Below are 56151 nucleotides of genomic sequence, written 5' to 3' on the forward strand. Positions count from 1 at the left end.
AGGATGCCAAGCCGTTCAGGTGGACCAAGACCGCTGACCAGATCCTCGATCGCATCTGCCGCTACTGCGACCGAATCTCAAAACCAGCTCACTAGCAGGTGCGGACAGTGGTGCGGGAGGCAGTCTTGGCCACAGCTACGCGGAGGGCATCGGTGACCAGAGTCCGGTCGCGGTTCCCTCCTCGACGTGCTTGCGATAGATGACGACTTTGTCATGGATGATCTCTAGGCTGGCAGTCAGATCGGCGATCTTGTCCCGGACGGTTCTTTCGTGCTCCTCCAGGAGCGCGAGCCGCTCCGCCTCGTTGCCCGGACCAGATCGGACGAGCCGAGCGAACCTCTTCAGGGTGGCGATGGGCATGCCGGATTCTCGTAGCCGGTTGCACAACAGGAGCCACTCCACGTCCGCCGGTTCGTAGACGCGCTGTCCTCCGGCCGTGCGCGGAATCGGACGGATGAAGAGTTCCTCACGTTCGAAGAACCGCAAGGCGTGCACGCCCAGGCCGGTCGCCTTGGCGACGTCTCCGATGGATAGGCCGTCCGCGTTCCTGCTCATGCCGCACCGCCATAGCTTGACCTAGATTGCACTCTAGATTTTACCGTCGAGCACATGACAATCACGCAACACAAAATCGGCTCGGGATACAACGCACGCAGCACGGCGGACGACGTCCTGGCCGGCATCGACCTGTCCGGCAAGAACGTCCTGATCACCGGCGGCTACTCGGGTCTTGGGCTGGAGGCCACGCGCGCGCTGGCCCGGGCCGGGGCGCGTGTCATCGTGCCCGCTCGCCGCCCTGCCGTGGCGGCACAGGCGCTGTGCGGCATTCCGCGAACGGAGGTGGGGGAACTCGACCTGGCGGACCCCGGCAGCATCCGGACGTTCAGTGACCGGCTCCTGGAGACCGGCCAGCGCCTCGACATCGTCATCGCCAACGCGGGTGTCATGGCCTACCCGAACACGCCCATCGGTCCGGGTTGGGAAGCGCATTTCGCCATCAACCACCTCGGGCACTACGCCCTGGTCAACCGCCTGCGTCCGGCCCTGGCCCCTACCGGGGCGCGAGTGGTGTCCGTCGCCTCGTCCGGGCACTTCTTGTCGGACATCCGCTGGGACGACCCGCACTTCCGCCGCGGCTACGACCACTGGCTTGCCTACGGGCAGTCCAAGACGGCCAACGCCTTGTTCGCCGTCCATCTCGACGCCCTCGGCGCAGCCAGTGGCATGCGTGCCTTGGCGGTGCACCCGGGTAGCATTCTTACTCCGCTGCAACGGCGTATCCCCCGCGAGCAGCAGGTCGCCCAGGGCTGGATCACCTCGGACGGCCGCCAGGCCGACGGCTTCAAGACCCCGGCGCAGGGTGCGGCGACGGCCGTGTGGGCGGCCACCTCGCCCCTGCTCGACGCGTACGGCGGCGCGTACTGCCAGGACTGCGACATTGCCGAGCCCGCGACCACCGAGGACATGCTCGTCGGCGGCGTCAAGCCGTGGGCGACCGATCCCGATTCCGCATCTCGGCTATGGACCCTCTCCGGTGAACTCACCGGGCTGGATTGCTTCTCCTGACTCAGGGGTGAGGTCACGCGCCACACGTCGTGCGCCTGCCGGAGAGCAGTGTGTCTTGAGCATTACGCAGCCGAAGGGCTGGAGGCCGGTGCCGTGACCGGAGACGTTCGCCCGTGAACCCTTCTGGTCACGGCATCAGCTGCCGGCCCGCCGCCCACGCGTTCGCCGGTGCCGCTGTCGATAGCGCAGGGGCGCCTCGCCCACCTCTCGCTTGAAGGCGGTGCTGAAGGCGCTCTCGGAGGTGTAGCCCAGCTGCGCGGCCAGTTCCCCGATCCGGACGTCGCCGTCGCGCAGCGCCCGCTGGGCCAGCAGCATCCGCCAGGAGCTGAGGTAGGTCAGTGGCGGGACACCGGCAACGGAGCGGAAGCGCACGGCGAACGACGTCCGCGACATCGCCGCCGCACGGGCCAGTTCCTCCAGCCCCCAGGGCCGGCCGGGTTCGCGGTGCATGAGGGTCAGCGCGGGGCGCAGGCCGTCGTCGGTCAGCGCCCGCAGCCACCCCGGCGGCAGTTCGGCCTGGTTCAGGTACGCCCGGAGCACCTCCAAGATCAGCAGCTGGGCGTGCTGGCGTACGGCGAAGGCCGCGCCCATCCGCCCGGCCGTCACCTCCTCGATCAGCCGGTCGACGCACGCCCGCAGGGCGGGCGCGGCGGTGTGGCAGGAGCGAACGAGCGCCACCGGCGGCAGCGCCTGCGTCAGCAGCGCCGTGCCGGCCTGGTTCAGCTCGACGTGACCGCCGAGGATGACGTCGTCGGCGGCGAAGTCCGCACCGCCGACGCGCAGGGCGTAATCACCCGGCTCAGGTACGAACTCGACCGGCGGACCGTCACCGGTGCCGCCCTCGGCACGCATCCAGGAGCGGCCGGTCAGGACTGCGACGTCACCGGCCTCCATCTCGATCGGGCTATCCAACCCGTCGGCCGACAGCCGGCACCGGCCGTGCACCATCACCGTCAACTTCAGCGGGCTCGTGATCACCGACCGCGTGACCCACCGTCCCCCCACCGCGAACGCGCCGGAGACCTGGCCGCGCACCTCAAGGAGATCGAACACCTCCGACAACTGATCGACTATCACGCCCCGAACTATCGCGAAGGAAATCCGCACCGTCAATCATTCATCGTTCGCCCGATCCCACCCATGCTGGAAGCGTGACCCACTCCTCGGAAATCCGGCAGCCACCCGGCTCCGGCTGCACCGCGACGGAAGGCGAAGGGCTCGCCGGGCCCTCCACCCAGGCAACGGGAACGATCCTCAAGGAGCACTCCATGGCACTCAACGACTCTGCGAAAGACCCGACGACATACGCTGCCGGCATCCCGGTGCCGGACCCCGAGCCCGTCTCCTCGTACCACCCCGTCCTGATCGATGTCCCAGGGCGCCCCGTTCCGCTGGCGGTTCGCGTGACGGCTCCGGCCGTCGGCAGTGACCTGCCGGTCATCGTCTTCTCGCATGGACACGGCCCGTCGACCTTCGTCCCCTCCTTCTACGGATACGGTCCGCTCGTCAACTTCTGGGCCGCGCACGGCTTCGTCGTGATCCAGCCCACGCACCTCGACGCCACGTTCCTCGGCCTGCGGGAGGCCGGCGATCCGGATGCGCCGCTGTACCTGAAGTCGCGCGCCGACGATCTTCGCCAGGTCGTGGACCACCTCGGCGAGATCGAACGCGCCGTTCCGGGACTCGCTGGGCGCCTGGACCCGGGCCGCATCGCCGCTGTCGGTCACTCGGCCGGAGGCCACACCGTCGGCCTGGTCTCGGGACAGACCATCGCCGACACCAGCGACGGGTCGACGGTCGGAGCCGTCGACGACCGCTTCAGCGCCCGCGTCATGATCACCGCTCCCGGCTGCGGCGAAGACCTGAACGGTCCCGCGGCGCAGCTCTACACCGCACTCACCAGCACCGGCTTCGACGGCATGACGCCCAAGGCGCTCATCGTCGTCGGCGAGAAGGACTGGAACCCCTTCTTCTCCGACCGGCAGGACTGGCGCAGCGACCCCTACGTCGCGGCGCCCAGGCCGAAGACCCGGCTGGAGATCTTCGACGCCGAGCACGGGCTCGGCGGCATCTCCACCTTCGACGCGGTCGAGACCACCGACGAGAACCCCGACCGGGTTGCCGCCGTACGCGCGCTCATCTGGGCCTAAGTGCGGAGCGAGCTCTACCCCGATGATCCGGCCTGGACGCGGGCCACCGCAGCGCTCGACGGCAGCACCACCCCGATCGGACGCGTCGAGTCCAAGTAGACCCCTGCGTACGCTGACGTGCTGTACCGCGGGCCTCGCTCAGCGGGCCAATCCCGGCCGCCGTCGTGCCCCAGCCGTCGAGCTGACGCTTCCGGGCGGCCGGGCTGTCCGTCAGTTGAGGCGGGTGATGCGGCCCAGCGCCGGGGGCTGGAGCGGGCTGTTCGCGCGGATGTGGGCCTCCAGCGCCTCGATGTCGCGTACCTTCTCGACCCGGTCGGTGCCCTCGGTGAGCACGCTGAACCCGTCGCCGCCCTCGGCGATGAAGGAGTTCGCGGTCACCCGGTACTTCTCGGCAGGGCTGATCGTCGTGCCGTTGAGCTTGATGGTCGCCGGGTCGATCTTGTCGCAGGCGGGCCTGGCGTTGTCGTAGGCGAAGGTGAGCCCCTGGGAGACGCCGAGGACGCGGGGCGTGCCCTGGCCGCACCACTGCTGCTCCAGGAATCGCTCGACCTGCGCACCGGTCAGAGTCATCGTCACGAGCATGTTGCCGAACTGCTGGACGCGGATCGCCTCCCCGTGAGTGACCAGGTTGGCCACGTCGTTGCCCATGGCCGAGGCGTACAGGTCGCCGCCGATGCCGCCGCCGTACGGGGGCTGGACGGCGATCTGGGCGCCGCCGGTCTCCGGGGACGAGGTGGCGGCGAGACGGGCGTCGGCGAGGGCGTGCCCGATCGTGGACTCCCCGGCGGCGTTGCGGCTCGCGGTGAGGTCACGGTGGATCATGCCGATGGGCCGGTCCATCAGCCGGTGGGCCTGCTCGTCGGCCCGGCGGCGCAGCGCGGCGATCCGCGCGTCGGGCCGGATGCCGTGGGTGGTGGTGATGTTGTCGGCCTTCGCCGCGACCGGGTTGCCGGTGGCGCGGTCGACGGTGAGCTTGATCCGGGTGACCTCGCGGCCGAAGCCGGACGTCTGGGTGACGGGAATCCCGTTGATCACGCAGTTGTACGGGTTGTGCGTGTGGCCGGAGAACACGGCGTCGACCTCGGGGTCGAACTTCGCCACGATGTCCTTGACCGGGCCTGCGAGGTTGCCGCACGCGTTGGGCAGGCCGCCGCCGGTCTGGCCTCCGCCCTGGTGGAGCAGGACGACGATGGTGCGCACGCCCTTGGCCTTGAGCTCGCCGACATAGGTGTTCACGGTCTCGGCCTCGTCTCGGCCCTCCAAGGGCGCGGTGGGCGAGGGGGCCTCGAACAGGGACCTCTTGTGGGTCACGGCGATGACGCCGACCTTGACACCCTTCACCGTCTTGACGAGGTAGGGGTCGAAGGCGGGTTTCCCGGTCGTGGTGTCGACGATGTTCGCCCCCAGGTAGGGGAAGGAGGCGCCGGCGAAGCGGCCCAGCACGCAGCCGGTCGGGTGGCAGCCGCCGTTCTCCAGCCTGCGCAGCTCGGTCAGCCCGCGGTCGAACTCGTGGTTGCCGACGCTGGAGGCGTCCAGGCGCATGAGGGACAGCGCCTCGATGCCCGGCTCGTCGTGCATGACGGCGGAGGCGGGGCTGTTGATGATGTTGTCGCCTACTGCGAGCCGCAGCGTGCCGGTCGGGTTGTCGCGCTGGAGGCGGTCCAGGTGCGCCGCCAGGTATTCGGCTCCGCCGGCCTCGACCGGGCCGTCCGGCGTCATGGCGACGCTGGACGGCAGCGCCGAGTGGAAGTCGTTGATCCCGAGGAGCTGGATGTCCACCGTGTCGGTCGTGGCGGCGGTGGCGGTCTGGACGGGCAGCAGGGCTGTTCCGCCCAGCAGCAGCGTGGTGAGCAGGTTACGCATGTGCGTCCCTTCGGGGGTGTCTGTCGCGGGGCGAGCGTAGCCACGCGTCCACGAAAAAGTAAAGACTCCCGTAGACGGGTGTAGGTCAGGGGAATTATTCACACGACCATCTGTCCCGACCCAGCTCAGTCTGGTGAACTATTGACATACAGAACGTGGATGGAGCAAATTTCTCCCATGGCCGAGCCGGCAGAGAACTATTCCTCCATCCTCACCCGCATCCGTGGCGTCGAGCCCACGCTGACCGCCGCCCACCGGCGCATCGCCGAGATGATCCTCGCCGAGCCCGCCGCCGTGGCCGCGTCCACCATCACCGAGCTGGCCGAACGCTGCGCCACCTCGCTGACCACCATCACCCGGTTCTGCCGCGAGCTGGGGCTGGCCGGCTACCCCGAGCTCCGGCTGGCGCTCGCGGCCGAACAGGGCAGGACGAACGCCAATCCGCGCGATACGGCGCTCATCGCCTTCTCTCCCGACGACCCGGCGAGCGTGGTGCTGCGCAGCCTGCTGGCCAGCGACGTGCGCGCCATGGAGGAGACCGCGGCGCACCTGGACGTCACCGCCGTGGACCGGGCGGTCTCCGCTCTCGTGCGGGCCAGGTTCATCGACTTCTTCGCGGTCGCGGGCAGCGCCGGCGTCGCCATGGACCTGCACCTCAGGCTGCACGCCATCGGCCGGCCGTGCGCGTTGTGGACCGACGTGCACAACGCCGTCTGCAGCGCCAACGCGCGAGACCATCGCGACGTGGCAGTCGGCATCTCCCACTCCGGCACCACGGCCGAGGTCGTCGAGCCGCTGACCATCGCCAAGGAGCGCGGCGCCACCACCATCGCCGTCACCAACTTCCCCCGCAGCCCGCTGGGGGAGGTCGCCGACGTCGTCCTGACCACCGCGGCGCGCGACACCCCCTTCCGCGCCGGAGGAGTGGCCGCCCGCCACTCCCAGATGCTCGTCCTGGACTGCCTGTACATCGGCGTGGTCCAGCGCACCCACGAGACCAGTGACCAGTTGCTGACCGCCGCCACGGAGGCGGTGGCCAAGCACCGCCTGCCCCAACGCTGACCAGGAGCCTTCATGCGTCTGGCCCCCCTCGCCGCCGCCGTCCTGCTGTCGGTCGCCGCCTGCGCCCCCAGCTCGCCCTCGACCACCCCCCAGTCCCAGGACAAGGTCACCCTGTCCGTCTGGGGCTGGGGGCCCGAGGAAAACTTCGACAAGATGTTCGCCGCGTACGAGAAGCTCAACCCGGGCGTCGACGTCGACGCCCGGTCCTTCACCACCGCCACCGAGTACGACACGATCCTCGCCACGGGCCTGGCCGGCGACAGCGGCCCCGACCTGGCCTGGCTGCGGGCCGGCCCCAACCTGCAGCCGCTCGTCGAGGCGGGCCGGCTGCTGCCGCTGGAGACCGCCGACGTCCCCGGCCTCAAGGACTACGACGAGGACGTGCTGCGCTCAGCCAAGGGCGACAAGGACGGCAAGGTCTACGGGGTCCCGTTCGCCGTACAGACCCTACAAGTGATCTACAACAAGAAGATCTTCGCGGACAACGGCCTCACCCCGCCGCAGACCTGGGCCGACATGATCGCGGCCGCCGAGAAGCTGAAGGCCGAGGACATCGTCCCGTTCGCGTTCGGCGGCAAGGACGACTGGATGCTGCCCATCGTGGCCGGCATCTTCGGCACCGCCAACTGGGGCGGCGACGCCTTCCTCGACGACGTCCGGGCCAAGAAGAAGAAGTTCACCGACCCCGCGTTCGTCGCGGGCATCGACCAGCTCAACAAGCTCCGGCCCTACTTCCCCGACCAGATGACGGGCGTCTCCTACACCGACGCGCAGATCCTCTTCTCGTCCGGCAAGGCGGCCATGTTCCCCGGCGGCCTGTGGGAGCTGAACTTCTTCACCGAGAACGCCAAGGGGATCGACCTGGGCGTCTTCACCCCGCCCGCGCCCGGCGGCGGACCCGGCCTGATGCCCGGCTTCACCGACGGCTCGTACGGCATCAGCGCCAAGACCAAGCACAAGGCGGAGGCGCTGAAGTTCGCCTCCTGGCTCGCCTCCAAGGAGTACGGCCAGCTCTACACCGACACGTTGCGGGTCTTCTCCGCCGTGCCGGGCGTCGCGCCCACCGACCCGCTGCTCAAGGAGGTGTCCACGACCTTCGACAAGCAGGGCGCCACGTACTTCATGAACGAGTTCGCGTACGGCAACCCCTCCTCGCAGGCCGTCTTCTCCAAGGCGCTGCAGGAGATGCTGCTGGGCCGCATCACCGCCGAGGAAGCGGCCGGGCGGCTCGACCAGAGCGTGGCCACATGGCTGTGAGCACCACCCGGCGGGGATCGTCGCACCTGTTCCTGATCCCCGCCTTCCTGCTGTACACGCTCTTCGTCATCTATCCGCTGCTCACCGGCCTGAGCTACAGCGTCTTCACCTGGAAGGGCACGCTGCGCGACACCTTCGCCGGGTTCGCCAACTACGTGCACCTGCTCACCGGCTCGTTCCTCGACCAGCTCCTGCCCGCGCTCGGCCACAACTTCCTGCTGTTCGCCGGGACCATGCTCGTGCAGAACACGCTCGGGCTGGCCCTGGCCCTCGCGCTGTCGCGGGCACGGCGGGGCAAGCGCGTCCTGCAGACGATGTTCGCCCTGCCGTACCTGGTCAACCCGCTCGTCATCGGCTACCTCTGGACCCTGCTGCTGAGCCCGACGTTCGGGCCGGTCAACGCGCTGCTGCGCGGCGCCGGGCTGGACGGGCTGGCGATGCCCTGGCTGGGCGATCCCGCCACCGCCCTGCCGACCGTCATCGCGATCACCACCTGGCAGTGGGTCGGCTTCCCCATGCTGCTGTTCAGCGCCGCCCTCGGCGGCATCCCGCAGGAGTACGCCGAGGCGGCCACGACCGACGGGGCCAACGCGTGGCAGGTCTTCTGGCGCATCACGCTGCCGCTGCTGCGCCCCGCGATGGGCACCATCACGATCCTGAGCTTCATCGGCAGCATGAACACCTTCGCCCTGGTGTACGCGCTCGGCGGCTCCAACGGCGCGCCCGCGGGCGCCACCGACGTGCTGGGCCTGCTGTTCTACCGGGCGGCGTTCGCCTCGGGCGACGTCAACGCCATGGGCACCTCCTCCGCGCTGGCTGTCCTCATGTTCACCTTCATCTTCGGCTCGACCCTCCTGCTCGAACGCGTACTGAGGAGGAAGGCGTGAAAACCCTGTGGATCAAGCTGCTGCTGTGGGGTTACGCCGTCTTCTCCATGGCGCCCCTGGTCGTGATGCTGCTGAGCTCCTTCCGGCCGACCAGCGACATCTTCGACGACCCGATCGGGCTGCCCGCCGGGCCGGAGTTCGGCAACTACGTCAAGGCGTGGACCGAGGCGTCCTTCTCCACCTACGTCATCAACTCGCTGGTCGTCGTGGTGACGGCGGTGCTGCTCGGCGCCGCCGTGTCGCTGCTGGCCGCCTATCCGCTCGGCCGCAAGCGCTTCACCGGGCGCGGGCTGTTCACCGCCTACTTCATCTCCGGCATGACCCTGCCCGCGCACCTCGGCGTGCTGCCCCTGTTCTACCTGCTGGAGAGCATGGGGCTGATCGACTCACTGCTCGGCCTGATCCTCGTCTACGCGGCCGGATCGGTCCCGTTCAACGTGTTCGTGCTGACCGCGTTCTTCCGGCAGCTTCCCGGCGAGCTCGACGAGGCCGCCTCGCTGGACGGGGCCGGGCCCCTGGCGACGTTCTGGCACGTGATGCTGCCCCTGGTGCGGCCCGCCATCGCGACCGTGATCGTCTTCCAGTTCGTACCCCTGTGGAATGACTTCTTCTACCCGCTCGTCCTGATGCGCGACGAGAGCAAGCTGACGCTGCCCGTCGGGCTCACCCACTTCTTCGGCGAGTTCCAGAACGACTGGGGGACGCTGTTCGCCGGGCTGGTGATGACGACGGTCCCCCTCGTCGTGCTCTTCGTCCTCGCCACCCGCCAGATCGTCGCCGGCCTCACCGCCGGCATGAACCGTTGAGGAGCACCCTGTGGACCTTGTGACAGCTTTCGCCGACGAGACGCGCGAACGCGTCGACGAACTTGTGGCGACTCAGTTGCCGGCCATCAGGCAGGCGGGCGCGCTGATCGCCGGCGCGGTGCGGGCAGGCGGGGTGGTCCACGCCTACGGCACCGGCCATTCCGAGGCCGCCGCGCTGGAGCTGGCCGGGCGCGCGGGCGGGCTGATCCCGGCCAACCGGCTCACCCTGCGCGACCCCGTGGTGCTCGGCTCGGCCAGGCCCGGCGACTTCGATCCGCTGGCCGAGCGCGACCCGGACACCGCCCACCAGGTGCTGGCCCTGCACACGATCGACCCCCGGGACGTCTTCGTGATCGCCTCCAACTCCGGCGGCAACGGCTCCACCGTGGAGATGGCGAAGCTGGTCAAGGAGCGCGCGCTGCCGCTCGTCGCGATCACGTCGATGGCGCACACGAGCGCGATCACCTCACGCCACCCGTCGGGCGAGAGGCTGTTCGAGCTGGCCGACGTCGTGATCGACAACCTCGCACCGTACGGCGACGCGGTCCTGCAGACCGAGCACGGCCCGGTGTGCGGCATCTCCTCGATCACCTCGGCGCTGGCCGTGCAGCTGGTGGTCGCCGAGGCGATCGGCCTGCTGAGCGCGGCGGGGATGGTCCCGCCCACCTACCTGTCGGCCAACATCCCCGGCGCCGACGCGCACAACGACGCCCTTCAGGCCCGCTACGCCGGGCGCATCAGGATCGGTGCGCTGTGACGCTGACGATCGCGGCCTTCTGGCCGCCGCCCCCGCACGAGACCACCGTGGCGCGCTACCGGCAGATCGCCGACGCGGGCGTCGACCTGGTCATCACCGGCAACTACCTCAACGACGCGATCTCCATCCGGCACGCCCTGAACTGCGCCGACGAGGCGGGGCTCGGCGTGCTGGTCGCCTCCGACCCGAGGATCGAGGTGCTCATGCGCGACCTCGACCCCGGCGACGAGCAGACCAGGGCGCTGATCGGGCGGGTGATCGACGACTACCGGGACCACCGCTCGTTCCGCGGCATCAGCCTGATGGACGAGCCGCTGCCTGACCGGTTCGGACGCCTGGCGATCGGCGTGTCGGCCGTGCGGTCGCGCGGCTTCCTGCCGTACGTCAACCTCTTCCCGAGCCACGCCACCGGCCCGTACGACGAATACGTGAGCGGCTTCGTGTCGGCCGTCCGGCCCGCCCTGCTCTCCTTCGACCGCTACCCCTTCCTCTCCTCCGGCGACGACCCCGGCTACTTCGCCGATCTGGCCACGATCCGCGCCCACGCCGCCAAGGCCGAGGTGCCGGCCTGGATGTACGTCCAGACACTCGCCTACGACGGGCACCGCACGCCCACGGCCGCCGAGATCGCCTGGCAGGTCAACACCGCGCTGGCCTACGGCTACACCGGCATCCAGTACTTCACCTACTGGACGCCCGACCCCTCGCGAGGCGAAGGCTTCCGGCCGGCCCTGGTCGACGACGGGCGGCCCACCGAGCGCTACGCCGCGATCCGCGAGCTGAACACCCGCTGGCTGCGACCGGTGGGGGAGGAGCTGGCCCGTCAGCCGTGGATCTCGGCCGGGCACACGGGCCCGCTCCCCGACGGCGCACACCCCCTCCAGGACGGTCTCGTCGCCTCGGGCGAGATCGTCGCCGGCAGCTACGGCGAGCGGCACCTGTTCGTGTGCAACGCCCGCCACGACACCGCCACCACCGTCACGCTCGCCGCCCGGGCCGGCGCCTTCGACCCCGCCACCGGGTCCTACGACCCGTGCCCCGCCACCTTCACCCTCGACCCCGGCGCCGCCCGGCTGCTGCGGCGGGAACCCTGATGCTCTTCGCAGGCGTCGACGCGGGCGGCACCTCCACCCGCGTCGCCGTGCACACCGCGTCCGGCGACAGAGTCGGGCACGGCACGGCCGGCGGGGGCAACCCGGCCGCCCACGGGCCCGGCGCGGCAGGCGCGGCGATCGCGGCGGCCCTGCGCCAGGCGATCCACGCTCTCCCCGTCGCCGAGGTGACCGCGTCCGTGGCCGGGGTCGCCGGCGCCGACGAAGGCTTCGCTCCCGTGCTCGACCGGATCTGGGCCGAGCACGGTCTGACCCACCGGCCCAGCCTGGTCAGCGACCTCACGGTCGCCTACGCCGCGGGCACACCCGCGCCGGCCGGCACACTGCTGCTCGCGGGAACGGGGGCCGCCGCGGCCCGGTTCGCCCAGCGGGAGATCGACGGCGTGGCCGACGGGCTCGGGTGGCTGCTCGGGGACGAGGGCGGCGGCTTCTGGATCGGCCGGGCCGGGGTACGGGCCACGGTCCGCGCCCTGGACGCCGGATCACCGCACGGCCCCCTCGTCGAGCTGGTCTCACAGCGGTTCGGCGCCTCCGGCCCGCCCCGGCGACAGGCCGACCACATCGTCCGAGCGGCGCAGGCGGACCGGATGGCGCTGGCCGCCAGCGCCCCACTGGTCGGGCAGGCGGCCGACCTGGGCGACCCCGACGCCCGCGCGATCGTCCACGAGGCCGCACGACGCCTGGTGGCCACGGCCCGCCGGGTACACCGCGCCGGACCGGTCGTGCTGGCGGGCGGCGTCCTGGCCAACCACGGCCCGGTCCGCAGAGCCGTCATGCGGTCACTGACCGGACCGGAGCCCGTACCGGCCCTGGCGGAGGTGACCGGTCTGCGCACCGCCCGCGACGGACCGGGCGCGGCGAGCTGGCTCGCCGCCCTCGAACACCTGGGAGACAGCCGGGCGCGGGCGGCACACCTGCGGTTCACCACAGTGGACGGATGACGGCTGGTCGCGGTGGTCGCGGTCACCTGCCGCGTAGTCCTTCGACCGGACGATCTGCCCGCAGGTCACTTCAGGGCGTTGGCGGCGGTGTCCCGCTGGGGACGGAACGGCCCGAGGGCGAGCGGCGTCCGGACCACATGTGGGGCTGCCCATCGCTTCCCCGGGCCAACGCCGGCGGCTTATGCCTGCTTGCCGCTACGAGATCAGGTTCACACGGAATGGTCCTGCCTCTACTGTGAATGAGGTGGGCGCGGATGTGCACGAGGTGCTTGGTGTGTTGGGGCTCCTCGGGGTTGTGCTGCTGTTTGTCATGCTGGTGTCCGGTGACTCCGAAGCCAAGCCGGCCGACAACGAAGTCGACCCGGCCGTGAGGCGACGGCGGTGGGAAGTGCGGGTCCAGGCGGCACGCCGCCTCCTGGACGTCTGCCTCCCCAACGTCGCCAACGGGGAGAAGCACTACCAGGAGGCTGAGAGGCGCCTCGCCACTCCTGGTTCGGAGAGCCTCGCGGTCATGGAGATCGAACAGGCCTGCATCTACAGGCACTGGCGGGCGCTGCTGCACTTGGCGGTGATCCGCGCGATGGAGATGAAGCCCCAAGAGGCGATATGGGCGTTCGACAAGGCCGTCCTGGTGGTGAATCCTGCGGGGATCGAGCCCGATGACTTCCGGCCCAAGATGGTGGGGATGGCCCTGATCTGGCTGGAGGCCCGCCCGGGGCTGGCCAAGGTGTTGGAGGACTCCGTAAGCCGGAGACATCCTGGCATTTCCGGCGCGCAGCTGCGTGCCAAAGCCGTCGAAGAGATCATCGAGACGATCCCGCCCTTGAAACCATGAAGCAGGACTGCCGCAGGCCGGGCGGGTCCTGACCTCAGTCGAGGGTGGGGCGTAGGGGCCGGCACCCGTCGGCGTCGAGCTGGGCGTGCCCCTGTCGATGTCCACGGCGCGAGTGCCATGGAAGGGCACGCTTTCGTGGTGGGCGGGCCAATACACCGCCGCAGGCATGCGGCAGTCGCTGATGCGGACGGCGTACCTGCTCACGGGGGACGCCCACCTGGCCGAGGACCTGCTGCAGAGCGTGCTGGTCAAGGTGCTCGGCCGATGGCCCAGGCTGGCGGGCCTCGCCAGCCCGCAGGCGTACGCCCGCAAGGCCCTGGTCAACCAGTACATCTCGTGGCGCCGGCGGCTGGCCAGGGTGACCGAGCTGCCGAGCGCCGAGCCGCCGGACCGGCCGTACTCCACCGTGCTGCGCTACTACGAGGATCTCACCGAGCACGAGACCGCCAAGCTGCTGAACTGCTCGATCGGCACGGTCAAGAGCCACGCCCATCACGCGCTCGCCCGGTTACGGGCGCTCGCGCCCGAACTGGCGCCGCGGTTCGCCGAGCTGGAAGACCTGAAGGGAGCACACCGATGACGGGGCTGCGAGACATGCTGAACGACGTGGCCGACAGCGCCCCCCGGGTCGACCTGACCGAGCGCACGATCGGGCTCCGCAACCGGCGGCGGCGCAGGACGACCTCGATCGTCGCGGCGGCCGCGGTGGTCGCCGTCGCGCTCGGCGTGACGGCCGTCGTACGGACGCAGGCCGTACGGCCGGCCCCCGCTGTCGCGCCCGGGACGGCGACCGACCTGCCGGCGCGCGGGGTGGGGCCGCTGAGCCACGCCTACATGACGTTCTGCCGGAAGCCGGGCGGCAAGGCGCCGGCGGGATGCGTGCACGGCGGCTGGCGGGTGGTCACCCGTGACGGCACCACGTACCGGGTGGCGCGGGCCCTGGCCGGGGCCCGGGCACCCCTTCGGACGAGCCCGCTGGCGATCAGCCGCGACGGTCGCAAGATCGCGTACTACGACACCGCGGCCAGCACCTTCGCGGTGCGCGACCTCGCCTCCGGCGCGGTGACCACGGCGCCGACGAGGGTGCCCACGGCCTGGCTCGGCAGCATCGCGCACCTCCTGCTGTCGGACGACGGCCGTTTCCTCGCCTTCACCAAGAGGCCGCCGCTCAAGGACCCGGCCATGCTCTTCGACCTGCGCGAACGCATGTCCCGGCCGCTGCCCAACGGCTGGAACCCGATCGGCCTGTCCCCGGACGGTGACACGATCACCCTGGCGGAGTACGCGCCCAGAACCCGGCTGCGGACCATCACCCGGCTCTGGCGGACGTCCACGGCGGGCAACACGACGACCGTCGACGTCGCCGGGGACTACCTGGTCGGCGCGCTCGGACCCGACGGGAACCGCGTCGTCGCGGTGGAGAGCGTGGAAGCGGGCATCACCGGATGCCTGCGAAGCGGCCCCGACCTGGTGCATCTGGACCGGAAGACCGGCAAGGCGCTCCGGCGGGTCCCCGTGCGGGGCCTGTCCATGACGGCCAACCGGGTTCGCCTGCGCGGCTGGACCGGCCCTCACGAGATCACCGCCCTGGCCACGCCCCTGGCCTGCCGCGAGCGGGACGACGCCGCCCCCGCACAGAGCTTCGACCCGCCCTACGTCCCTTTCACGGCGTACGCGGTGAACGTCGAGACCGGCAAGGCCAGGAAGCTCGCCACCTACACCGCCCAGGGCTTCTTCCAGCTCGTGCTCCCGGGCTTCCCCGGCACCCTGTGACGGCGGGCGGCGCGTGCGTGCTCGCGGGCCGTCTCCGTCCGCCCCATGCGGTCGGCCAGCTCGGCGAGGACCTGATGGGTGGAGCCCCAGCACGCGCTGCCGATCCCGAGCACGACGAGCAGGTCGGCGGAGGGCAGGAGCGTCTCGTACAGGTCGTGCGGCGAAGGGGTGCCGAGGCGGGCGGCGACGAGACCCCAGACGGGGGTGAGGAAGTCGGCGGTCCAGTCCTGCCTGATCCGGGTGCCCCACCGGGCGATCAGGTCGTGGGCGAGATCGGTCCGCCCGGATTCGGCGGCGGCGAGGATCGCGAGGGGCCGGACGGGCTCCAGGTGGCGCTCCTCGGCCGCGGCCAGGAGGTCGTCCAGCACCGTGCCGCTCTCACCGTGGGCGCGGGCGCGGGAGTAGGCGGTCGCCAGCCGCCGGTACGGCGCGCCCCACAGGCTGGAGCCGTACCGCGGCGACGCGTGCCCGGTCGCGAGCCGTTCCACCTGGTCCCAGTCGCCGTCCAGCATGTGGCGGCCGGTCTGCGCGATGCGCACCATCGCCTTCAGGTCCGGCCGCCGGTCGCGGTCGAGGAGGCGTTCGCAGCGGGCCAGCTCGCGGTCCCACTCGTCCAGCTCCGCCGTACGCAACAGGCAGGCCAGGCGGGTGACGCGGGCGACCAGTTCGGTGCTCGGCGACAGTCCCGGCAGCGCCGCCATCCGTTCGGCGACGGCCCGGCGCTCGTGGGTACGGCCGGGCACGAAGGCGGCGAGCAGGTAGTTGCTCAACGTCCGCGCCTGCAGCATGCGGTCGCCGGTCCGGCCGGCCAGGTCGATCGCCTGCGCGGTGAGGCGTTCGCCTTCGGCCTGCCTCGGGCCGTAGTGCAGCTCGACGCCGAGCGTGCCGAGCAGCCGGGCCCGGTCGTCGTCCGGGAGTGGCCCGTCGAGCAGACCTTCGAGGGCTGCCACGATCCGCTCGTCGACCTGGCCGTAGGGCCGCCAGTACCAGAGCGCGGGCGTGCCGAAGAAGCTCAGCGCGTCGATCATGGCGGTGCGGTCGCCGAGCCGGTCGGCCAGCTCGATGGCTTCGAGCAGGTCCCGCTCCGCGGCCTCGGCATCGCCGTTGGCGCGCCTGGCGTGCGCCTGGCCGATCAGCAGCCGGGCGCGGGTGGCCTGGTCGCCGGGCGGCAGGTGGGTCAGGGCGAGCTGCCAGAACTGCACGGCCTCGGTGTGGGCGAGCTGGCGCGCCGCGTGCTCCGCCGCGCGGGCGGCGTGCCGTACAGCGTCGGCGGCGCCGCCGACCTTGGCGGCCTGGGCGAAGTGGTGGGCCAGCGTGGCGGCTTCGGCGTCGGCGGTGTACGGCTCCAGCGCCCGCCCGACGCGCAGGTGCAGGCGGGCTCGCTCGACCCGGGACAGCTTGCCGTACAGAGCCTGGCGGACCAGAGCGTGGCCGAAGCGGTAGTCGGGTCCGTCGGCGGGCTCGGTCAGCAGTCCCGTCGCCACAGCGGGTTCCAGGGCGAGCATGACCTCCTCCGCCGATCTGGAGGTGACGGCCACGAGCGTCTCGACCTCGAGTTCGCGCCCCACGACCGCCCCGGCGCGCAGGAGCTCGCGGGTCTCCTCCGGCAGGCGGGCGACCCGGCGGTCGATCACGTCGCCCGCGCCCCTGGGCACGGCGGTGGGGTCGCGGCGCTCGCTCTGCCGCAGCCGCAGCACCTCGCCGAGGTAGAACGGGTTGCCGCCGGTGCGCTCCAGCAGCGTGCCCGGTTCCTCGTCAAGGTTCCTGGCGCGCAGGTAGGCTGCGACTTCCTCCAGGGTGAACGAGGTCAGCTCCAGCCGGTCCGCCCCGTGCTGGCGGGCCAGCGCGGCGAGTGTGTCGCCCAGCTCTTGGGGGTGGTCACCGGGCTCGGGACGGACGGTGACGACCGCCAGGACCGGGAGCCGCGAGAAGGGGCCGGCCGCGTAGGCGAGCAGCCTCAGCGAGGAGGCGTCGGCCCAGTGCAGGTCGTCCAGGATCACCAGGAGCGGCCAGGGGTCCTCGGTGAGGGCCGCGACGGCCTGTTCGAACCGGCCGTACAGGGTCGGTTCGAGGGCCTCACCCGACAGCGGCTCGCCCGCGTGGCCGCTCTGCCGGATGATCTGCGTCCAGGGCCAGAAGGCGGGAGCCGTACCCTCCGCGCAGCGCCCCCAGGCGACGCGGAAGCCCCGCGCCTGCGCCAGCTCGGCCGCGACCTGGGCGAGCCTGGACTTGCCGATGCCCGCCTCGCCCGTGACCAGGACGACGCCGCCCCGGCCCGCGCGGGTCTCGGCGAACCGGTGTTCCAGCACCGCGAGCTGGTCCGACCTGCCGATCAGCGTGGTAGTGGCGGGCGCGGGGGTGGGCGGGGCGGGTGGTTCAGGGGCAGGTGTGGCCGGGCGCAGCTCCGCCGTCTGGCCGAGCACGGCCTGTTCCAGGGCGCGCAGTTCGGGTCCCGGATCGAGGCCGAGATCCTCCGACAGCCGGTCCCGCACACGGCGCAGCGCCGCCAGCGCGTCGGCCTGGCGTCCGGAGCGGTAGAGGGCGAGCGCCAGCAGCGCCCATCCGCGCTCGCGGTAGGGGTGCGCTTCGACGAGGTCGTGCAGGCCGGGGACGAGCGAGGCCGCCTCGCCGAGTGCGAGCCGCGCGTCGAAGCGGTCCTCCAGCGCCGCGGTCCGTACCTCGGCCAGCCGCGCCACGGTGGGCCGCGCGAACTCCTGGCCGGCGAACTCCCCGAGCGGATCGCCCGTCCACAGGGCCATGGCGTGGTCGAGGGCCGAGATCGCCTCCTGGTGCTCGCCGCGCGCCAGGGCCAGCCGCCCTTCCTCGGCGTACGAGACGAAGCGCCCGAGGTCCACCTGGCCGGGAGCGACGGCGAGCAGGTAGCCGGGCTCGCGGGTGAGAAGCACCCTCGGCGGGGTGCGCGCCGCCCGGCCGGGCTCCAGGATCCTGCGCAGGTGCGCGATGTACGCCTGCAGCGTGCGCGTGGCCCCGGCCGGTGGCTCGCCGGTCCAGAGCTCGTCGATCAGCCGGTCGAGCGAGACTACGCGACCCGGCTCCAGCGCCAGCATCGCCACGAGCGCCCGCTGCTTGCGCGTGCCCAGATCGTACGGCTCGCCGGAGGCGTCGGAGACCTGCACCGCACCGAACAACCGAAACGCCAGCATCATCCCACTTTGTCGATAGATTCCCCGAGGTCACAGCATATGCCGCCCGCCTCAACCGGACCTCAGCTCGACCCCAGCTCGACCCCAGCTCACCTGCGAGAGCCTTGCTCCAACGCCGACGAAGGGGATGCGACATGAACATCGGGGACGAACTGCGCAGTGTGGTCAGGGGCGCCGTGCTCGCGGCCGGGGACGACGGCTTCGAGCAGGCTCGCCGCCCGTGGAACCTGGCGGTGGAGCAGCCCGTCCGCGCGGTCGTGGAGGCCGCCGACGCCGACGACGTGGCGGCTTTGGTACGGCACGCGCGCCTGGCCGGTCTCACCGTCACCACCCAGCCGAACGGCCACGGCGCCAGCGGTGACGTGGACGACGTGATCCTGCTCCGCACCGGCAGGCTGGACGACCTGGTGATCCGCCCGCAGGAACGGCGGGCCCGAGCGGGCGCCGGCGTGAGCTGGGGCCGGGTGCAGCAGGCGGCGAGCCCGCACGCGCTCACCGGACTGGCGGGCAGTTCCCCGGTGGTCAGCGTCACCGGCTACACGCTGGGCGGCGGTCTGAGCTGGTTCAGCCGCAAGCACGGGTTCGCCGCCTCCAGCGTGCGCGCCTTCTCCGTCGTCGACGCCGACGGCGCTCGTGCCTGGGTCGACGCCGACAGCGACCCCGACTTGTTCTGGGCCCTCCGTGGCGGCGGCGGTGATTTCGCGATCGTCACCGCCGTCGAGTTCGACCTGCACCCCGCTCCCGCTCTGTACGGCGGGCGGATGCTGTGGCCGGGCGACAAGGCCCGCGACGTCCTCGCGGCCTACCGGGAGATCACCGCCGACGCGCCCGAAGAGCTCACCGCCTGGTACGACCTCCTGCGCTTCCCCGGCGCCCCGCCCATGGTCGCCGTGGACGTGACTTTCCTCGGTTCACAGGGGGACGCCGAACGGCTGCTCCGTCCGCTCGACAAGATCGACGGCGGGCTGTCGGACTCCCGCGCCATGATGGCCGTCGCCGACCTGCCCGCCATCACCGCGGAACCCACCGATCCCGGCGCCGGCCGCTCCCGGGCGGAACTGCTGACCGGGCTGGGACCGGAAGTCGCCGACGTGCTGCTGGAGCGGCCCATCGACCCGCTGCTCAGCGTGCAGCTCCGGCACCTGGGCGGCGCGCTGGGCCGCCCCTCGGACACGGCCGCGGGCCACCTGGCCGAGCCGTACGCCCTCTACCTCTTCGGCCTGTCCCCCACCCCGGAGGCGGGCGCCGCCGTCACCGAACGGCAACGCGAACTCAGCACCTCGCTGCTGGCGCACACCAGCGGGCGCAAGCCGTACACCTTCCTCGGCCAGGGGGAACGCGCCGCGAGCGCCTTCACGGGCGCGACTCTGGCCCGCCTCCGCGACCTCAAGCACGCCCGCGACCCGCACGGGGTCTTCCGGAGCAACTTCCCGGTCCTCGCCTGAGCTCGCGGCCGGCCGGGGCGCGGGTGTCGCCGCCTCCATCGGCGTCCCGCCCTCGGCCTACCGCCAGTCCTTCCGCACCGCGCTACAGCGCCATCGACCGAACGATTCGAGGGCATGATCGGACCAGTCCGGCTTCGGTCGGGTGACCTCGACGGCTTTGGGCGCCTGATCATGTCCCAGCGACACCAGCCACACGGCGGAACGTGGTGGTGAGCCTGCCTGTGCTGGAGGCGGAGTAGTAGTACGGGTCCCCGCAGTTCCCAGGGCAAGGCAGGGGAGCAGGGAGCCGCGGCACCGGGAGGGGACAGTTCTCACGAACCGTAGGGCACGGCAGACCGCCCCACCCCGTACTGCTCTCGGCCGAGGCCTGTCAGCCTGCCGCCGGGCGCTGCCCGCCGTCATGGCGAACCGTCCCGAGGGGGATGCAGTTGTCCGGGGTTCCGGTACGTACCCCCTCGCACAGTTGAGCCCGCGACATGTCGGCCTTCTCCGGTACCAGTTGCCAGGCGCGAGTCCAGTACGGAGTGTCCGCCACCAGGTCGCCAAACTGCTTCGAAACGCCGGTGCCGTACTCCGGGGAATGCATTTCCTCTTCGGTGAAGTAGTTGGTCCCGTTGTCCATGCCACCACAGCCGACCTGGCTGTTGGCTTCCTGGGCGGACTTGCAGCCGTCGTAGTGAACCACCCAGTACGCCTGGGGATGCGGGGCCTTGAGGGGGCGTCCCGGAGCGCTGGTGACCTTCAACACGAGCTGGATGTATGTCAGGCCCAGCGGCGCCGGGGATTGCGGAGCGTCGGGACTGAGCTGGGCGTCCACGATCTGAACCGAGTGCGGATAGGGCCCCTTCTTCACAGACAGCACCGGACCGCGTCCCTCGAACGAGGCACCCGATGGAGAGGGCGACGGGCTCACCGTGGCAGACGTCTCTGGCGTGACCGCCAGGTCCGGGGCGGACCGGTCCGGTGGCGCCCACCCTCCGCACGCAGCGAGAAGAGCACTGCAGGACAGGGCAAAACCGCCTCGCGCCCACCGGACCAGGTGCATGCGTCCACCGTTCCCCATCGATCCTCCCATTGGCTGCAACGGGGTCGCGCTCCCAGCCACCCCCTTCTGATCTTGGAACACAGTAGCGAAAGCGGTTCTTCAGGCTTTAGAGGGGCATCTGATCTTCTTTCGTGATGACCTGTCCGTATCGGAGCGCGCTGGCCGGACCACAGCCTCGGCGCCGGCTCAGGGGTGGCGGCGGTGACGACCGTCGCTGCGACGAGTTGTTCGCACCCGGCGAGTCAGGGTCAGCCGCTCGAAATCGGGCCTGTCACGCTCCACGGTTCGGGGTGAGAGCCGCGTGGGCGGCTTGAGGCCCGCTCGGCGGCAGGCGGGGGAGTGGCGGCTCCACACCGACAATTCTCGACCTCTTGCACACCACCAAGGTGATCAGTAGCGATGTGGCAGCTCGGGCGGGATGCGCCAGGCCGGGGGAGCGCCGCCATCCGATCCTGCCGGCGCTGGTCGCTCAGGCGCGGTCGGCACGCGAGTCGCACGCCAAGGCCGGGTCTCCCCGTCCGGCCGATTTGAAACGACCATTACTAATGGAGTAGGTTGATCGTCATGTCCCGGGCGCGAGGCTTCGACGATGAGCAGGTGCTTGACGCCGCCATGGAGGCGTTCTGGGCCCGCGGGTACGCCTCCACGTCCGCGCAGGATCTGGTGGACTGCACCGGATTGGGGCGCAGCAGTCTCTACAACGCCTTCGCCAGCAAGCACCGGCTCTACGAGCTGGCACTGCGCCGATACCTCGAACGCAACACCGAGGCCGATATCGCACTGCTGGAAGAGCCGGGGCCGGTGAAGGAGCACATCCGGCAGTTGATGCTGGGGGTGATCGATGCCGAACTCGGCGATCCCGGACGGCGGGGATGTCTGGCGGTGAACGCCGCGATCGAGCTGGCCGGCAAGGACGAGGCGGTCACCGCGCTGGTGCGGCGCATCTTCGCCCGCGTCGAGGAGGCGTTGGCGGCGGCCCTGGCGCGTGGTCAGCGAGATGGTGAGATCACGCGCGAGCGCAGCGCTGCCGCCCTGGCGCGATTTGTGTTGAACGCCGTCTACGGGCTGCGGGTGCTCGGCAAGGCCGCCACCGACCGACAGCAACTGGAGGAGGTGGTGGACGCGACGATCGCCGCCCTGTGAGGCGGCCACGGCTTTTTTATTTACCCTCAATTTGGAACGACCATTACAGATGGAGAGCGTCATGTCCCTGTCAGGAAAAGCAGTCGTGGTGACCGGAGCGAGCCAGGGGATCGGGCTGGCCATCGTCACCGACGCGATCGCCCAGGGCGCCCGGGTGGCGGGAGTGGCCCGCACGGCCAGGCCGGAGCTCAAGGCCACCGGAGCACATCCGATCGCGGTCGATCTGGCCACCGCCGAAGGCCCGGCCGAGGCGGTAGGCCAAGCCGCCGACGTCCTCGGCGGCATCGACGTGCTGATCAACAATGTGGGCGCTTTCGACGCGCGGCTCGAAGGGTTCGGCGCGATCACCGATGCCCAATGGCAGTACACGTTCGAGGTCAACTTCTTCTCCGCTGTACGCGCGATCCGCGCCGCCCTGCCGTCCCTGCTGGAACGCCAAGGAGCGATCGTGAACATCTCCTCGATCCGCGGACGCTTCCCCCAGCCGGCCACCGTCGATTACGGAGCATCCAAGGCCGCGCTGACCAATCTGGGCAAGGCGCTGGCCGAGGAACTCGGGCCGCGCGGGGTGCGGATCAACACGGTCTCTCCCGGACCGACCCGCACTCCGGCCTGGGAGAGCGAGCACGGCATCGGCGCAACACTGGCAGCAGCCGGCGGCAGCACCGTCGCGGACTTCCTGACCGGCTTCCCGGCCAAGGCGGGCTTCAACACCGGGCGACTCACCGAACCCGCCGAAGTCGCCGCACTCGTGCTGTTCCTGGCCTCCGGACAGGCCCGCAACATCAACGGCGCCGACTACGTCATCGACGGCGGCCAATCCAAGACGGTCTGACAGGCCACGCCGACGACCCGAGCGCCGGCCGCCGAGCCCCAGCGCCCGGGGCGGAACCACCAGCCGAGCGCGTGTCCCCGAACGCCAGGCCGCCCGCGTGCCGGCGGCCGCTGCGCTACCCGAGGCGCTGGAGTTGACGGTGGCCTTCCTGGACGCGGAGAAGGGGCGCGTGAGGTTCGGCCCACCACTCCGCTTGACACGCTCGTGATCGAGCTCGATGGTGCCGCGCACCTTCACCTCGCCGCCACCGTCGAGGCGGGCAGTCCCGCCCACACCCCGTTCGCCACCCTCGATGACCAGGCTGCCCGCCTGACCGGCGTGCCCTTGCGGGCGGGCGCAATGGCGTCCGACAACCGCCGCTACGCCGCAGGCCGACCGCGACCGACATCGGCGGCTACCAGGCCCCGCCGAAACTGATCGCGTGCAGCCGGACACACTCATGGCGGCGGCGCGCGGCTGCTGGCCACTCAGGTGGCCTTTGGCCCGGCTGCGGCGGGAGAAAGCTGAGCTGGCCAAGCAGCACGCCCAGGACCAAGCCGCGTAGGAGAAGGAACGCGCTGAGCTGGAAGACGAGCGTGATGTGCTCAAAGATCCCTTCCTGCAGCGCAGAAAGATGGGATCTTGTGAGGCCGCTCAGCCGGTCGGGTCAGTGATCTCAGTCACGAGTGCGGCCAGGGGCAGGCGGCCGGTGGGGATGGCGGACTTGCCGGGCGGGGCAGGGGCTGGGTGGCCCAGGCATACAGCGGTACGCACTCGCCAGGGCGGTGTGAGCCGGCAGATCCGGCCGGCCCGGTCGGCGTTGGTGGCGGGGAAGAACGATACGGGGCAGCTCCCCAGGCCCTGCAGGTGGGCGGCGAGCATCATGTTCTGCGCGGCGCGGCCCGCGTCGAACTGGGCGTCCTCACCGCCGGCGTCCTCGTCGACGGCCAGGGCGATCACGACCGGCGCCGTGGCGAGGTGCGCGGCGTAGGCGCCCAGGCCCGAAAGCCGGCGGCGGACTGCACCGCTGCGTACGACCACGAACCTCCACGGCTGCCGGTTACGGGCCGAGCCGGCCCAGCGGCCGGCCTCCAGCACCTGGCGCAGTTCCTCGTCGCTGACGGGTGCCGTGGTGAACCATCGGCTCGCCCGCAGGGACGTCAGCATCGACACATCGGAGTGGGGCGGCACAGCCATCACGGTCCTGAACGCGGGCGGACGGGACATCCGGGGGCCGGTGCCCCTGGTTGATCAACCCTGGGCAAGGCGCAGCGCCCGAACGATCACCACGGCCTCCGCCAGGAGGTCGACCGGGCAGCCCCAGTAGTCATAGATGCCGCCCCGAGCTCGGTTGCTGCCGCAGATGACGAACACACCGGTCCCCAACTCGGCTTTGAGGTGGCCGGCCAGCCAGCCGACGAAGCCGCTGTTGTCGAGTTCGGCCGGGAAATGGAAGGAGAAGATCCCGAAGCGCTCGACGTCTGCGACTCCGGGGCGCAGCGGGACCAGCCGGCTCCAGCTCTCGCTGTCACGCACCACGGCCAAGGTGTCAGCGGTGAGTGCCGGCGGGCGGTCGGCGGGGAACTCCTCGAAGCACCACACACCATCGTGCACGGTGAGATCCGCCATCGTGATCACGCGACGGAGGCGCTCATGAGTCTGTTCCGGAGTCTCCCTGCTGACGCTGACCATGGAACGAGACCTCCGATTCGTTGACCGTGACCCGACTCGATCAGCGGACGCACGCGATCCTCCCACGTCCCGCCGGATGTGACGCCCCCGGCTCGGGCAGGGTTGGTAACCCGGGTCCTCTCGCCACCCAAAGGCGTCCGGAGGTAGATCCTGCTCTTCGGGCTGAGAGGCAAGTATGAGCTGAGGCAGAGGTCTGATGGCCACGGTCCTGGCCGGAACGGTCGGTGTCACGGCTGTTCAGGAGGCCGTCCCTTCTCACGCGGAGAGCGCCGCGCGAGAAGGAGCCACGGGCCGGGGCCGGGCAGGCAGGCGCGCTACAGCGTGCAGCGTCGCGGCGGCCATCTTTTCGTCCATGCATCTGACGCGTGGCCACACCTGCGTCTCATCGAGCCGAGCCATCGCGGACGAGGTCGAGAAAGCTCGCGACCAACGGCGGAAGATGACCGGGATTCCAGACCGCGGCGATGCGCCACTCCGCTGCCGGATGCCGGAGTGGCGTGATCATGATCGGCGAAGGAGCGATGCGGGCGGCGCTCGCCGGGACGAACGCGGCGTCGCTCCCGGCCGCCACGAGCGCCAGCACGGTCTGCAGGTCATGCGCCTCCTGGAAGATTCTGGGCCGGGCCCCGACGGCGGTGCAGAAGCGGTCGATCTGACGTGCCAGTCCTGGGCCTCTGGCTGTCACCAGCTGGACGAAATCCCGGCGATCCACCCAGCGTGAGATGTCTGCCGGGTCAGGCGGAGGGGGATCTCCATGATCGGCGGAGGCGAGCGCAAGGCGGTCGGTCCCCAGGATCAGCCGCCCCCAGCCGTCCTCGTCGGGAAGGCGGACGAAGCCGACGTCCAGTTCGTCAGCGCGAAGCCTGTCGAGCTGCTCCTGGGAGGACATGTCCTCCAGCGTGACGTACGCGTCGGGACGGCTGCGCCGGAAGGCCGCCACCAGGCGGGGAGTCAGGTCGATGCTGGAGAGCCCGAAGCCGACCGACAGCCTGCCGATCTCGCCGCCGGCCATCCTGGCCATCCGCACGGCCAAGGCGTCGGCCCGTCGCACCAGATCCTGCGCCTCCGGCAACAGGGCCGCTCCCAGCTCGGTCGGTGTGGCGCCGTGGCGCCCGCGGTGGAACAACCGGCCCCCGACCTGTGCCTCCAGGGACTGGATCTGCTTCGTCAGCGTGGGCTGCGTCACCAGGAGCAGCCGGGCGGCGCGCCCGTAGTTGCGCTGCTCGGCCACGGTGAGAAAGGCGCGGAGCAGCCCGATGTCCATTCGTTCATCCTATGGAACGCCATAAAACATTCATTGGACGCATCGGAGTCTCGTGCGATGTCCTGGTGTCCTGAACGGGTGACGGGAGGCCATGATGGAGCAGCCAGACCAGGCGAACGGCGACGGGTTGAGATGCGCGAGCGTGCAGTTCGAGCACCGGCCGGATGACAAGGCCTACAACCTGGGCCGGGTCGAACACTACGTGCGGGAGGCCGTCGGCGGTGGGGCGCACCTCGTCGCCTTCCCGGAGATGTGCTTGCTGGGCTACTGGCACCTGCGCCGGCATTCGGCAGAGCGGCTGCGCGAGCTGGCCGAGCCGTTGACGGGGCCATCCGTCGGCCGCGTACGCGATCTGGCGGTGGAGCGCGGCGTGGCTGTGGGTGTGGGGTTCCTGGAGGCCGGCGAGCAGGGGCGGCTGTTCAACAGCTATGCCGTATGCCTGCCGGACGGGCAGGTCCACCGGCACCGCAAGCTGCACGCCTTCGAACACGAGGCGATCAGCAGCGGCGATGCCTACACCGTCTTCGACACTCCGTGGGGCGTACGCGTCGGCATCCTGATCTGCTGGGACAACAACCTGGTCGAGAACGTACGGGCGACCGCACTGATGGGCGCCTCCGTGCTCATCGCGCCCCACCAGACCGGCGGCACCGCCTCCCGCAGCCCACATGGCATGCGGCCCATCCCTGCGGAGCTCTGGCACCGCAGGCACCACGACCCCGAAGCGATCGAAGCGGAGCTGCGCGGACCGAACGGACGCGAGTGGCTGATGCGCTGGCTGCCCGCCCGGGCCCACGACAACGGCCTATTTGTCGTGTTCAGCAATGGTGTCGGGGAGGATGATGACGAGATCCGTACCGGCAACGCGATGATCCTCGACCCCTATGGCCGCGTCCTCGCCGAGACCTGGGCCGCCGCTGATGCCATGGTCGCTGCCGACCTCGACCTGAGCCTGCTGCCCTTGTCCACCGGACGACGCTGGCTGCAGGGCCGGCGTCCCGAACTGTACGACATCCTCACCCGCCGGTTCGGCGACGAGCGCGATCCGCGCACCGCGCGCTTCGCCGCCGATCCAGTGCCCATCCTCCGCGTCCCGCGATCTGACCGGAGCTGAGCGGCCGCCGCTCAGCGAAGCCCGTGACGGCGTCCTGGACCTGCGGTCGGGCGCCGTTCAGCGTTTCCCTGGCGCGTACCAGAGTCTGCCGGGCAGGTTGCCGCGTCTGATCACTTGCACACGCCACGGCTCCAGCCGCAGGACGTGCAGCTTCGGGTCTTCCGGGTCGCGCCAGAAGTTGCCCAGGTTGTAGCCCGCCCCCTGGGGGCTCGTACGCCGGTAAAGGTCCCAGACGTGGCGCTTGGTCTCCAGGTCGTCGACCCAGGTGGCGACGGTGTCGATGCTCACCGCGTTCTGCCGCGGCGTCCAGTAGGAGAACGTGCTGTGCGGGTTGCCCGCCAGGTGGGCGGCCTTGACAGGTGTCCTGTAGGTGGCGAGCCAGCCCAGTGGCAGGCCGTCGACGCTCTCCCAGACGGGGATCAGCACCCGTGCACGGGGTCGTCCCTTCTGGTCGACCGTCGTCATGGTCGCATACACGATGTCGCCGATGTAGGTGTCGAACTCGTCCTTGATCTCGTCGAACGACGCCACGTGGTTGGTCATCGTTGTCTCCTTGCTGCTCGAACGATTGCGAGGGCGGATCCTTGGGCCGGTTCGGGACGCGACGGGGGTGCGCAGGCGGAAGGCCATGACGGACCGTCCTGGCCATGGGGTCGGGAGATCCGTCCGCACTGAGTCACGTCCGTGGGTCCTTACAGCGGGTGTGGATCTGTCTGCCTCGGTCTGATGGGCTCCAGGACGACCACGGGGATCTCCCTACGGCTCCTGGCCTCGTAGGTCCGGTAGACCGGCGCGAGCTCGGTCATCATGCGCCAGAGCCGCTCCCGCTCCGGCCCTTCGGCGGTACGCGCCCTGGCGGTGAACCGCTCGCCGAGGATCTGCACGCCGACCTCCGGGTTGGCCACCACGTTGAGGTACCAACCGGGATGCGTGTGGGTGATGGCCGAGCCGGACGCCACCAGCACGTAGCGGCCGTCGTCCTCGCCGAAGAACAGTCCCGTGCGCAGCCACCGGCCCGACTTGCGTCCCTTGACGGTGAGGACGAGGTTGGTCACCCCTCCTTCCAGGTAGCCGTCGCGGCCGTCCGTGGCCAGATAGCGGCGCACGTGCTCGGCGACTGACGGGTCAGGGCTGTCCGTGGCGTCGTCCCACATCAGCGGCCTCCCTCGGTGCTGCCCCGGACGGGCTCGGCGCCGACCGCGGGCTCACGCCTGGCCGGATGGACGGGGATCGTGAAGGTGTCGAAATCGATGCTCATGGTCGTGACCTTTCTGTTCACGGGGCCGCCGTCCCGCCCGTGGGCGGGGCGGCGGCTGGTGGCGGGGGTCGGCTCAGTGGGCGCCGCTGAGGCCCTGAGCGAAGCCGCCGTCGACCGGGAGTTCGACATTGGTGGTGAAGGTCGCGTCGGCGGCCAGGAAGAGCGCGGCGGCGGCGACCTCCTCGACGGTGCCGTTGCGCTTGAGCGGAGTGGTCTGGCTGCCCTGCAGCTCGAACTCACGGCGTTCCTCCTCGCTCAGCCCGGCGACGCCCATGGTGGGGGTCTTGATGTAGCCGGGGGCGACGGAGTTGACGCGGATCTTGCGGGGCAGGAGCTCGGCCGCCAGGACGTGGGAGACCGCGCGTACCGCTTCCTTGGAGCCGGAGTAGGCGCTCAGCCCGGGGAAGATCAGGTCGTTGGCGACGGTGGTGAAGACGATCGCCCCGCCCTCGTTGATCAGCGGTGACAGGCTCTGCACGGTGAAGAAGGCGCCCTTGGCGTTGACGGCGAAGTGCCGGTCCCAGGAGTCCTCGGTGACGTCCTCCAGCGTCTGCACCTCGGCGATGCCGTGGTTGACGAAGAGGTAGTCGATGCGGCCGAGCTTGTCCCGCACGGTGTCGCCGAGCGCGCGGATGTCGGCCATGCTGGCCGCGTCGGAGCGTACGACGTGCGCGGAGTCCGGCTTGAGCTCGGTGCGCGCCTGCTCGATCTTCGTCTCGTTGCGGCCCGTGAGGACGACCTCGGCGCCGCCCTCCAGGAGCGCCTGGACGATGGCCAGGCCCATTCCGTGAGTGCCGCCCGTGACGACGGCCTTCTTGCCTGCGAACCTGCTCATGGTGACTCCCTGCTCAAACGTTCGGGTGGGTGCCGGTCCGACCGGCACACCAGAGCGTGCGGGACCGGGCTCGCGGTTTTCTCTCGGTCCGCTTGCGGTGGGCTGACAGGCCAGGCAGGGGCGACGTGGCCGTACGGTGAGTCCATGCGTTTCGGGGTGCTGGGTCCGCTCGCCGTCTGGTCGGCGGACGGCGAGCTCGTGGTGGTGCCCGAGTCGAAGGTGCGCGCACTGCTCGCGGCGTTGCTGACGTCCTGGGGGCAGGTGGTCTCCGCCGACCGGCTCGTGGACGAGCTGTGGGGGGACGCGGCGCCGGCGAATCCCACAGGCGCCCTGCAGACCCTGGTGTCGCGGTTGCGGCGGGCACTCGGCCGGTCCGGGAAACAGGAGCTGGTGGTACGCCGAGGCCCCGGCTACCTCCTCGACGTGGCGGACGACGCGGTGGACGCGGGCCGGTTCAGCGCGCTCACCACGCGCGCCCGTGCCATCGCCGACCCCCGCGAGCGTGCCGGGCTTCTCACCGAGGCGCTGGCACTGTGGCGCGGTCCCGCCTTCGCCGACTTCATCGACGAGGACTTCACCCGCGCAGCCGTCACGCGCCTGGAGGAGCAGCGCCTGCTGGCCCTGGAGGAGCAGGCCGAGGCCCGCCTCGAACTGGGCGAGCACAGCCTTCTCGCCGGGGAACTCGGCGACCTGACCGCCCGCCACCCCCTGCGGGAGCGGCTGCGCGCGGCCCACATGCGCGCCCTGTACGGCGCGGGCCGGGCCAGCGAGGCCCTGGACAGCTACCAGGATCTACGCCGCCGGCTGGAGGAGGAGCTGGGCCTTGACCCGGGCCCCGAACTGGCCGCCCTGCAGCAGGAGATCCTGCGACAGGACCCGGCTCTGCGGGCCGTCCCGCCACCCGCGCCCGCCCCGCGCCGCCACAACAACCTGCCCACCCCGGCCACCGGCCTGATCGGACGGTCGAAGCCCGTCGAGCGGATCCGCGCCCTGATCGCGGCAGGCCGCGTGGTGACGTTGACCGGCCCCGGCGGGGTCGGCAAGACACGCCTGGCGGTAGAGGTGGCCTCCGGCCTGACCGATTCCTACGCCGACGGCGTCTGGCTCGTGGAGCTCGCCTCGCAGGCCTTCTCCACCGGACCCGGCACCTCGGCCACGGAAGACGAACTTGCCGAGGTAGTGGCCACGACGCTGGGAATCCGGGACGACACCCATCCTGGCCCCCTGCCGGGCAGGCGGCCGCACACACTGCTCGACCGGCTGTCCGACGCGCTCCGCTCCCAGCGCCTGCTGCTGGTCCTGGACAACTGCGAGCACGTCATCGAGGCCGCCGCCGACCTGGTCCAGGCGCTGCTGCGCAACGCCCCGGACGTACGGATCCTGGCCACCAGCCAGGAGCCGCTGAGCGTTCCGGGAGAGTGGGTCTGGACAGTGCCCCCGCTCGATCTGCCCCCGCCCGACCTGCCCGGGAGCTCGGCCGACCTGGCGGTTCTGCGTGCGTCGAGCGCGGTGCGGTTGTTCCTCGAGCGTGCCGCCGCAGCCTCCCCCGGCTTCGACCTCACCGAGGACAACGCCCAGGCGATCGCCTCCATCTGCCGCCGGCTCGACGGGATTCCGCTGGCCCTGGAGCTGGCGTCCACCCGGGTACGAGTGCTCGGCGTGCATGAGCTGGCCAGGCGCCTGGACGACCGGTTCCGGCTGCTCACCGGCGGCCATCGGGGCGCCCCCGCGCGGCAGCAGACCTTGCGCGCGATGATCGACTGGAGCTGGGAACTGCTCACCGCGGCCGAGCAGGCGGTACTGCGCCGGCTCGCCGTCCACTCCGACGGCTGCACCCTGGAGGCCGCCGAGGCCGTATGCGCCGGCTCCGGCGTGAAGCCCGCCGAGGTCCTGGACCTGCTGACCCGCCTGGTCGATCGCTCCCTCGTGCTGGTCGCCCACGAGGCGGACGGCCCCCGGTACCGGCTGCTCGAATCGGTCTCGGCGTACCTCCTGGAGCGGCTACGGGAATCCGAGCACGAGCGGGTGCGCCGCGCCCACGCGCACTACTACGCGGCGTTCGCCGAGCGGGCCGACTCCCTTCTGCGCGGCGCCAACCAGCAGCACGGGCTGCGCCGCCTGGACGCCGAGACCGCCAACCTCCGCAGCGCCCTCGACAGCGCCGCCGCCGACGGCGACGCTCATCTGATGCGTCGGCTCGTCCACGCGATGACCTGGTACTGGTTCCTGCGCGGCCGTCTCAGCGAGGCCAACCGCTACCTCGCCCTGGCCCTCGCCCAGCCGCAGGATCCTTCCGGATCCGACGCGGGCACGCCGGACCCGGCGGAGGGCGCCACCGCCGGTCGGGTGCCGGACCGGTCAGGCACTGTGGCCTGGCAGACCGGGATGAGTCTGCTTTCCGGCGCCCCCGACGGGCCGGCACGCCACAGCCGCGCCGTCCTGGAGGTGTACGAGGGCATCCGCGACCCGCACGAGCGGACCAGGGCGGGCTGGCTGCTCGGCTTCGCGCTCACCCGGTTCGGAGAATTCGCGGTGGGCGAGGAACTGCTGAACCGGGTGCTGACCGGGTCTCGCGCGCTCGGCGACCGCTGGGCGCTCGCGGCCGGGCTCAGCGCCCGGGGGATGCAGACGTACGTGTGCGGCGATCTCAAGGCTTCCCGGCGCGACGCCGAGGAGAGCCTCACGCTCTTCCGCGAGATCGGCGACCGGTGGGGGCAGTCGCAGGCCATGGCCGTGCTCGGGCGGGTGGCGGAGATCGAGGGGGACTACCCGCAGGCGGGCCGCCTGCACCGGGAGGGACTGCAGATCACTGAGGACCTGGGACTGTGGACCGACGCCTCGATGCGCTGGTCCGAACTCGGCAGGATCTCCCTGTTGACCGGCGACCACGCCAGGGCCGAGGAGTTCCACGAGCGAGGCCGGCGTCTTGCCGTCGAGCAGGGGGACCAGCCGGCTGAGGAGTACGCCGAGCTCGGGCTTGCCTTGGGGGCGCGTCGGCAGGGTCAGTTCGATCGGGCGGAGTCGTACCTGCGCCGCTGGCTGGAGTGGAACCGGCAGTTCGACGCGGAGTACGGTGCGGCGCTGATCCTGGCCGAGCTCGGCTTCATCGCGGAGCTGCGCGGGGACACGGAGACGGCCCGAGCGCTGCACCTGGAAGGGCTGGCCGCGGCCCGGGACACCGGCGATCCCCGGGCCGTCGCCCTGGCCCGGGAAGGGCTCGCCGGGGCGTGGGCCCTCGCCGGAGACCATGTGCGGGCCGCGCGCCTGCTGGGCGCCGCGGCCGCGGCCCGCGCCTCGGCGGGCGCCCCGCTGCCGGCGGCCGAGCGTGGCGACGTGGACCGGATCACCGCCGCGCTCAAGGCAGCGTTGGGAGAAGCAGGCTTCGAGGCCGCATTCGACCAGGGGCGGGCCCTGGGCCCGGACGCCGACGCGGAGGGGCTCGACGCGTGAGACGGAGGACCCGCCAGGCAAGGGAGCCTACTGACGGACGATCCTCGTGCTACCCGGCCGCCGCCACCTGCGGAGCCCCTCGCGCTGACGATGGTCGAGCAGGGCCCCTCCCAAGACAGACAGGCGAAAGCCGCTCGCGCCTGTACTGCTTCAGGCTCGTAGACCTGTTCTGAGCTGGTGTTTCTTGGGGCTGGCTTGGCTGCTCGGTGGCGGCGATCTTGCACGGACGGCGCCTGGAGGTCAGCACCGCAGGTCCAGCACCACGCGATGAGTTGTGAAGCGGAAGCCACGGCGCCAGTTGGTCAGGCCGGCTGCTCAGGCGGTGGGCAGGGGAAACTTGACATGGGTGAGGAGTTCGGAAACCTCCCAGAGCTTCCGCGCGGTGTCATCGTTGAGGGCTTCACCGGACAGTTCTTCGAGGGCGGCGGGGCCGCGTACCCCGAACCGGCTGGGGCCGGAGAAGCTGGCGCCGGGGACGTTGCCGACGGTGGCCAGCAGGGTCGGCCGGGCCCCGCCTTCGGCGCTTTGGGCCAGGAGCCGCGTTCCCAGTGCGAGGGCGTGGTCAAGGATCCGCCGGCCGGTGGTCATGGTGAATCCGGTGGCTGCCCAGCCCGGATGCGCTGCTGTGGCCAGGATCGGTGAGCCGGCCCTGTTCAGTCGGCGCTGCAGTTCGCGGGTGAACAGCAGGTTGGCCAGCTTGGTCTGTCCGTAGGCGCCGAACGGCCGGTAGGGCCGTCGTCGCCACTGCAGGTCCTCGAAGTCGATGTGCGCGCTGCGGTAAGTGGTGGAGGACACGGTGATCACCCGCCTGGTGATCTGGCTCAGGAGCAGATTCGTCAATGCGAAGTGCCCGAGGTGGTTGACGCCGAGCTGGCTCTCGAAGCCGTCGGCGGTGTGCTGCAGGGTATGGGTCATGGAGCCGGCGTTGTTGATCAGATAGTCGATGGGGCCGTCCACGGTGCGGGCGAACTCACGTACGGAGGCCAGCGACCCGAGGTCGAGCGGGCGTGACTCGGTGAGGCCGCCAATCTCGGCGGCGGCCGCGCGCCCGCGGGTCTGGTCGCGTACGGCGAGAATGACCTGGGCGCCCTTCGCCGCCAGCGCGGCAGCGGTGGCCTTGCCGATGCCGCTGCTGCCGCCGGTGATGATGACGGTCCGGCCGGTCTGATCGGGGATGTGCATGGTCATGAGGTGACGTCGATCTTTCCGTGATCGGGTTGCGCGGTGGTCAAGATCGATGGCTTCCGGATGTGCCGCTTCACAGGCTGTCCCAGAAGTCCGACAGCATGCGGGCGGACCGGGCCGGGTCCTGCAGCATCCACCAGTGACCGAGCCCGTCGAGGTCGACGGCACGGGCGCCGGCGCGCTGGGCGGCGCGGTGGCGGAGGGCAACGCTGCCGGCAGTGAGGTCGTCGGTGGCCACGGGAACCAGACCGGGCCGGGCCGCTGCGGTTGCCAGCTCGCGCCCGCGTTCGGCCAGCAGGTTCTCGGGCACCGAGCGGTACAGCGACAGAATGGCTCTGCCCATCTCGGGGCCCTGCCCGAGCGCCACCTGGCCGGCCGCCGGCTCCGGGATGCCCCACGAGATCATGCGCGCCGTCCGTTCCGCGGCGTCTCCCGAGAACGTGTCCTCGATGTGGCGTTCCCCGTCCCCCGGCGTCTGCCAGGTCTTTGCGATCTCATGCCACGTGAAGCCGGGTTCGTACCCGCCGATGGTGTCGCTGGTCCAGCTGCGCACCAGGTCGGGACGGGCCATCGCGACCTCCAGCACGTAACCGCCGCCGAAGTCGTGACCGACCAGGTCCACCGGGGTGCCGAGCCGCGACAGTTCGTCAATGAGCCAGTCCCGGTAGTCCAGGAAGGTGGCACCGAAGTCCGCAGGAAGTGCGGCGCCGAAGCCCGGAGGTGAGAGCCGGACGACGTCCTGCCGCCGGGGCTTCGGCAGCTCGCTGATCAGAGGGGTCCAGACCGCGGAGGTCACCGGGACGCCGTGGACAAAGACAATGGTCATGCCAGGTATGACACCACCGTGCCGGCGTAGGCGTCCAAGTCCTGTATTGCACCTCGTGATGCAAGAACTGCATAACGGGGGACTAGCCTGAGGACATGCTTCCCGATCTGGACCTACGACTGGTCCGGTACTTCACGGTCGTCGCCGAGCAGCTGAACTTCGCCCGAGCGGCCGAGGAACTGCGTGTCGCCCAGCCTTCCCTGAGCCGCCAGATCCAGCGCCTGGAGAACAGTCTCGGCGTGCGTCTGCTGGAACGCACCACCCAGGGCAGCCGCCTCACCGCCGCGGGCGCGGCCTTCCTGCCCCAGGCACAGCAACTGCTGCACGGCGCCCAGCAGGCGGTCCAGACCGCCCGGGCCGCGGCGCCGGCGCGCACGATCACCATCGGGTACGCCGACGATCTCGTCATCACCCCCGCCGTGCGCGACCTGCGCCATCGCTGTCCCGACGCCCACGTCCGCACTCGTCACCTCGGCTCACAGGACGCCTCCATGCTGCTGGAGCGGCAGGTCGACGTCCTGGTCACCCGCACGCCGCTGCCCATCCCGGCCGAGGACCTGGAGGTGACGGTCCTGTACTCCGAGGCCCGGGTCCTGCTCGTGCCCACCTCGCACCGCCTCGCCGGGAAAGAGGCGGTCACGGCCGACGACATCGCCGCGGAACCACTCGTGGGCTGCACCGGGATGGGCGTCGCATGGACCACCTTCTGGCGGCTCGAACCCCGATCGGACAGCGAACCCGCCCCGGTGGGTCCTACCTTGGCCGAGACCTACGAGGACAAACTCGAGGCCATCGCCGACGGCACCGCCATCGCCATCGTCCCGGCCGGCGACCGGCGCCACACCCTGCGCCCCGGTCTGGTCACCGTTGCGCTCGACGGGATCGAACCTTGCCAGATCGTCGTAGCCACCCGGACGGCAGACACGAACCCACTCGTCACGGAGTTCGTGCGATCCGCGAAGAATCTCCTGGCCGGTCCCATCACCAGCGTTGCGGCCCCTCCCGCCCATTCTGCGTAGCGTCGTCCTGACCGATGGGAGGGCCCCGGGCGATCAGTCTTCCTCGAGCATGGCATCCAGCGCCTTTGCCGTCGTTCACCTGCGCCCGCTGCTGTCAGCAGGTCAGCGATCGTAGGGGTTCGCTAGGCACGGTCGATGAGCACCTGGACGCCGTCGAGGATGCGATCAAGGCCGAAGTCGAGTGGATCGAGCTCGGCGGAGGTGAATGCGCCGTCGGCGATCGCCTTGGTCAGGGCGGGGAAGCGATCGCTGTGGCGGTTGAGCAGCTCGCTGGTCAGGCGGCCCCATTCACGGTTGTGGTCCTCGTCGAAGTCGGCCCGTTGCTGGGCGAGGCTGCGCACCTGACCAGCGACCAGGAGGAAGACCTGGTGGCGTTGGCCGGCGGTCAGGCCGGTCGGTTCCAGGGCGGCCAGTGCGGCGTCCATCCAGGCGAGCTGGTGGGGGCCCATGATCTGCCGGCGCATGGCGGTGACGGCCAGCAGCCAGGGATGGGCCTGGTAGACCGCCCACTGGAGGTGGGCCCACGCGGAAAGCCGAGCTCGCCAGCCGGAGCCGGCGGCCGACAGGTCGGGAGGTTCGGCGAGGACGGCTTCGACCATCAGCTCGACAAGTTCGGTCTTGCCGGGCACGTAGCGGTACAGAGCCATGGCCGAGACGCCGAATTCGGTGGCGACCTTGTTCATCGAGACGGTCTCCAGCCCTTCGGCGTCGGCGAGGGTCACGGCGGCCTGGGCGATGCGCTGGGGGGTGAGGCTGGGTTTGGGGCCGCGGGCGGGTTGGTCCTGTTCGCCCCACAGCAGCGCGATGCCTGTCGGCAGGTCGCGCGCCCTTTTGTCCTTGTTCTCGCGCGGCTTGGCTGCCCTGGCCATGGTCGCTCCCCTTGGTGAGGTCGTTCGCGGACGTCGGTTGACACCCTCCCGCAACTGTATATAGCGTAAACACGCCTGTTATCACTATAAACAGTTTAAGGAAGTAACAGATGCTGGGCATCGCTATCGCCGCAACGGCCACCGCTGCCATCGCCGTACCCGTCGCCGGCCTGCTCGGCTACCGCCGGCTCAGGCGCACCGCCCACGCCGGACGGCTACGCATCACCAGCCCGCACGGCATCGAGGAATCCGGGTTCGTCCGCATCGGCGGCATCGACCAGTGGATCACCATCCGCGGCGAAGACCACCGCAATCCGGTGATCCTGGAACTCCACGGCGGCCCCGGCGCCACCAACCTGATCTTCGCCTCGCGCACCCGCGCCTGGGAGCGGCACTTCACCATCGTGCGGTGGGACATGCGCGGCGCAGGCAAGACCTTCGCTCGCGGCGGCCCCGACGGGCAGGGCGACCTGAGCCTGCAGCGACTCGAGCGCGACGCCCTGGAGGTCACCCAGCACATCCGTGCCCGGCTCGGCGTCGGCAACGTCGTGCTGCTCGGCTGCTCCTTCGGCTCCTTCGTCGGGCTGCGCCTGGCCCGCAACCACCCGGAGCTGTACTCCGCCTACGTCGGCACCGACCAGAACATCAACGCCGGCGGCCGCGACCACACCGCCTACCGCGCGCTGCTGGACCGGCTCGGCACGGCCGGCAAACGCAAGGAACTGGCCGCCGTCACCGCGATGGGCCCGGACAAGTCGGCCTGGAGCGTCGAGGACTGGTCACAGTACAACAAGCACACCGTCGGCTCCGACCCGCTCACCTTCGACACCATCAAGACCGTCGTGGTCGGCTCCCTGCTGTCCTCACCCCTGCACTCCCTGCGCGAGCTGCCCGCCTACACCAAGGCCATGAGCTTCTCCCAGCGCGTCGCGCCCGAGTCCGCGACCATCGACGAATGGGCCGAAGGCACCACGTTCGCCATCCCGTTCTTCATCTTCCAGGGCGAGCGCGACGTGATCACCCCGCCCGAGCCGGTCCGGCGGTTCTTCAACGACGTCACCGCCCCGGTCAAGGACTTCGCCCTCATCCAGGACGCGAGCCACTTCGCCTCCTTCCGCCACCCCGACCAATTCCTCGACCTGATGCTCACCAAGGTCCGGCCCCTGCTCACCAGCCAACCGATCACCCGGTGAAGCGCCACACCCTTGACCATCACCAACCCGTCGGCCCGGCCACTTGGACAACACCGTGCTACTACGACTGCAGGCTGAACAGACTCCCGCCGGGGCGGGCGGCCGAGCAGATCCACGTCCTCACCTCGACGGAGAACTTCGAGAAGCTGACCGAGGTGTGCGGGTGGAGCGAATCCGGGCACGAAGAGGGCTCGCCGCCATGCTCGCGGCGGCCCTGCTCGAACAGCCAGGGCGCGCCGACGCCCGCCGATGCGGGGACCGGCCGCGGCCTCGGTGACCGGGATCAGATCCGCCCGCTTCCTCACCCCGGACGTCAGGTCGGCGTGAAAGACGGCCCCCGTAGGCTGAACCGGCCACTTCGGATGGACGACCCCAGCGCCAACGGCACGACCGTGGGGAAGGGCCGGTGGCGCGCCGTACAGACAAGGAATCCTCATGACCACCACCGCGCTCATCGTCGGCGATCTGCAGGCGGGCATCGTGGACAACTATCCCTTCGCCGCCAAGGTGATCCCCGTTGTGGAAGAGGTTCTGCCCGCGGCCAGGGCCGCCGGGATACCGGTGATCTTCATTCGTTTCGGGCTCCGGGGCTCAGGGCTTGACGTGGCAACGGGGAACCAGTTGATCAGGGGCCTGCATGGGGCGGGGACGCTGTTCCATGAAGAGTCTCCCGAGACGCTCGTGCATTCGCGCATCGAGCCGTTGCCGGGCGAGGCCGTCGTCCTCAAGCGCAGGGCCAGCGCGTTCGCGGCGACCGACCTCGATCGCCTGCTGCGCGCCCAGCGCGTCGACTCGATCGTGTTGACCGGCGTCGCGACCGGGGCGATGATCGCCGCCACGCTCTACGACGCCTCCGACCGCGACTACCACGTGACCGTGCTCAGCGACGCCTGCGCCGACGGGGAGCCGGACGTGCACGACTTCCTGGTCAACCGCGTCTTCCCGGCCAGGGGTGCTGACGTCCTCACCGCCCGCGAGTGGACCGCTCGCCTGTGACCACCCCGCCGCGGCACCATGACACCGGCCGGCCGACCGCTCCGGCGGATGCCTGCTTCTCGGCTGAGGTGGCGGGAGCGCTCGGCCACCAGGTCCGGCGAGCCTGTATGGCAGGGTCAGGCATGCAGCCGTCCTCGGGTCACGCGATGGACCGTGAAGAGGAATCGGGAGTTCGCCGAACCAGGGGTGTTCCGAGGTAACCGCCTGAAAGGCAAGCATGCATGCCAGCTCCACCCCAAGATTCGGCGCCTCCCAGCGAGGTCACCGACGCGCAGTTGATAGAGGCGTCGTGGCGTGACCCGGATCGCTTCGGCGCGGTCTTCGATCGCTATTTCGCGGCCATCCACCGCTACGTTCACCTGCGCTTGGGCGAGTCCGCCGCGGACGACCTCACCGCGGAGACCTTCCTGCGCGCCTTTCGCAGCCGGGACCGCTTCGACCTCACCTGCTCCAGCGCGCGCCCCTGGCTGTACGGCATCGCCTCCAACCTGATCGCCGACCACCACCGTGGTGAAGCGCGCAGATACCGGGCGCTGGCCAGAAGCGCCGATGCCGCGCAGATCGCCAGTCACGACGAGCGCGTGGTGCAGCGGGTCTCTGCGGCGACCATGCAACCGCGGCTGGCCGCGGGTCTCGCCCGGCTCTCGGCCGGGGACCGGGATGTCCTGGTGCTGGTCGCCTGCGCCCAGCTCAGCTACGAGGAGGTGGCCGAGGCCCTCGGCATACCTCAGGGAACGGTGGGATCACGTCTCAACCGCGCCCGCAAGAAGCTCCGCAAGAGCATCGGTCCTGCCGGGGAGGCACTGTAATGAACGAACTCGAAGCGATCAAGGCTCACCACGACAGCCTGCCCGAACCCGCGCCCGAGGTGACCGCGCGCGCATGGGTGCGGGTGGCCGAAGAGATGGAGGCCGAACGGGCCGGCACCGCGCGGCCTGCTCGCCGCTTCCCGGGCCGCAGGCTGGTGATGAGGGCCGGCCTGGCCGCCGGCCTCGCGGCGGCGGTGACCGTTGGACTCGTCATGGTGCGTGGCGGTGAAGACTCCGCTCCGTTCGGGGCCGCTCCGGCCAGCGCCGCCGAGTTGCTCCGGAACGCGGCCACGGTCGCGGCGAAGGAGGACGTACGGCCCGGGCCGGGGCAGTATTTCTACGTCGACCAGGAGGCCGTCGCCTTCGCCAGCGGTTCCGAGGGTGACTACACCCGGCACGTGCGCCGAGAGATGTGGATGCCCGCCGAGGACCCCGCCAAGCCCGCGCTGACGCGCTCGACGTACGGGCAGATACAGGTCATCAGCGGACCAGGCCCGACGCAGGTGCAAGCGCCCGGGACCGTGGAGTACGAGCGTGCCGGGCAGTGCCGCAGGGGCTCCCTGGGCGTGCCTCCGCAGGTCGCCGATCTTCCCGCCGATCCCGATCGGCTTCTGGCGAAGATCCGCCAGGACGCGACGGCGTTCGTACGGTCCGACCAGGCCAGACGAGGTGAGACAGAGCTGGGCCAGGGCGAGATCGACATGCGGGTCGACAAGGTCGTCGCGAACCGGTTGCTCAAGCTGGCGCAGAACCCGCTCATCTCCTCCCGGACCAGGGCCACGATCTTCGGCGCGCTGTCGAAGATGCCGACCGTGACCATCGTGCCGGAGCTGACCGACACCGCTGGGCGGCCCGGGGTGGGCGTCTCGCTCAAGTTCGAGCATCCCAGCGGCTGGGAGCGTGGGGAGCTCATCTTCGAGCCGGGCACGTACCGGTTCCTCGGATCCCGGAGCTGGATCGGCCGGAAGGAGGGCGGACAGGTCGAGGAGATCCCGGGCGGCAGCATGGCGGTGATGTCGGTGAAGGTCGTCGACTCCGTACCGGAGGTTCCCAAGGACGCGGCCAAGCCGATGTTCTGCTGACCGCCCCTCCAGCGGCTCCGGACCGCCGGGTTCGACCTGCCCGGCGACCCCGCCGTGCTGGCACCTGCCTTCCGCCTCACTGGGGCAGGGCTGGCAGGAGTGGGAGCGCCTGCTGACGCGTCCTGCTCGGCAGGCGTCGCCCGATTCGGGCGGAGCGGTTCCTGATCGTCCCGTCAGCGGCGGCGTGGCGTGTAGGGCGCCAGAGCGGCGGTGTCCACGTCCGCGTCGGGCCAGCGGCGGCGCAGGGCCTCCGCCAGGTGCAGGCACAGGGCCGTCAGGTACGGCAGATGCTCCCGGGCAGCGGAAGCAGCGGCCTCCAAGGAGGTGACGAGCTGGGCCCGGCTGTCGTCACCGGCCGGACGCTCGTCCAGCCGGTGACGGCGCGACAGGCGGGCGAGCGCGAACGCCACGCACGCCGCCGCCAAGGCCGTCCCATAGAGCCGATCGTCCTCGGCCTGCGGCACCCCGGCCGCCAGGGCACGCCGGTAGACGTCCCCCACCTGCGGCGGCGTCGCGGAGCCGCCGACCCACATCCAGGCAGGACCGGGGACATACAGGCAGACGGCATCGTGCAGGGCATGGGTGAAGCCGGCGAACTCGAAGTCGATCAAGCGCGCGTCGGCCGGCCCGTCCGTACGGACCAGGACGTTGTTGGTCTCCGGATCGCCGTTGCTGAGTGCCAGGAACGGCCCCGGATCGGCCAGCACGTCCAGCGCGCGAGCCAGTTCGCGCTCCACGGCCCCGGTGAGAGGCACGCCCAGCGCCTCGGCCTGGGAGGAACTCTCCCTGCGCAGCCGGGTGACGTGCCCGAGCCGGTCGGCCTCGGGATCGACCGGCCCCAGGAGGCGCCGCCTCCGGTAGTACAGCTCGGCGTGTCCGGCGGTGACCGCGCCCAGCTCGCCACGGGCGCGGGCGAATGCCTCCAGGCGCGGGGCATGTGTGACGACGCCATCTCGCCGCAGGAGTCCGTCCAGCGCGACGCGCGGCGCCAGATCCTGAAGGATGACACGCTCGGCGCGAAGATCCTCCGCCAGGACGCGTGGCGCCAGGTCAACACGGAGATCGTCTGCCAGAAACCGCAGCGCGGCCACCTCTGTGCGCAGCCGCCAGGCGTCGGTGTGCCTGCCGTCGACATGAGGACCAGCCCACTTGACGATCACGGACTCGCCGCGGTCGGTGCGGGCACGAGCGACTCGCCACGGCTCCAGCCTGGTCCACTCCACCAAGTTGAGCACCGGGACAGCCTAGGCCCGTCGCCGTACGCGCAGGAAGTGGGCAATGACGAGGCCGCCAGCCACCGCGGCCGCCGTCCACACGATCCACTGCCCGATGCTCGTGAGCACATCGTTCCTGCCCGGTGGCAGCACGGCCATCTGGACGGCCGCGCCGACCGGCACGGTCAGCCGGGCGAGCATGCCGATCACTCCCGGGTGCCCGGCGCAGGCTCCGACGGCGCCGAGCACCGGACCGAACAAGGCGCTCGCCACCCACCAGTAGACCGTGTCGTAGGCGTAGGAGCCGGATGAGACGTCGTGGACGATCGTGTCGGTGATGTAGTAGGCAGCGGTGGCGGCGAGCAGGGCCACCACACCGGCGACGGCGCCTCGCGCCAGGCGGCGGCCCGTGGGAGCGCCCCCACGAGTGGCCCGCCATCCCGCCAGCACCCCCAGTCCCGCCCACGCCCAGCCGGCGTCCAGCAGGAGGCTGACGATCTCCATGATCGACCACCCTCGGGTGGTGGCCTCGGCGCTTTCCAGATCCAGGGTCAGCGTGGCCGCGGCGTTGGCCAGCGAGGTGGCGGCACCGAATACCGCGCCGACGGCCAAGGCGCTCAGCAGGGCGATGAAGCTGGGCCGCGGGACGGTGGTCATGGGCGGCTTTCTACCAGATTTGGTGCCTCAGGACCCGATCAAGGCGAGGGCGAGGACCCTACGTGTCCTCCGCCTGGTCTCGTTCCGATCGGTTACCGGGGGTCTGAAGCTGCGCTCTCGCCTCAACGATCTGGCGCACGATGCGCTCGGCACCGCAGCCCTCCGCGATCGCGTAGGCCTCCTCTGCCAGGGCCAGCGCGTCGTCACTGCGCCCCTGCGCCGCAGCGATGTAAATCAGGCCGACCTGATTGGCCGCGACTCCTGCCCACAGCTCAATCCGCCGGCGCAGCCGTACCGACTCCTCCAGCTTCTCCCGTGCACTGTCCAACCGGCCCGCAGAATGATCTGCGATGCCCAGGTGACGAAGCACCTCGGATTGAATTCCCAGGTCGTCGGCTTTCAGCGCCAGCTCAAGAGACTGTTCGAACAGAGGGATCGCGGAATCAGCATCGCCACGAATGACCTGGTGGACGCATCCCATCCAGAACAGCGCCTCAGCTTCTCCGGCCACATCGCCGAGCCTCCGATAGAGGTGTGCCGCACGCTCCACCAAGGCCAGTTCGTGGGAATCCTCGCGACGTTCCTCGAGGAACCGCGCATGCAAGATCCGACCTCGAGCCAGCGCGAGATCGGCCTCGACCTTGTCCAGCTCCCGCTCTGCCTCAGACAGCACGCCCTGGTCGCCAGCGTAGACAGCCCGCTCATAGGCCAGCCTGGCCTGCTCGATACGGTCCTCTGCGTGCATCCCGCGTTACCCCGTCCCCATCCTCGGTGACGCTCGAGCTTCGATGTCACCAGCATAGGGATTCATGGCAGAGCGCCCCAGCGATGTCGATGGGTCGCCGACAGGTCTTCCGCCCCGCTGCACGCCTCTTGAACGCCTGCGCCGCGATCCCCATCGGGCTGACGCTCGGGCTTCCAGAACGGCCGTACCTACGGCCTGCGCGCTCAGGGAAGGTCGGCCCAGGTGACGAGGCCATGCCGGTGGGCGTAGATGGCCGCCTGCACACGAGTCCGCACCCCCAGCTTGGCCAGGATCCGCTCGATGTGGACCTTGACCGTACCGGGCGAGATCACCAGCGCCTGGGCGATCTCGGCGTTGCTGTAGCCTGCGGCGAGATGGCGCAACACGTCGGTCTCGCGTGGCGTCAGGGTGGCCGGTTCGGTGGACGGACGTGGTGAGGTCGCCATGAAGCGGCTCAGCAGACGGGGGGTCACCCGAGGGTCCACCAGTCCCTGCCCGTTGTGGGCGACTCGCACCGCGTCCAGGATCAGGCCGGGGTCGCTCTCCTTCAGCAGGAACCCGACCGCCCCGGCCTGCAACGCGCCGAACAGATAGTCGTCGAGGTCGAAGGTGGTCAGTGCCACCACGGCCGGCGCAGGGTCGAGAGCCAGCAGGCCGCGGATCGCGGCAAGTCCGTCCATGCGCGGCATGCGGATGTCGGTGAGCACAACGTCCGGCCGGTGCCGCCGGGCCATCTCGACCAGCTCGAACCCGTCGGACGCCAGCGCCACGACCTCCAGGTCCGGCTCGGACGACAGGAGCAGACGCAGACCCTCCCGGGTCGGCGCCTGGTCGTCGGCGACTATCAGACGGATGCTCACGAAGTGGCCTCCTGTGTGTCACGGCCGGCTGCGGATCGCGGCTTGCGGCGGCTCGCGGTCGGGGCAGGACTCGCTCCTGTCGCGGTGGGCGTCCGGCCGGCGGAATCATCGACGGGCAGGCGGGCGGTGACCTGCCAACCGCGAGACGTACGCGGCCCCGCGGTGAGCGTGCCTCCGAGCAGTTCCGCTCGCTCCCGCATCCCGCGTAGCCCATCCCCGTCGGGCCTGGCCGGATCGCTGGGTGTCGCCTGCCCGTCATCCTGCACGACGATCGTCAGGTCGTGGCCGCTGCGTTCGATCCGCACCGTGGCCTGCGCGCTCCCGGAGTGCCGCATCACGTTGGTCAGCGACTCCTGAACGATCCGGTAGGCCGCATGCCGTACCCGCAGGGCAGCCTCCTCCAGCAGGGCGCCGCCGCGCAGCCGCACCCGAAGCCCCTGCTGCGACAGGCGAGCGGCCAGCGAGCCGAGGTCGGTGTCGCCGTCGTCGTCGCGGAGCAGGCCGAGCAGCCGCCGAGTGTCGCCGAGCGCGGTGGCGGAAATCTCCGCGATCGTCTTCAGCGCCTGGTCGGCGTCGGCGGGTGTGCCCCTCCGCGCCCCCACTGCCTGCAGCCGGATCGCGCTGAGATGGTGGCCCACCACGTCGTGCACGTCCCGGGCGATCCGGGTGCGCTCCTGGGCCCGCTCGACCAGGACGAGTTGCTGGGTCCTGCTCTGGTTCAGCCGCAGCACGTGGCCGAGCAGGACCGGGGCGAGGCCGGCGAACACCGACATTGCCAGCCGGGACAGACTCGACGGGTCCGACGGGGCATCGCCTGTCAACAGACCGGCTGTGACCAGCCAGCAGGCCGCGAGGACCGCGGTCAACCACCGTGCCCGGTCGCGGTGGTAGGCCGCCGAGGCGAACGCCACGACCGTCACCCAGGTCGCGACGGAAGGGTGGCCGAGAATGATCGCGAGCAGGACGGCGGTGCCCGAGGCGAGCGCCGCGGTCAGTGGCAGACGGCGGCGCACGGTCAATGGCGCGCACACCGCGCAGGCCAGCACCGCCCAGACCGGCGTGAACCCGTTCGGGTTCGTCGTGCCGGACCCCAGCAGCGGAACTCCCAAGGTCACCAGCGCCAGGGCCACCGCCAGCCCGCCGTCGCCGACGAGCACGGGCACCGCCTTCCAAGCCTTGATCATGCCCGGCTCACCCCCGCGGGAACTTCGCCACCAGGTCGCCCGGGCACCGCGCTCCGGGTGGGGGCAGGCTACCCGCCGTCAGGTAGTCATGGACGTACGTGCGCAGACAGGTCCTGCCCAGCCCTCCGGCGCTCTGCATGAGGTAGGCGGCGTGCCCGTCGCCGTGCCTGACCACACGCGCCCCCGGGAGTTGGGAGGCGAAGTGCTCTGCGGCGAGGTTGGGAGTGTTGTCGTCGGTGTCACCGATGGCGACCAGTACCGGTGGCACACCCTGGGCGCGCAGCGGGTGCGGCGGGTTGGCCGGCTTCTTGCCCATGCCGAGACACCGGCCGATCTGGTAGCGGCCCTGGATCCAGCCGATCCGCGGCGCGGCCTTGCGCAGCCGCGACTCCAGGGCGCGGAAGGCCCCATAGCTGGGCAGGTCGGGCATGTAGTCGTGGCACAGCATCGTGTTGTGGGGATTCGCGGGGACCTCGGGAGGCAGGGGCCAGATCTTCGACAGCTCCGTGGCGTCGCCGTCGGCGGCCCTGCGCAGCGCCGCCGCCAGGGCGGGCCAGCGCGGCGGGGCCAGTCCTTCGCGTACGGCGACGAGGAACTCCTGCTCGTTCATCGTGGCCTTGCCGGCGGGCAGGGGACCTTTCCGGACACGGGCCAGCAGATCGTCGAACACCTTGATCGCGTCATCGCCGCCCAGCGCGCATCCATCCTCGCACCAGTCACGGAAGCGACCCAGCTGCTTCTCCTCGGTGACCGCGTTGTCCATCAGCCAGCGTTCCAGCAACGGCTGGGTGTGGTCGGCGACGCTGTCCAGCACCATCCTGCCGACCTTGGCCGGGAACAGCTCCATATAGGCCTGCCCGTAGGAGGTGCCGTAGGAGTTGCCCAAGTAGCGCAGTTTCGGCTCGCCGAGCGCGACCCGCAGGGCCTCGAGATCGTGGGCCACCTGCCAGGAGGTCATGCCCGCGTAGGCGGCGCCCATGGCCTTGCGGCAGGAGGCGTCGTAGGCCGCGTTGGCCTTGGCCTGCGCGTGCCAGCCCTTCTCGCCGGGCCGCAGGATCAGCCCGGCGCTGCCGGCCTGCGGTGTATCGCACGTCACCATCGACGTGCTGCCCTTGTCGCCCATCCCCCGGGGGTCGATGAGGACCACGTCGAACCAGGTGGTCAGCTCCGACACCACGGCGGGCATCCCGCGTACGGGCTGGATGGTCGCGCCACCACCGGTGTTGACCACCAGCGAGCCGAGCTTGTGCGCGGGGTCGCGCGCAGGCAGCTTGGCAAGGTCGACCTGAGTTTTCGGGCCGCCAGGCTGTTTCCAGTCGATCGGCACCGGCAGTTTGGCGCAGTCCATGCCATCCCCGCACTTCACCCACGTCAGGGTCCCGGCATTCAGGGCCTGGGCCGCTTGGGGTATGACTGCCATCGTCGTCCCAAGAGCGAGAGCGGCGAGCGTTGTCCTGAACTTCTTCACGAGGCCAACCTCGCACCGCAGATCCCGCGGGGCATCTGCCGTCCGGCATATCCTCTCAACACCAGCACGGCCCTGGCCGGCGGAACCGAGGGGGTTGTCCCGTACGGCTGAAACTCATGACCGCTTCGGTGCTGACGGCCTCCCCGGCGCAGGCCGCGGCTTCGCCGTCACGGTGCGCCTGACGGGAGCCGCCTCGTGACGATCCGCGTCGTGGTCGCCGCCGACCGAGATGGCCGCGGCCATGGTGGTCAGCGAGCACACGGTGAAGACCCACGTCAGCAACGTGCTGTCCAAGCTCGGCCTGCGCGACCGGATCCAGGCGGTCATCTGCGCCTACGAATCCGGCCTCGTCCAGCCAGGCCGCTGGCGCCGTTGAGGGCATGCCCGTCAGCCAGGGCCGGCAGATGATCAACCCGTGGCCATCCGGCCTTCGCGGGGCGGCCCGCCGAAGGGCCGCACCGGGCGAGTCAGCCTGGGCATCAGGCAGTACGGGTGGTCGGCGGCCTCGTCGTCGTGAAGCTCAGCAGCAGTTCACCGACCGTCTCGGGCGCTTCCAGCATGGGCAGGTGCCCGACGCCTGGCAGCAGCTCGACCCGGGCGCCCGGCACCGCGTCGTACCGGTGCGCCGACGACGGCTCCCAGCGGGGGTCGGCGGCGCCGAAGATCACCTGTACGGGGACGTCGAGGGCGGCCAGCCGCTCGGGCACGCTCCGTTCGGCGATGTAGGCGGTGTTCTGGCGCAGTACGGTCCGCATCACGCGGTAGGTGATGCCCCGTACGTCGGCGACCACGTCGTCCGGGAGGTCCACCGGGCGGACGGCCGTCGCGCCGATCCCCTTGCGGATCATCGCGTCCGAACGCCTCGGCCAGATGAGCGGGCCGAACGGCGGGGCCAGCAGCACCCGGAGAATGAACGGCTGCCGGAGGAGCGCATCCGGGCTCGGGCCGCTGCTGATCAGCGAAAGCGAACCGACGAGGTCGGGACGCTGCTCGGCGAGCGCGGTGGCGACGTAGCCGCCGCTGGAGTGCCCGGCCACGGCGACGTGACGGAGCCCAAGGCGGTCCAGCAGCGCCGCCACCTGACCCGCCTGCGCGGGCACGTCATACGACGGCGCGGGCGGGGACTGGCCGCAACCCGGCAGGTCGACCCGGATGACGTGATGGTGGCCGGCCAGCGCCGGGACCACCGGACCCCAGAAACCGCCCGAGGCCCCCGACCCGTGGATGAGCAGCAACGGCGGCGCCTGCCGCGGGCCGTCATGGACCACGTGCATGCCGGGCGGGTGGTCAGTGTCGTATTCACTCATGGGGAGACTGTGCACGGGCGGCCGGCCGCCAGGATTGGACAAATGTTCCCGCGGAGCCGAAAAGGCCGGGCGGCCGTCACCATCACCACCGGCTGGGTGAGCAGGGCCCGCGCGATCGCACGCTCGCTATCCTGTGGCACGTCGAACCAGGACCACGAACCATCGGGAGGCGACGACCTTGGCCGTGGTGGCACACGTGGTCATGGCCCTCCTGTCCGTGCTCACCTTGGTGGCCGTCCGGTTGCTCGGCGCGGACCTCTGGCAGCTCCTGGTCCTGGCAGTCGCCGCCGTACTCCTTCACGCGGGCGCGCTGACAGCCGCCAGGCGGCCGTGGACCGGGTACGCGCTCGCCGCGCTCGGCATGCTCGTCCTGGCCGCGACGCCTTCCCTGAGCTGGTCACCCGTCATGCTGCCCTCGGCCGTGTGCTTCCCGCTCATGTTGTGGCTGCTGACCGCCCGGGTCCCGTTCAGGTCCTCGGCGGCCGCGCTGGCCGTCGCCGTGCTCGGAATCGTCCTCACCGAGCTGGTGGCGTGGGCCCGGCTGCCCGCTGACCTCCCGGCCCGTCTGGGCGAGGGCGGGCTGCTGATGCTCGTGGTCGGCGGCGTGTGGCTCGCGGCCCTGCTGGTACGCCGCAGGCACGAGGCCGGCCGCAGAGCCGAGAGCGAACGGCTGGCCGCGGCCGTCGCCGACGAACGGGCCGGCATCCGCCGCGACCTGCACGACGTGATCGCCCACACGGTCACCATCATGGTCGCGCGGATCGAGGCCGCGGCGGTGACGACGGCGGATCCGGCGACCCGCCGCGAACTCGGCGACATCGCCGAGACCGGCAGGGACGCCCACCAGGGTCTGCGAGCGATGCTGGCCACCCTGGGCCCGCGCGCCGATGCCCGGCCGATCTCGCTCGACGCCCTCCCCGACCTGGTGGCCTCGGCGGCCAGCCCGCTCCACGCGGTGACGTTCGACGAGGTGGGCGCGCGGCGGCCGTTGAGCCTGAGCGCCGAGGTCGCGGTGGTCCGTACCGTCCAAGAAGGCATCACCAACGCGCTGCGCCACCTCGTACCACCGGTGGAGGTGACCGTTCGCCTGCACTGGACCCCGGCCGAAGTGGCGGTGGAGGTGCGCGACGACGGCGGCACGGCGCTTCGCGGCGCCGGCGGCCAGGGGGCCGGCCTGATGGGGATCGAGGAACGCGTGCGTACCGCGGGCGGCACCCTGTCGATCGACGACGGGGACGACGGATGGGTCCTGCGTGCGCGGCTCCCCACGAAGAAGGCGGCATGAACGCGATCCGTGTCATGCTCGTCGACGATCAGGAGTTGCTGCGGGCCTCCCTCCGCACGGTGCTGTCGGCCGACGAGCGCATCGAGGTCACCCACGACGTCGCGAACGGCGGCGACGCCGTCGAGGTCGTCCGGCGGCACCGCCTCGACGTGGTCCTCATGGACATCCGCATGCCGCGCATGGACGGGGTCGCCGCCACGAAGGAGATCGTCAGGATCGCGCCGGCGACCCGGGTGCTCATGCTGACGACGTTCGATGACGACGAGCTGGTCGTGGCCGCCGTCCGGGCCGGCGCGAGCGGCTACCTGACCAAGGACGTCCGGCCCGCCGCCCTGGCCCAGGCCGTGTGCGACGTCGCCTCCGGCACGTCGGCGCTGGCTCCGGGAGTGGCCGCGACGATCCTCGATCTCGTACGGCACGTGCCGGTACGGCGGACGGCGGCGCTGGACGGTCTCACTCCACGCGAGGTCGAGATCTTCGGCCTGCTCGCCCGCGGCAGATCCAACGGCGAGATCTGCGCGGAGCTGACGCTGAGCGAGAACACGGTGAAGTCCCACGTCCGGGCCGTCCTGCAGAAGCTGGGCCTGCGCGACCGCGTGCACGCGGTGATCCACGCGTACGAGAACGGGCTCGTGGGCCGCAACGATCTGCCCGGCTGAGACCCCATCCCGCCGGGTGGTGCCGCCTCACCCCGCGGGGTGATGTCCGCAGGTGACACCCCGGCCTAGGTTCGGTACCGCGTACAAGATCACCGCACGCTCGCCCGCACGAAACGAGATCATCATGACCGCGTCCCCCACGCGCTCCCGTTCTGCCGGATCGACGATTTCCGATGTCACATGGTTCTTCGCGATCGCCGTCCTGCTGTGTTTCGCACTGTCCGTCCCGATGGTCTTCCGGCTCGTCCCGGCGGACGTCAACAACCTGATCACTCCGATCCTGCAACTGACCCCGCTGCTCGCAGCGATCATCATGTGGCTCGCCCGGCGACCCGGAACGTTCCGGGAGACGTTCGCCACCAGATGGCGCGGCACACCCAAGTGGGCCGGCATCGGAATCCTCCTCATCGCCGCGATCGCCGCGATGCAGACCGCCATCGCACTGGCATCGGGGATCTGGCAGCTCAACCCGCTTGACCAGATCCTCGCGGCGACCATGTGGGTCGTCCCGGTCTTCCTCATGCAGTCGGTCTTCGCCATCGGCGAGGAGTTCGGCTGGCGCGGCTGGCTGGCGACCCGCGCCGCGTCATGGGGATTCTGGCCGCTGGCCCTTGTCAGCGGTCTGGTCTGGATCGTCTGGCACCTGCCGGTCCTCGCCGTCATCGGCGATCGGCCGACCTGGGACATCGTCATCTACTTCGCGGGCATGCTGCCGTGGGCGCCGCTGTTGCTCGCGCTGCGCCGGCGGTCGGGGAGCGTCTGGCCCGCGGTCCTGACGCACGGCGCGATCAACAGCGTCCGGGTGTACGTGCTGCAGTCCGTTCCCAGCGCAACGGATCACCTGCTCATCGAAGTGATCGGCTGGGCGCTCACTCTCGCGGCTGCCGCATGGCTGATGCGCCCGAGCGCCGCATGACGGCGTCACCGACGCTGGGGCTGCCGGGCGTACGAAGACTCGTGCCCGCGGTTCACGCCTGTGCGGCCAGCGCTGTGCCTTCCCGGCCTGGCGCGGTCGTCCGTACGAGTCTGCCGCCGCGCAGGGCGAGGATGGCGGCGAGCGCGACGAGCGCGCCGGTGACGCCCAGCAGGGGAATGACGACGGCGGCCGCCTCGGCGTGGGCGGCGGCCTGGCCGTGTGAGGGTGCCGCCTGGCCGATCACGGAGCTGTAGGCGGTGCCGCCGACGGCGAGCGCGACCGAGCCGCCGATCTGCCGGAAGAAGGTCAGGTTGGCTGCGGCCATGCCGATGTGCTGGGGCGGCACGGCCTGCTGGGCCGCCACGGTGAGCCCGGACAGCATCGGTCCCATGCCGAGCCCGATCAGTGCCATCCATCCGGCCAGGAGCCAGCCTGAGGTGGCGGTCGTCAGGTTCGCGCACAGCCAGGCCCCGGCGACCAGCAGGAACGGGGCCACGGCCAGCCACGGCTTGAGCAGGTTGGTCCGGCTCATCAGCGCGCCCGTGAGGACGCTGCCGAGGACCATGGCCATGGTGAGCGGGTAGATGCGCATCCCGGACTCGGTCGCGCTGACCGCGAGGGCCTCCTGGAAGTAGCGGGGCAGGAACACCACCCCGGCGTACATGCAGAACGCGGTGCAGAACGAGATGATCATCACGAGCGTGTAGTTGCGGTTGGCGAACAGATGCAGGGGCATGATCGGATGCTCGGTTCGGCGTTCCACGAGCACGAACACCACCAGCAGCACCAGTGCGGCCATGATCGGCAGCGCGACGGGCGCGCTCGTCCAGGTGTTGCCGCCGTCGCCCTTCTGGGTGAGTCCGACGAGCAGGGCGCTCACGGCGACGGTGAAGACGGCGATGCCGAGGTAGTCGGGGCGTCCGCCGCCGGTGCCGGGCAGCCGGGGGAGCCGCAGGACGACGATCGCCATCAGCGCGAGGCCGAGCGGCACGTTCACCAGAAAGGCCCAGCGCCAGCTCGCCTGGTCGGTGAAGATCCCGCCGATGAACGGGCCGGCGAGGAAGCTCAGCGCCATCACCCCGCCGAGCGCGCCCTGCACCCGGGCGCTGCGGTCCGGCGGGAACAGGTCGAGCACCAGCGCCATGGAAAGTGGCATCAGCGCGCCCGCGCCGAGGCCCTGGAGCGCCCGGAAGGCGATGAGCTGCGGCATGTCCTGCGCCACGCCGCACAGCACGGACCCGGCGATGAACAAGGCCATGCCGACGAGCAGCAGGGGCTTTCTGCCGTGCTGGTCGGAGAGTCTGCCGTACAGCGGCACGGTCACGGTGGCGGTCAGCAGATAGGAGGTGACCACCCAGGTGTAGAGGGCGGTGCCGCCCAGTTCGGCGGTGATGCGTGGTAGCGCGGTGCCCACGATCGTCTGGTCGAGCATGGCCAGGAACATGCCGCCGACGACGGCGAGCAGGAGCAGTCCGTTGCCACGCGTTCTCATGTCAGGATTCACACGTGCACACTCACATGTAAGTCATGACATGTCAATCGACGTATATGCTGACGGGCATGTCCCTACGGATCGCCCTGCTCGGGCTGCTCGACGCGAAAGGCCCGGCGAGCGGCTATGACTTGACCAAGGCGTTCGACAAGTCGCTCATCCACGTCTGGCAGGCCGGTCACACCCAGATCTATCCGGAGCTGGTGAAGATGGCCGACGACGGCCTGGTGAAGGTCGAGTCGGAGGGCGCGCGCGGCCGCAAGATCTACGCGATCACGCCCGAGGGGACGGCGCGGCTGCACGACTGGATGGTCGGGCACGCCCCGTCCACGGTGGTCCGTAGCGAGGCGGCGCTGAAGGCGTTCCTGCTCACAGCACTCGACCCCGACGAGGCGATCGCGGTGGTCACCCGGATCAAGGCCGACGCGCAGGCGCGGTTCAGCGGGCTGGAGTGCCTGGGGGCTCCCGACTCGGAGGAGTTCACCGGACGTTTCGCCCTGGATCTCGGGCTCCGGCAGGCGCAGACGATGATCGACTGGGCCGACGCGACGCTGGCGGCGCTCGAGAGAAAAGCAGCGTCAAGCGCCCCCCGAAGCGCGTAGCCCAGCAGGCGGTGGTGCGTCCGGCACCGCCGCTGGACCTGCACCCACGGGCTCGAAGCGGTGTTCTGGGATCAGGCTCGGAGCCGGACGATCAGGGCTGCCAGGGGGAGGGGCGATGGCCTCCCTGCCAGGTCCGATCATCATGGCCCTGATCGAGCCGCTGGGCCCCGCCTGCCGAAGTGCGAGCGGCGCCACGCCCTTCGGCCTCGCCTACCTGCGGCGCGCCCGCGACCGGTTCGTCGGGCAGGTGTCGGCTCCGGCGGCCTGGTCACACCGCTGCCCGGGGCATGGCCGCGGTTTCGAAGACATATCCGGTGCGGACCGAATACGGTGACCCATTGACGATCGCCCCGCTCGCAAGCCTCCCGGAGACTTCTCATGCGTACCGCAGCGGCAATCCTCTCCTTCGTGCTCGCCATCACCATCCTGCCCGCCCAGCCGGCCACCGCTGCGGTGTCCGCCTCGCCCCTGCCGGGCGGCAGGACCACCTTCGTCGTCTCCCAGGGACATCTGAAGGCCGCCTCCCAGCAGAACTGGGTACGCCTGGGCAACTATCGCTTCGCCGCGAACGGCACGGTGAAGGCCGCCATGTACCTGTGGTGGCAGCGGCATCCCAAGGCCAGGCAGCGCACCGGCACCGTCCCCGATCCGAGCTGCACCACCAAGAAGGGCGGTGTCGCATCACGGCCCCGCGGCTGCGAGGTGCTCACCGCCGGGGGGTTCACCGGCGCCCCCGCGGAGAGCCGTACCGGGACGTACACCGTGGCGGGCGGCGTGCTCACCATCCGGTGGAAGATCGCCCAGACCTGGACGGAGCAGTGGTACGTACGGTCCTCACCTGATGGCAAGCTGGCCCGTCTGGACCTCAAGCGGAGCACGCTGGCGACGCACGGGTACGGCTACGGCAGCAACGCCGCGTTCAGCACCCGGCGCGCGATGAGTTCGGTCAAGGCGTTCCCCCGCTCGCTCAGGCAGGACCTGACGAGCTGGGCGGGCGGCAAGCTTGTCGCCTCCGGCAATCAGCCGTTCGGCCACTCCGCCTTCCGCGCCTGCGCCTCGACCACCTCGTGCCTGACCTACCTGCAGCCGTCCTCGCGTGGCGCGTGCCAGAAGTCGGGCGGCTGCCCCAAGTACGGCGGCGGAACCCGCTCCAACATCAGCTCCATCCAGTACTACCTCACGACGATCTCCAAGTCCGACCGCCGCGACACGCTGTGGCACTGGTGCACCTGTCTGGCGATGGAGCGCGGTGAGTTCTGCTACACCGGCAACTCCCACGTCAAACCGCTCATGCAGATCATCGACGACACGGGAGCCTTCCGCGGCTGGGTCGGCGCGGAAGCTTCCTTCTCGACCGGCGGCTCCCGGGCGGCGGACATGCTGGCGGTGCTGCGCATCTCCGACTTCCGCTGACAGCGGTGGAGTCGGCGTCGGCGGCGGGCCAGGCGGTGTGAGTGGATGAGCAGGACGTGGCCGGCGAGCGGTACGCCCGCCCGGTCCGGAGCATGTGGGCTTCGCCTGCTCTGCCGTAGGCAACGGCTGCGGTGATGCCATTCTTAGGGCTCATGATCCGGCCATCCGTGGTGGCGGCCTGCCTGCTCGTCCCGCTCACCGCCTGCGCCTCAGCCTCGGCTCCACCCTCCGCCGCTGCCCCGGCATCCGTGTCTGCCTCCGTGCTGCCGTCGCCGACGGCCGTGTCGGAGCTGCCCGCCGGCGCGGAGCGCTATGACGTCAGCGAGTTACGGCCCGGCGACTGCATCGACCCCATACCCGAGACCTACGAGGTGACCGTCGTGCCGTGCGCCGAGCCGCACATGGCGGAGTTCGCCACCACCTACGTGCTGCCCGACGGGCCGTACCCGGGGGCGGACATGCGACGCCTCGCGGAGAACGGATGCCTGCCCCGGATGCGCATCAAGGACGGCAAACGCGATGCGGTCGCGTTGCTGGGGATCGGCCCGACGGCGGCCGGCTGGCCCCTCAACAGGACCATGTACTGCCTGGCCATATCCGTGGACGGGGAGAAGACCACAGGCAGGGTCGTCAAGTAGGCGGGTGACTGGTGCCGCGTCAGCCGGCCTCGGCGAACGCGATGTCTGAAATCCGCCAGCATGCGCGCGGCCGGTTCGGCGAGGATCCGCTCGTGATCGCTGAAGCACGGGGAATCCGCATCCGCCATCGCGGGCACGAGCCGCAGGTCCATCCCACCGCGTACGTCGCCCCGACGGCCACGCTCGTCGGTGATGTCCGCGTGGGGCCGAGGGCGCGGGTGATGTACGGTGCGGTGCTCGATGCCGAGGGGTCCCGGATCGAGGTCGGGGAGGCGGCGGTGATCTGCGAGAACGCGGTGTTGCGCGGGTCCGCGGTCGCCGGCGATCAGCCGGTGCTGGTCGGCGACCACGTCTTCGTGGGGCCGCACGCCACGCTGCTGGGCTGCGAGGTCGGCCGGTGCGCCTACGTGGCGACCGCGGCGACGGTCCTGCAGTGCGCACGGTTGGGGGCCGGCTCGGTGGTCGCGGTCGGCGCGCTCGTCCATGCGCGCACCGTTCTGCCGGACGAGTACTTCGTGCCGCCGCACACCGTGGCGCTTGACGCGCCGGTACGGCTGCTGGCTCCTGGCGATCCGGGCCTGGCCGACGCCGTCAGGCGGGTGGGCTTCGCGCAGGTGGCGTTCGGCGTCGACGCGGAGTGGACCGACCGGATCAGCCGGTACGAGCACATCGCGGAGGTGCGGGTCGCCGAGTTCGGCGCGCACGCGGACGACGAGGTGCTGAATCCCGGCTAGCGTTCCCCGGATGAGCCGGACCGGCACCAGGTGACCGGAGTCCTCGCTCGGCACAGCGGTTCGCCCTTGGTGTCGAACCGCAGGTCAGGGCCGTCGGAGCTGCGCGGCTTCGGCGCCGGCCGGCAGCCGGTACGGCTCGCCGCAGAAGTAGCGGTTGAGCGCGTCGATGGCGCCCAGCAGCATGCGCACCGCCCCTGGATCGTTGCGCTGCACGTTGACCGACAGCGTCATCCGGCGTTCGCCCGTGGCGTCGGCGAAACTGAGCGTCTCGTAGCCGGGGATGGAGCCGGTCGCGCCCCACATCTCGCCACAGCTGAGACCGATCGACTCCAGCCCGAGCCCGTACCGGGGGAAGACCGGAGCCTGGGGCGTGGCGACGCCGGTGCGCATCTGGGTCAGCATCCCCTGGCTGAGCAGCCGGCCGCCGAACAGCGCCTGGTAGAAGCGGTTCAGGTCACGGGCGTCCGACACCACTCCGTACGCCGCCCAGGCGAAGGACGGGTTCAGCCGGGTGATGGGCCGCAGTGATCCAGGCCGGCTGGGGTCGGCGCCGGTCGGCAGGTGGTAGCCGGTGGCGTGCGGTCCGCGGATGCCGTCCCAGCGCGTGGGCAGGTAGGAGCGCGTCATCCGGGCCGGGCGGAAGATCCTGCGGTCGAGTTCGGCGCTCAGCTCGTGGCCCGTGACCTTCTCGACGAGCAGCCCGAGCAGGATGTAGCCGGTGTTGGAGTAGGCGAAGCGGCCCCGTTCGGGCCGGGGCAGCCGTTC

The 56151-nt window shown here is 70.7% G+C and carries 52 protein-coding genes and 1 pseudogene (1 of these 53 only partly in view); 30 read left to right on the forward strand and 23 right to left on the reverse strand.

What is annotated here, in order from left to right; translation table 11 throughout:
- Positions 1 to 135 precede the first annotated feature (135 nt).
- Positions 136 to 555, reverse strand: a complete 420-nt coding sequence (locus AB0J53_RS19325) for a MerR family transcriptional regulator (RefSeq protein ID WP_362961253.1) — start codon at positions 553 to 555, stop codon at positions 136 to 138.
- Positions 556 to 609: 54 nt separating this feature from the next.
- Here AB0J53_RS19325 and AB0J53_RS19330 point away from each other — a divergent pair, with 54 nt between their 5' ends.
- Positions 610 to 1566: an SDR family NAD(P)-dependent oxidoreductase gene (locus AB0J53_RS19330; protein WP_364173824.1), complete on the forward strand. Its 957-nt coding sequence runs from the start codon at positions 610 to 612 to the stop codon at positions 1564 to 1566.
- 135 nt (positions 1567 to 1701) lie between these two features.
- On the opposite strand, the gene AB0J53_RS19335 is transcribed toward AB0J53_RS19330, so the two are convergent.
- Positions 1702 to 2643 (reverse strand): AraC family transcriptional regulator, encoded by a 942-nt coding sequence (locus AB0J53_RS19335; RefSeq protein ID WP_364173827.1) that lies wholly within the window; start codon positions 2641 to 2643, stop codon positions 1702 to 1704.
- Between the two features lie 74 nt (positions 2644 to 2717).
- Here AB0J53_RS19335 and AB0J53_RS19340 point away from each other — a divergent pair, with 74 nt between their 5' ends.
- Positions 2718 to 3716 (forward strand): chlorophyllase, encoded by a 999-nt coding sequence (locus AB0J53_RS19340; RefSeq protein ID WP_364173830.1) that lies wholly within the window; start codon positions 2718 to 2720, stop codon positions 3714 to 3716.
- Positions 3717 to 3926: 210 nt separating this feature from the next.
- Here AB0J53_RS19340 and AB0J53_RS19345 read toward each other — a convergent pair whose 3' ends face one another.
- Positions 3927 to 5579, reverse strand: a complete 1653-nt coding sequence (locus AB0J53_RS19345; protein WP_364173833.1) for a bifunctional metallophosphatase/5'-nucleotidase — start codon at positions 5577 to 5579, stop codon at positions 3927 to 3929.
- 177 nt (positions 5580 to 5756) lie between these two features.
- Between AB0J53_RS19345 and AB0J53_RS19350 the strand changes: the two genes are divergently transcribed.
- The 10 genes from AB0J53_RS19350 to AB0J53_RS19395 all read left to right on the forward strand — a co-directional run bounded on the left by AB0J53_RS19350 (position 5757) and on the right by AB0J53_RS19395 (position 15009).
- Positions 5757 to 6641, forward strand: a complete 885-nt coding sequence (locus AB0J53_RS19350; protein WP_219503054.1) for a MurR/RpiR family transcriptional regulator — start codon at positions 5757 to 5759, stop codon at positions 6639 to 6641.
- 12 nt (positions 6642 to 6653) lie between these two features.
- Entirely contained in the window at positions 6654 to 7898 is a 1245-nt protein-coding gene (locus AB0J53_RS19355) for an extracellular solute-binding protein (RefSeq protein WP_364173837.1), read from the forward strand.
- Positions 7889 to 8785, forward strand: a complete 897-nt coding sequence (locus tag AB0J53_RS19360) for a sugar ABC transporter permease (protein WP_219503038.1) — start codon at positions 7889 to 7891, stop codon at positions 8783 to 8785. The genes AB0J53_RS19355 and AB0J53_RS19360 overlap by 10 nt, the downstream gene beginning before the upstream one ends.
- Positions 8782 to 9591, forward strand: coding sequence for a carbohydrate ABC transporter permease (locus AB0J53_RS19365; RefSeq protein WP_364173841.1), 810 nt, complete (start codon positions 8782 to 8784; stop codon positions 9589 to 9591). Before AB0J53_RS19360 ends, AB0J53_RS19365 begins: the two co-directional genes overlap by 4 nt.
- 10 nt (positions 9592 to 9601) lie before the next feature.
- Positions 9602 to 10348, forward strand: a complete 747-nt coding sequence (locus AB0J53_RS19370) for an SIS domain-containing protein (RefSeq protein WP_364173844.1) — start codon at positions 9602 to 9604, stop codon at positions 10346 to 10348.
- Positions 10345 to 11442, forward strand: a complete 1098-nt coding sequence (locus tag AB0J53_RS19375) for a hypothetical protein (RefSeq protein WP_364173847.1) — start codon at positions 10345 to 10347, stop codon at positions 11440 to 11442. Before AB0J53_RS19370 ends, AB0J53_RS19375 begins: the two co-directional genes overlap by 4 nt.
- A complete protein-coding gene (locus AB0J53_RS19380) occupies positions 11442 to 12401 on the forward strand; it encodes a BadF/BadG/BcrA/BcrD ATPase family protein (RefSeq protein ID WP_364173850.1) in 960 nt (319 codons plus the stop codon). Before AB0J53_RS19375 ends, AB0J53_RS19380 begins: the two co-directional genes overlap by 1 nt.
- A 244-nt stretch (positions 12402 to 12645) precedes the next feature.
- A complete protein-coding gene (locus AB0J53_RS19385; protein WP_364173853.1) occupies positions 12646 to 13236 on the forward strand; it encodes a hypothetical protein in 591 nt (196 codons plus the stop codon).
- 166 nt (positions 13237 to 13402) lie between these two features.
- Complete coding sequence (locus AB0J53_RS19390) at positions 13403 to 13816, forward strand: sigma factor-like helix-turn-helix DNA-binding protein (RefSeq protein ID WP_364173856.1); 414 nt, start codon at positions 13403 to 13405, stop codon at positions 13814 to 13816.
- Complete coding sequence (locus AB0J53_RS19395) at positions 13813 to 15009, forward strand: hypothetical protein (RefSeq protein ID WP_364173858.1); 1197 nt, start codon at positions 13813 to 13815, stop codon at positions 15007 to 15009. Before AB0J53_RS19390 ends, AB0J53_RS19395 begins: the two co-directional genes overlap by 4 nt.
- On the opposite strand, the gene AB0J53_RS19400 is transcribed toward AB0J53_RS19395, so the two are convergent.
- Positions 14952 to 18173 carry a BTAD domain-containing putative transcriptional regulator gene (locus AB0J53_RS19400; protein ID WP_364173861.1) on the reverse strand — a complete coding sequence of 1074 codons (3222 nt, stop codon included), beginning with the start codon at positions 18171 to 18173 and terminating at the stop codon, positions 14952 to 14954. The genes AB0J53_RS19395 and AB0J53_RS19400 overlap by 58 nt on opposite strands.
- 134 nt (positions 18174 to 18307) lie before the next feature.
- Here AB0J53_RS19400 and AB0J53_RS19405 point away from each other — a divergent pair, with 134 nt between their 5' ends.
- Positions 18308 to 19618, forward strand: a complete 1311-nt coding sequence (locus tag AB0J53_RS19405) for an FAD-binding protein (RefSeq protein ID WP_364173864.1) — start codon at positions 18308 to 18310, stop codon at positions 19616 to 19618.
- Between the two features lie 370 nt (positions 19619 to 19988).
- On the opposite strand, the gene AB0J53_RS19410 is transcribed toward AB0J53_RS19405, so the two are convergent.
- Complete coding sequence (locus AB0J53_RS19410; protein ID WP_364173866.1) at positions 19989 to 20480, reverse strand: hypothetical protein; 492 nt, start codon at positions 20478 to 20480, stop codon at positions 19989 to 19991.
- Positions 20481 to 21227: 747 nt separating this feature from the next.
- On the opposite strand from AB0J53_RS19410, the gene AB0J53_RS19415 reads away from it, so the two are divergent.
- The gene (locus AB0J53_RS19415) at positions 21228 to 21806 is read left to right on the forward strand and encodes a TetR/AcrR family transcriptional regulator (RefSeq protein ID WP_364174815.1); all 579 of its coding nucleotides are present in this window, start codon (positions 21228 to 21230) and stop codon (positions 21804 to 21806) included.
- 61 nt (positions 21807 to 21867) lie between these two features.
- The gene (locus AB0J53_RS19420; protein ID WP_364173869.1) at positions 21868 to 22641 is read left to right on the forward strand and encodes an SDR family oxidoreductase; all 774 of its coding nucleotides are present in this window, start codon (positions 21868 to 21870) and stop codon (positions 22639 to 22641) included.
- A 633-nt stretch (positions 22642 to 23274) separates the two neighbouring features.
- On the opposite strand, the gene AB0J53_RS19425 is transcribed toward AB0J53_RS19420, so the two are convergent.
- The 3 genes from AB0J53_RS19425 to AB0J53_RS19435 form a co-directional block, all read right to left on the reverse strand.
- Positions 23275 to 23787 (reverse strand): nitroreductase family protein, encoded by a 513-nt coding sequence (locus AB0J53_RS19425; RefSeq protein ID WP_364173872.1) that lies wholly within the window; start codon positions 23785 to 23787, stop codon positions 23275 to 23277.
- 84 nt (positions 23788 to 23871) lie between these two features.
- Positions 23872 to 24312 (reverse strand): DUF6196 family protein, encoded by a 441-nt coding sequence (locus tag AB0J53_RS19430; RefSeq protein WP_364173874.1) that lies wholly within the window; start codon positions 24310 to 24312, stop codon positions 23872 to 23874.
- A gap of 382 nt (positions 24313 to 24694) precedes the next feature.
- Positions 24695 to 25576: a LysR family transcriptional regulator gene (locus AB0J53_RS19435; RefSeq protein WP_364173877.1), complete on the reverse strand. Its 882-nt coding sequence runs from the start codon at positions 25574 to 25576 to the stop codon at positions 24695 to 24697.
- 94 nt (positions 25577 to 25670) lie between these two features.
- On the opposite strand from AB0J53_RS19435, the gene AB0J53_RS19440 reads away from it, so the two are divergent.
- Positions 25671 to 26690, forward strand: a complete 1020-nt coding sequence (locus AB0J53_RS19440; protein ID WP_364173880.1) for a nitrilase family protein — start codon at positions 25671 to 25673, stop codon at positions 26688 to 26690.
- 57 nt (positions 26691 to 26747) lie between these two features.
- Here AB0J53_RS19440 and AB0J53_RS19445 read toward each other — a convergent pair whose 3' ends face one another.
- The 3 genes from AB0J53_RS19445 to AB0J53_RS19455 all read right to left on the reverse strand — a co-directional run bounded on the left by AB0J53_RS19445 (position 26748) and on the right by AB0J53_RS19455 (position 28783).
- Entirely contained in the window at positions 26748 to 27233 is a 486-nt protein-coding gene (locus AB0J53_RS19445) for a pyridoxamine 5'-phosphate oxidase family protein (RefSeq protein ID WP_364173883.1), read from the reverse strand.
- Between the two features lie 149 nt (positions 27234 to 27382).
- A complete protein-coding gene (locus AB0J53_RS19450; RefSeq protein ID WP_364173886.1) occupies positions 27383 to 27844 on the reverse strand; it encodes a nitroreductase family deazaflavin-dependent oxidoreductase in 462 nt (153 codons plus the stop codon).
- Positions 27845 to 28021: 177 nt separating this feature from the next.
- Positions 28022 to 28783, reverse strand: a complete 762-nt coding sequence (locus AB0J53_RS19455; RefSeq protein WP_364173889.1) for an SDR family oxidoreductase — start codon at positions 28781 to 28783, stop codon at positions 28022 to 28024.
- A gap of 144 nt (positions 28784 to 28927) precedes the next feature.
- On the opposite strand from AB0J53_RS19455, the gene AB0J53_RS19460 reads away from it, so the two are divergent.
- Positions 28928 to 32233 carry a BTAD domain-containing putative transcriptional regulator gene (locus tag AB0J53_RS19460; RefSeq protein ID WP_364173891.1) on the forward strand — a complete coding sequence of 1102 codons (3306 nt, stop codon included), beginning with the start codon at positions 28928 to 28930 and terminating at the stop codon, positions 32231 to 32233.
- 315 nt (positions 32234 to 32548) lie between these two features.
- Here AB0J53_RS19460 and AB0J53_RS19465 read toward each other — a convergent pair whose 3' ends face one another.
- Entirely contained in the window at positions 32549 to 33421 is an 873-nt protein-coding gene (locus tag AB0J53_RS19465; protein WP_364173894.1) for an oxidoreductase, read from the reverse strand.
- A 70-nt stretch (positions 33422 to 33491) separates the two neighbouring features.
- Complete coding sequence (locus AB0J53_RS19470) at positions 33492 to 34244, reverse strand: alpha/beta hydrolase (RefSeq protein WP_364173897.1); 753 nt, start codon at positions 34242 to 34244, stop codon at positions 33492 to 33494.
- Between the two features lie 95 nt (positions 34245 to 34339).
- Here AB0J53_RS19470 and AB0J53_RS19475 point away from each other — a divergent pair, with 95 nt between their 5' ends.
- A complete protein-coding gene (locus tag AB0J53_RS19475; RefSeq protein WP_364173900.1) occupies positions 34340 to 35263 on the forward strand; it encodes a LysR family transcriptional regulator in 924 nt (307 codons plus the stop codon).
- Positions 35264 to 35385: 122 nt separating this feature from the next.
- Here AB0J53_RS19475 and AB0J53_RS19480 read toward each other — a convergent pair whose 3' ends face one another.
- Positions 35386 to 36132 carry a TetR/AcrR family transcriptional regulator gene (locus AB0J53_RS19480; protein ID WP_364173903.1) on the reverse strand — a complete coding sequence of 249 codons (747 nt, stop codon included), beginning with the start codon at positions 36130 to 36132 and terminating at the stop codon, positions 35386 to 35388.
- A 110-nt stretch (positions 36133 to 36242) separates the two neighbouring features.
- On the opposite strand from AB0J53_RS19480, the gene AB0J53_RS19485 reads away from it, so the two are divergent.
- The 4 genes from AB0J53_RS19485 to AB0J53_RS19500 all read left to right on the forward strand — a co-directional run bounded on the left by AB0J53_RS19485 (position 36243) and on the right by AB0J53_RS19500 (position 40212).
- The gene (locus AB0J53_RS19485) at positions 36243 to 37325 is read left to right on the forward strand and encodes an alpha/beta hydrolase (protein ID WP_364173906.1); all 1083 of its coding nucleotides are present in this window, start codon (positions 36243 to 36245) and stop codon (positions 37323 to 37325) included.
- Between the two features lie 435 nt (positions 37326 to 37760).
- The gene (locus tag AB0J53_RS19490; protein ID WP_364173909.1) at positions 37761 to 38321 is read left to right on the forward strand and encodes a cysteine hydrolase; all 561 of its coding nucleotides are present in this window, start codon (positions 37761 to 37763) and stop codon (positions 38319 to 38321) included.
- A 221-nt stretch (positions 38322 to 38542) separates the two neighbouring features.
- Positions 38543 to 39130, forward strand: a complete 588-nt coding sequence (locus AB0J53_RS19495; protein ID WP_364173912.1) for an RNA polymerase sigma factor — start codon at positions 38543 to 38545, stop codon at positions 39128 to 39130.
- Positions 39130 to 40212 carry a CU044_5270 family protein gene (locus tag AB0J53_RS19500; protein WP_364173915.1) on the forward strand — a complete coding sequence of 361 codons (1083 nt, stop codon included), beginning with the start codon at positions 39130 to 39132 and terminating at the stop codon, positions 40210 to 40212. Before AB0J53_RS19495 ends, AB0J53_RS19500 begins: the two co-directional genes overlap by 1 nt.
- Before the next feature lie 173 nt (positions 40213 to 40385).
- Here the strand turns inward: AB0J53_RS19500 and AB0J53_RS19505 are convergent, their stop codons facing one another.
- The 6 genes from AB0J53_RS19505 to AB0J53_RS19530 all read right to left on the reverse strand — a co-directional run bounded on the left by AB0J53_RS19505 (position 40386) and on the right by AB0J53_RS19530 (position 46238).
- Positions 40386 to 41447, reverse strand: coding sequence for a hypothetical protein (locus AB0J53_RS19505; RefSeq protein ID WP_364173918.1), 1062 nt, complete (start codon positions 41445 to 41447; stop codon positions 40386 to 40388).
- 9 nt (positions 41448 to 41456) lie between these two features.
- Positions 41457 to 42083, reverse strand: coding sequence for a hypothetical protein (locus tag AB0J53_RS19510; protein ID WP_364173921.1), 627 nt, complete (start codon positions 42081 to 42083; stop codon positions 41457 to 41459).
- Between the two features lie 58 nt (positions 42084 to 42141).
- Complete coding sequence (locus AB0J53_RS19515; protein ID WP_364173924.1) at positions 42142 to 42828, reverse strand: tetratricopeptide repeat protein; 687 nt, start codon at positions 42826 to 42828, stop codon at positions 42142 to 42144.
- A 203-nt stretch (positions 42829 to 43031) separates the two neighbouring features.
- Complete coding sequence (locus tag AB0J53_RS19520) at positions 43032 to 43688, reverse strand: response regulator transcription factor (RefSeq protein ID WP_364173926.1); 657 nt, start codon at positions 43686 to 43688, stop codon at positions 43032 to 43034.
- On the reverse strand, positions 43685 to 44872 hold the full coding sequence (locus AB0J53_RS19525) for a sensor histidine kinase (protein WP_364173929.1): 1188 nt from the start codon (positions 44870 to 44872) through the stop codon (positions 43685 to 43687). Before AB0J53_RS19525 ends, AB0J53_RS19520 begins: the two co-directional genes overlap by 4 nt.
- A 7-nt stretch (positions 44873 to 44879) precedes the next feature.
- Positions 44880 to 46238: an alpha/beta fold hydrolase gene (locus AB0J53_RS19530; protein WP_364173932.1), complete on the reverse strand. Its 1359-nt coding sequence runs from the start codon at positions 46236 to 46238 to the stop codon at positions 44880 to 44882.
- Positions 46239 to 46566: 328 nt separating this feature from the next.
- Between AB0J53_RS19530 and AB0J53_RS19535 the strand changes: the two are divergent.
- Positions 46567 to 46716, forward strand: a pseudogene (locus AB0J53_RS19535) (LuxR C-terminal-related transcriptional regulator); the annotation flags it as partial.
- A gap of 103 nt (positions 46717 to 46819) precedes the next feature.
- Here the strand turns inward: AB0J53_RS19535 and AB0J53_RS19540 are convergent.
- Positions 46820 to 47647, reverse strand: a complete 828-nt coding sequence (locus AB0J53_RS19540) for an alpha/beta hydrolase (protein WP_364173934.1) — start codon at positions 47645 to 47647, stop codon at positions 46820 to 46822.
- A 187-nt stretch (positions 47648 to 47834) separates the two neighbouring features.
- On the opposite strand from AB0J53_RS19540, the gene AB0J53_RS19545 reads away from it, so the two are divergent.
- The 3 genes from AB0J53_RS19545 to AB0J53_RS19555 all read left to right on the forward strand — a co-directional run bounded on the left by AB0J53_RS19545 (position 47835) and on the right by AB0J53_RS19555 (position 50507).
- Positions 47835 to 48932, forward strand: coding sequence for a histidine kinase (locus AB0J53_RS19545; protein ID WP_364173937.1), 1098 nt, complete (start codon positions 47835 to 47837; stop codon positions 48930 to 48932).
- Entirely contained in the window at positions 48929 to 49591 is a 663-nt protein-coding gene (locus tag AB0J53_RS19550) for a response regulator transcription factor (protein ID WP_364173940.1), read from the forward strand. Before AB0J53_RS19545 ends, AB0J53_RS19550 begins: the two co-directional genes overlap by 4 nt.
- 124 nt (positions 49592 to 49715) lie before the next feature.
- Positions 49716 to 50507: a lysostaphin resistance A-like protein gene (locus AB0J53_RS19555; protein WP_364173943.1), complete on the forward strand. Its 792-nt coding sequence runs from the start codon at positions 49716 to 49718 to the stop codon at positions 50505 to 50507.
- 52 nt (positions 50508 to 50559) lie between these two features.
- Here the strand turns inward: AB0J53_RS19555 and AB0J53_RS19560 are convergent, their stop codons facing one another.
- Entirely contained in the window at positions 50560 to 51999 is a 1440-nt protein-coding gene (locus tag AB0J53_RS19560) for an MDR family MFS transporter (RefSeq protein WP_364173945.1), read from the reverse strand.
- Positions 52000 to 52067: 68 nt separating this feature from the next.
- Here AB0J53_RS19560 and AB0J53_RS19565 point away from each other — a divergent pair, with 68 nt between their 5' ends.
- From AB0J53_RS19565 to AB0J53_RS19580, 4 genes are all read left to right on the forward strand, one after another.
- A complete protein-coding gene (locus AB0J53_RS19565) occupies positions 52068 to 52601 on the forward strand; it encodes a PadR family transcriptional regulator (protein WP_364173947.1) in 534 nt (177 codons plus the stop codon).
- Between the two features lie 408 nt (positions 52602 to 53009).
- The gene (locus AB0J53_RS19570; RefSeq protein WP_364173949.1) at positions 53010 to 54014 is read left to right on the forward strand and encodes a hypothetical protein; all 1005 of its coding nucleotides are present in this window, start codon (positions 53010 to 53012) and stop codon (positions 54012 to 54014) included.
- A 152-nt stretch (positions 54015 to 54166) separates the two neighbouring features.
- Positions 54167 to 54652 (forward strand): hypothetical protein, encoded by a 486-nt coding sequence (locus AB0J53_RS19575; RefSeq protein WP_364173951.1) that lies wholly within the window; start codon positions 54167 to 54169, stop codon positions 54650 to 54652.
- A gap of 92 nt (positions 54653 to 54744) precedes the next feature.
- On the forward strand, positions 54745 to 55386 hold the full coding sequence (locus tag AB0J53_RS19580; protein ID WP_364173954.1) for an acyltransferase: 642 nt from the start codon (positions 54745 to 54747) through the stop codon (positions 55384 to 55386).
- An 84-nt stretch (positions 55387 to 55470) separates the two neighbouring features.
- On the opposite strand, the gene AB0J53_RS19585 is transcribed toward AB0J53_RS19580, so the two are convergent.
- Positions 55471 to 56151, reverse strand: partial view of a serine hydrolase domain-containing protein gene (locus tag AB0J53_RS19585; protein WP_364173957.1) — the 3' portion only. Its footprint extends 111 nt past the window's final position; only the last 681 of its 792 coding nucleotides appear in the window; the start codon falls outside the window, past its right edge; the stop codon is at positions 55471 to 55473.

The organism is Nonomuraea sp. NPDC049725 (genome assembly GCF_040674795.1).
In the GTDB taxonomy this organism is placed as follows: Bacteria; Actinomycetota; Actinomycetes; order Streptosporangiales; family Streptosporangiaceae; genus Nonomuraea; species Nonomuraea ceibae.

Bases quoted from the DNA above. Each gene is read 5' to 3' on its own strand.
- AB0J53_RS19350 (WP_219503054.1), top strand. From the start codon at position 5,757: ATGGCCGAGCCGGCAGAGAACTATTCCTCCATCCTCACCCGCATCCGT.
- AB0J53_RS19415 (WP_364174815.1), top strand. From the start codon at position 21,228: ATGTCCCGGGCGCGAGGCTTCGACGATGAGCAGGTGCTTGACGCCGCC.
- AB0J53_RS19435 (WP_364173877.1), bottom strand. From the start codon at position 25,576: ATGGACATCGGGCTGCTCCGCGCCTTTCTCACCGTGGCCGAGCAGCGC.
- AB0J53_RS19420 (WP_364173869.1), top strand. From the start codon at position 21,868: ATGTCCCTGTCAGGAAAAGCAGTCGTGGTGACCGGAGCGAGCCAGGGG.
- AB0J53_RS19510 (WP_364173921.1), bottom strand. From the start codon at position 42,083: ATGACCACCGTCCCGCGGCCCAGCTTCATCGCCCTGCTGAGCGCCTTG.
- AB0J53_RS19325 (WP_362961253.1), bottom strand. From the start codon at position 555: ATGAGCAGGAACGCGGACGGCCTATCCATCGGAGACGTCGCCAAGGCG.
- AB0J53_RS19430 (WP_364173874.1), bottom strand. From the start codon at position 24,312: ATGGTCAGCGTCAGCAGGGAGACTCCGGAACAGACTCATGAGCGCCTC.
- AB0J53_RS19425 (WP_364173872.1), bottom strand. From the start codon at position 23,787: ATGCTGACGTCCCTGCGGGCGAGCCGATGGTTCACCACGGCACCCGTC.
- AB0J53_RS19455 (WP_364173889.1), bottom strand. From the start codon at position 28,783: ATGAGCAGGTTCGCAGGCAAGAAGGCCGTCGTCACGGGCGGCACTCAC.
- AB0J53_RS19490 (WP_364173909.1), top strand. From the start codon at position 37,761: ATGACCACCACCGCGCTCATCGTCGGCGATCTGCAGGCGGGCATCGTG.
- AB0J53_RS19405 (WP_364173864.1), top strand. From the start codon at position 18,308: ATGAACATCGGGGACGAACTGCGCAGTGTGGTCAGGGGCGCCGTGCTC.
- AB0J53_RS19525 (WP_364173929.1), bottom strand. From the start codon at position 44,872: ATGATCAAGGCTTGGAAGGCGGTGCCCGTGCTCGTCGGCGACGGCGGG.
- AB0J53_RS19565 (WP_364173947.1), top strand. From the start codon at position 52,068: ATGTCCCTACGGATCGCCCTGCTCGGGCTGCTCGACGCGAAAGGCCCG.
- AB0J53_RS19395 (WP_364173858.1), top strand. From the start codon at position 13,813: ATGACGGGGCTGCGAGACATGCTGAACGACGTGGCCGACAGCGCCCCC.
- AB0J53_RS19345 (WP_364173833.1), bottom strand. From the start codon at position 5,579: ATGCGTAACCTGCTCACCACGCTGCTGCTGGGCGGAACAGCCCTGCTG.
- AB0J53_RS19550 (WP_364173940.1), top strand. From the start codon at position 48,929: ATGAACGCGATCCGTGTCATGCTCGTCGACGATCAGGAGTTGCTGCGG.
- AB0J53_RS19400 (WP_364173861.1), bottom strand. From the start codon at position 18,173: ATGCTGGCGTTTCGGTTGTTCGGTGCGGTGCAGGTCTCCGACGCCTCC.
- AB0J53_RS19485 (WP_364173906.1), top strand. From the start codon at position 36,243: ATGCTGGGCATCGCTATCGCCGCAACGGCCACCGCTGCCATCGCCGTA.
- AB0J53_RS19355 (WP_364173837.1), top strand. From the start codon at position 6,654: ATGCGTCTGGCCCCCCTCGCCGCCGCCGTCCTGCTGTCGGTCGCCGCC.
- AB0J53_RS19390 (WP_364173856.1), top strand. From the start codon at position 13,403: ATGCGGCAGTCGCTGATGCGGACGGCGTACCTGCTCACGGGGGACGCC.
- AB0J53_RS19460 (WP_364173891.1), top strand. From the start codon at position 28,928: ATGCGTTTCGGGGTGCTGGGTCCGCTCGCCGTCTGGTCGGCGGACGGC.
- AB0J53_RS19445 (WP_364173883.1), bottom strand. From the start codon at position 27,233: ATGACCAACCACGTGGCGTCGTTCGACGAGATCAAGGACGAGTTCGAC.
- AB0J53_RS19575 (WP_364173951.1), top strand. From the start codon at position 54,167: ATGATCCGGCCATCCGTGGTGGCGGCCTGCCTGCTCGTCCCGCTCACC.
- AB0J53_RS19475 (WP_364173900.1), top strand. From the start codon at position 34,340: ATGCTTCCCGATCTGGACCTACGACTGGTCCGGTACTTCACGGTCGTC.
- AB0J53_RS19465 (WP_364173894.1), bottom strand. From the start codon at position 33,421: ATGACCATGCACATCCCCGATCAGACCGGCCGGACCGTCATCATCACC.
- AB0J53_RS19380 (WP_364173850.1), top strand. From the start codon at position 11,442: ATGCTCTTCGCAGGCGTCGACGCGGGCGGCACCTCCACCCGCGTCGCC.
- AB0J53_RS19470 (WP_364173897.1), bottom strand. From the start codon at position 34,244: ATGACCATTGTCTTTGTCCACGGCGTCCCGGTGACCTCCGCGGTCTGG.
- AB0J53_RS19515 (WP_364173924.1), bottom strand. From the start codon at position 42,828: ATGCACGCAGAGGACCGTATCGAGCAGGCCAGGCTGGCCTATGAGCGG.
- AB0J53_RS19330 (WP_364173824.1), top strand. From the start codon at position 610: ATGACAATCACGCAACACAAAATCGGCTCGGGATACAACGCACGCAGC.
- AB0J53_RS19540 (WP_364173934.1), bottom strand. From the start codon at position 47,647: ATGAGTGAATACGACACTGACCACCCGCCCGGCATGCACGTGGTCCAT.
- AB0J53_RS19450 (WP_364173886.1), bottom strand. From the start codon at position 27,844: ATGTGGGACGACGCCACGGACAGCCCTGACCCGTCAGTCGCCGAGCAC.
- AB0J53_RS19560 (WP_364173945.1), bottom strand. From the start codon at position 51,999: ATGAGAACGCGTGGCAACGGACTGCTCCTGCTCGCCGTCGTCGGCGGC.
- AB0J53_RS19440 (WP_364173880.1), top strand. From the start codon at position 25,671: ATGGAGCAGCCAGACCAGGCGAACGGCGACGGGTTGAGATGCGCGAGC.
- AB0J53_RS19360 (WP_219503038.1), top strand. From the start codon at position 7,889: ATGGCTGTGAGCACCACCCGGCGGGGATCGTCGCACCTGTTCCTGATC.
- AB0J53_RS19480 (WP_364173903.1), bottom strand. From the start codon at position 36,132: ATGGCCAGGGCAGCCAAGCCGCGCGAGAACAAGGACAAAAGGGCGCGC.
- AB0J53_RS19495 (WP_364173912.1), top strand. From the start codon at position 38,543: ATGCCAGCTCCACCCCAAGATTCGGCGCCTCCCAGCGAGGTCACCGAC.
- AB0J53_RS19555 (WP_364173943.1), top strand. From the start codon at position 49,716: ATGACCGCGTCCCCCACGCGCTCCCGTTCTGCCGGATCGACGATTTCC.
- AB0J53_RS19500 (WP_364173915.1), top strand. From the start codon at position 39,130: ATGAACGAACTCGAAGCGATCAAGGCTCACCACGACAGCCTGCCCGAA.